General features: G+C 68.8%; 51 protein-coding genes and 1 tRNA gene (2 of these 52 running past the window's edge). 35 read left to right on the top strand and 17 right to left on the bottom strand.

Translation table 11 applies throughout. The features are described from left to right. The 4 genes from ACFLIT_RS16375 to ACFLIT_RS16390 form a co-directional block, all read left to right on the top strand. Window positions 1–740, top strand: partial view of an SDR family oxidoreductase gene (locus ACFLIT_RS16375; RefSeq protein WP_479912337.1) — the 3' portion only. It extends 4 nt beyond the left edge of the window; 740 of the gene's 744 nt are visible here — the last part of the coding sequence; the start codon falls outside the window, past its left edge; it ends in the stop codon at window positions 738–740. Window positions 741–942: 202 nt separating this feature from the next. Continuing rightward, window positions 943–1,788 (top strand): fumarylacetoacetate hydrolase family protein, encoded by an 846-nt coding sequence (locus ACFLIT_RS16380; protein WP_479912338.1) that lies wholly within the window; start codon window positions 943–945, stop codon window positions 1,786–1,788. 232 nt (window positions 1,789–2,020) lie between these two features. Next, the gene (locus ACFLIT_RS16385; protein WP_479912339.1) at window positions 2,021–2,806 is read left to right on the top strand and encodes a helix-turn-helix domain-containing protein; all 786 of its coding nucleotides are present in this window, start codon (window positions 2,021–2,023) and stop codon (window positions 2,804–2,806) included. Window positions 2,807–2,862: 56 nt separating this feature from the next. After that, window positions 2,863–3,135 (top strand): hypothetical protein, encoded by a 273-nt coding sequence (locus ACFLIT_RS16390; protein ID WP_479912340.1) that lies wholly within the window; start codon window positions 2,863–2,865, stop codon window positions 3,133–3,135. Window positions 3,136–3,539: 404 nt separating this feature from the next. Here ACFLIT_RS16390 and ACFLIT_RS16395 read toward each other — a convergent pair whose 3' ends face one another. From ACFLIT_RS16395 to ACFLIT_RS16405, 3 genes are all read right to left on the bottom strand, one after another. Then, window positions 3,540–3,740, bottom strand: coding sequence for a hypothetical protein (locus ACFLIT_RS16395; RefSeq protein WP_479912341.1), 201 nt, complete (start codon window positions 3,738–3,740; stop codon window positions 3,540–3,542). A gap of 106 nt (window positions 3,741–3,846) precedes the next feature. Then, on the bottom strand, window positions 3,847–4,704 hold the full coding sequence (locus ACFLIT_RS16400) for a transglutaminase-like domain-containing protein (protein WP_479912342.1): 858 nt from the start codon (window positions 4,702–4,704) through the stop codon (window positions 3,847–3,849). Beyond that, window positions 4,701–4,889: a hypothetical protein gene (locus tag ACFLIT_RS16405; RefSeq protein ID WP_479912343.1), complete on the bottom strand. Its 189-nt coding sequence runs from the start codon at window positions 4,887–4,889 to the stop codon at window positions 4,701–4,703. Before ACFLIT_RS16405 ends, ACFLIT_RS16400 begins: the two co-directional genes overlap by 4 nt. A gap of 424 nt (window positions 4,890–5,313) precedes the next feature. Between ACFLIT_RS16405 and ACFLIT_RS16410 the strand changes: the two genes are divergently transcribed. From ACFLIT_RS16410 to ACFLIT_RS16435, 6 genes are all read left to right on the top strand, one after another. Further along, on the top strand, window positions 5,314–5,532 hold the full coding sequence (locus tag ACFLIT_RS16410; protein ID WP_479912344.1) for a hypothetical protein: 219 nt from the start codon (window positions 5,314–5,316) through the stop codon (window positions 5,530–5,532). Beyond that, a complete protein-coding gene (locus tag ACFLIT_RS16415; protein WP_479912345.1) occupies window positions 5,529–5,876 on the top strand; it encodes a hypothetical protein in 348 nt (115 codons plus the stop codon). Before ACFLIT_RS16410 ends, ACFLIT_RS16415 begins: the two co-directional genes overlap by 4 nt. A 57-nt stretch (window positions 5,877–5,933) precedes the next feature. Then, entirely contained in the window at window positions 5,934–6,149 is a 216-nt protein-coding gene (locus ACFLIT_RS16420) for a hypothetical protein (protein WP_479912346.1), read from the top strand. A 535-nt stretch (window positions 6,150–6,684) separates the two neighbouring features. After that, window positions 6,685–9,687 (top strand): TonB-dependent receptor plug domain-containing protein, encoded by a 3,003-nt coding sequence (locus tag ACFLIT_RS16425; protein ID WP_479912347.1) that lies wholly within the window; start codon window positions 6,685–6,687, stop codon window positions 9,685–9,687. A gap of 176 nt (window positions 9,688–9,863) precedes the next feature. Next, window positions 9,864–11,633, top strand: a complete 1,770-nt coding sequence (locus tag ACFLIT_RS16430; protein ID WP_479912348.1) for an IlvD/Edd family dehydratase — start codon at window positions 9,864–9,866, stop codon at window positions 11,631–11,633. 95 nt (window positions 11,634–11,728) lie between these two features. Further along, window positions 11,729–11,803 (top strand) — tRNA-Val (locus ACFLIT_RS16435). 4 nt (window positions 11,804–11,807) lie between these two features. Here the strand turns inward: ACFLIT_RS16435 and ACFLIT_RS16440 are convergent. The 3 genes from ACFLIT_RS16440 to ACFLIT_RS16450 all read right to left on the bottom strand — a co-directional run bounded on the left by ACFLIT_RS16440 (window position 11,808) and on the right by ACFLIT_RS16450 (window position 14,743). Further along, window positions 11,808–12,911 (bottom strand): mechanosensitive ion channel family protein, encoded by a 1,104-nt coding sequence (locus ACFLIT_RS16440; RefSeq protein WP_479912349.1) that lies wholly within the window; start codon window positions 12,909–12,911, stop codon window positions 11,808–11,810. Window positions 12,912–12,955: 44 nt separating this feature from the next. Continuing rightward, window positions 12,956–13,696: a universal stress protein gene (locus tag ACFLIT_RS16445; protein ID WP_479912350.1), complete on the bottom strand. Its 741-nt coding sequence runs from the start codon at window positions 13,694–13,696 to the stop codon at window positions 12,956–12,958. 354 nt (window positions 13,697–14,050) lie between these two features. Beyond that, window positions 14,051–14,743 carry an alternative oxidase gene (locus ACFLIT_RS16450; protein ID WP_479912351.1) on the bottom strand — a complete coding sequence of 231 codons (693 nt, stop codon included), beginning with the start codon at window positions 14,741–14,743 and terminating at the stop codon, window positions 14,051–14,053. Window positions 14,744–14,891: 148 nt separating this feature from the next. Here ACFLIT_RS16450 and ACFLIT_RS16455 point away from each other — a divergent pair, with 148 nt between their 5' ends. Both ACFLIT_RS16455 and fixJ read left to right on the top strand, forming a co-directional pair. Beyond that, entirely contained in the window at window positions 14,892–16,376 is a 1,485-nt protein-coding gene (locus ACFLIT_RS16455; RefSeq protein ID WP_479912352.1) for a sensor histidine kinase, read from the top strand. Beyond that, entirely contained in the window at window positions 16,369–16,989 is a 621-nt protein-coding gene (fixJ, locus tag ACFLIT_RS16460) for a response regulator FixJ (protein ID WP_479912353.1), read from the top strand. The genes ACFLIT_RS16455 and fixJ overlap by 8 nt, the downstream gene beginning before the upstream one ends. 169 nt (window positions 16,990–17,158) lie before the next feature. Here the strand turns inward: fixJ and gph are convergent, their stop codons facing one another. After that, window positions 17,159–17,857 (bottom strand): phosphoglycolate phosphatase, encoded by a 699-nt coding sequence (gene gph, locus ACFLIT_RS16465; RefSeq protein ID WP_479912354.1) that lies wholly within the window; start codon window positions 17,855–17,857, stop codon window positions 17,159–17,161. 49 nt (window positions 17,858–17,906) lie between these two features. Between gph and glmU the strand changes: the two genes are divergently transcribed. The 12 genes from glmU (at window position 17,907) to ACFLIT_RS16525 (ending at window position 32,430) form a co-directional block, all read left to right on the top strand. After that, complete coding sequence (gene glmU, locus ACFLIT_RS16470; RefSeq protein ID WP_479912355.1) at window positions 17,907–19,265, top strand: bifunctional UDP-N-acetylglucosamine diphosphorylase/glucosamine-1-phosphate N-acetyltransferase GlmU; 1,359 nt, start codon at window positions 17,907–17,909, stop codon at window positions 19,263–19,265. A gap of 2 nt (window positions 19,266–19,267) precedes the next feature. Beyond that, the gene (rpiA, locus tag ACFLIT_RS16475; protein ID WP_479912356.1) at window positions 19,268–19,951 is read left to right on the top strand and encodes a ribose-5-phosphate isomerase RpiA; all 684 of its coding nucleotides are present in this window, start codon (window positions 19,268–19,270) and stop codon (window positions 19,949–19,951) included. Window positions 19,952–19,966: 15 nt separating this feature from the next. Beyond that, window positions 19,967–21,358: a glutathione-disulfide reductase gene (gor, locus tag ACFLIT_RS16480; RefSeq protein WP_479912357.1), complete on the top strand. Its 1,392-nt coding sequence runs from the start codon at window positions 19,967–19,969 to the stop codon at window positions 21,356–21,358. Then, on the top strand, window positions 21,355–22,617 hold the full coding sequence (locus ACFLIT_RS16485; protein WP_479912358.1) for an O-antigen ligase family protein: 1,263 nt from the start codon (window positions 21,355–21,357) through the stop codon (window positions 22,615–22,617). The genes gor and ACFLIT_RS16485 overlap by 4 nt, the downstream gene beginning before the upstream one ends. An 88-nt stretch (window positions 22,618–22,705) precedes the next feature. After that, on the top strand, window positions 22,706–24,085 hold the full coding sequence (locus tag ACFLIT_RS16490) for a class II 3-deoxy-7-phosphoheptulonate synthase (RefSeq protein ID WP_479912359.1): 1,380 nt from the start codon (window positions 22,706–22,708) through the stop codon (window positions 24,083–24,085). An 82-nt stretch (window positions 24,086–24,167) separates the two neighbouring features. Continuing rightward, window positions 24,168–24,392: a hypothetical protein gene (locus ACFLIT_RS16495; RefSeq protein WP_479912360.1), complete on the top strand. Its 225-nt coding sequence runs from the start codon at window positions 24,168–24,170 to the stop codon at window positions 24,390–24,392. A gap of 78 nt (window positions 24,393–24,470) precedes the next feature. After that, window positions 24,471–24,695, top strand: a complete 225-nt coding sequence (locus ACFLIT_RS16500) for a hypothetical protein (RefSeq protein ID WP_479912361.1) — start codon at window positions 24,471–24,473, stop codon at window positions 24,693–24,695. Window positions 24,696–24,780: 85 nt separating this feature from the next. Next, entirely contained in the window at window positions 24,781–27,186 is a 2,406-nt protein-coding gene (locus ACFLIT_RS16505; RefSeq protein ID WP_479912362.1) for a membrane-bound PQQ-dependent dehydrogenase, glucose/quinate/shikimate family, read from the top strand. 65 nt (window positions 27,187–27,251) lie between these two features. Continuing rightward, window positions 27,252–28,613: an MATE family efflux transporter gene (locus ACFLIT_RS16510; RefSeq protein ID WP_479912363.1), complete on the top strand. Its 1,362-nt coding sequence runs from the start codon at window positions 27,252–27,254 to the stop codon at window positions 28,611–28,613. Window positions 28,614–28,670: 57 nt separating this feature from the next. After that, window positions 28,671–30,233, top strand: a complete 1,563-nt coding sequence (locus ACFLIT_RS16515; RefSeq protein ID WP_479912364.1) for a PAS domain-containing hybrid sensor histidine kinase/response regulator — start codon at window positions 28,671–28,673, stop codon at window positions 30,231–30,233. 281 nt (window positions 30,234–30,514) lie between these two features. Next, on the top strand, window positions 30,515–31,852 hold the full coding sequence (locus ACFLIT_RS16520) for an APC family permease (RefSeq protein ID WP_479912365.1): 1,338 nt from the start codon (window positions 30,515–30,517) through the stop codon (window positions 31,850–31,852). Next, window positions 31,849–32,430: an SAM-dependent methyltransferase gene (locus tag ACFLIT_RS16525; RefSeq protein ID WP_479912366.1), complete on the top strand. Its 582-nt coding sequence runs from the start codon at window positions 31,849–31,851 to the stop codon at window positions 32,428–32,430. The genes ACFLIT_RS16520 and ACFLIT_RS16525 overlap by 4 nt, the downstream gene beginning before the upstream one ends. On the opposite strand, the gene ACFLIT_RS16530 is transcribed toward ACFLIT_RS16525, so the two are convergent. Then, window positions 32,427–33,326, bottom strand: coding sequence for a cobalamin biosynthesis protein CbiG (locus tag ACFLIT_RS16530; RefSeq protein WP_479912367.1), 900 nt, complete (start codon window positions 33,324–33,326; stop codon window positions 32,427–32,429). The genes ACFLIT_RS16525 and ACFLIT_RS16530 overlap by 4 nt on opposite strands. Window positions 33,327–33,523: 197 nt before the next feature. On the opposite strand from ACFLIT_RS16530, the gene ACFLIT_RS16535 reads away from it, so the two are divergent. The 5 genes from ACFLIT_RS16535 to ACFLIT_RS16555 all read left to right on the top strand — a co-directional run bounded on the left by ACFLIT_RS16535 (window position 33,524) and on the right by ACFLIT_RS16555 (window position 38,503). Then, window positions 33,524–34,480, top strand: a complete 957-nt coding sequence (locus tag ACFLIT_RS16535; protein ID WP_479912368.1) for an outer membrane factor lipoprotein domain-containing protein — start codon at window positions 33,524–33,526, stop codon at window positions 34,478–34,480. Window positions 34,481–34,489: 9 nt separating this feature from the next. Next, window positions 34,490–35,656 carry an efflux RND transporter periplasmic adaptor subunit gene (locus ACFLIT_RS16540; protein ID WP_479912369.1) on the top strand — a complete coding sequence of 389 codons (1,167 nt, stop codon included), beginning with the start codon at window positions 34,490–34,492 and terminating at the stop codon, window positions 35,654–35,656. Window positions 35,657–35,765: 109 nt separating this feature from the next. Next, the gene (gene mdoH / locus ACFLIT_RS16545; RefSeq protein WP_479912370.1) at window positions 35,766–37,577 is read left to right on the top strand and encodes a glucans biosynthesis glucosyltransferase MdoH; all 1,812 of its coding nucleotides are present in this window, start codon (window positions 35,766–35,768) and stop codon (window positions 37,575–37,577) included. A 12-nt stretch (window positions 37,578–37,589) separates the two neighbouring features. Further along, window positions 37,590–37,880 (top strand): hypothetical protein, encoded by a 291-nt coding sequence (locus ACFLIT_RS16550; RefSeq protein WP_479912371.1) that lies wholly within the window; start codon window positions 37,590–37,592, stop codon window positions 37,878–37,880. 137 nt (window positions 37,881–38,017) lie between these two features. Further along, a complete protein-coding gene (locus ACFLIT_RS16555; RefSeq protein ID WP_479912372.1) occupies window positions 38,018–38,503 on the top strand; it encodes a DUF4136 domain-containing protein in 486 nt (161 codons plus the stop codon). Here the strand turns inward: ACFLIT_RS16555 and ACFLIT_RS16560 are convergent. Genes ACFLIT_RS16560 through ACFLIT_RS16570 form a run of 3 tightly spaced genes read right to left on the bottom strand, consistent with a single transcriptional unit; the run spans window position 38,500 to window position 42,870 of the window. Further along, window positions 38,500–40,770, bottom strand: coding sequence for a CHASE2 domain-containing protein (locus ACFLIT_RS16560; protein ID WP_479912373.1), 2,271 nt, complete (start codon window positions 40,768–40,770; stop codon window positions 38,500–38,502). The genes ACFLIT_RS16555 and ACFLIT_RS16560 overlap by 4 nt on opposite strands. A 55-nt stretch (window positions 40,771–40,825) precedes the next feature. Then, a complete protein-coding gene (locus tag ACFLIT_RS16565; protein WP_479912374.1) occupies window positions 40,826–42,145 on the bottom strand; it encodes a FecR domain-containing protein in 1,320 nt (439 codons plus the stop codon). After that, a complete protein-coding gene (locus ACFLIT_RS16570) occupies window positions 42,142–42,870 on the bottom strand; it encodes a response regulator transcription factor (RefSeq protein WP_479912375.1) in 729 nt (242 codons plus the stop codon). Before ACFLIT_RS16570 ends, ACFLIT_RS16565 begins: the two co-directional genes overlap by 4 nt. Window positions 42,871–43,295: 425 nt before the next feature. Between ACFLIT_RS16570 and ACFLIT_RS16575 the strand changes: the two genes are divergently transcribed. Then, window positions 43,296–44,177, top strand: coding sequence for an HWE histidine kinase domain-containing protein (locus ACFLIT_RS16575; protein ID WP_479912376.1), 882 nt, complete (start codon window positions 43,296–43,298; stop codon window positions 44,175–44,177). 79 nt (window positions 44,178–44,256) lie between these two features. On the opposite strand, the gene ACFLIT_RS16580 is transcribed toward ACFLIT_RS16575, so the two are convergent. Together ACFLIT_RS16580 and mdoH (ACFLIT_RS16585) are read right to left on the bottom strand one after the other, a co-directional pair. Next, window positions 44,257–44,835, bottom strand: a complete 579-nt coding sequence (locus ACFLIT_RS16580; RefSeq protein ID WP_479912377.1) for a phasin family protein — start codon at window positions 44,833–44,835, stop codon at window positions 44,257–44,259. Between the two features lie 167 nt (window positions 44,836–45,002). Further along, window positions 45,003–47,030, bottom strand: a complete 2,028-nt coding sequence (gene mdoH, locus ACFLIT_RS16585) for a glucans biosynthesis glucosyltransferase MdoH (protein WP_479912378.1) — start codon at window positions 47,028–47,030, stop codon at window positions 45,003–45,005. A 362-nt stretch (window positions 47,031–47,392) separates the two neighbouring features. Between mdoH (ACFLIT_RS16585) and ACFLIT_RS16590 the strand changes: the two genes are divergently transcribed. Further along, window positions 47,393–48,292, top strand: a complete 900-nt coding sequence (locus ACFLIT_RS16590; RefSeq protein ID WP_479912379.1) for a Gfo/Idh/MocA family protein — start codon at window positions 47,393–47,395, stop codon at window positions 48,290–48,292. A 168-nt stretch (window positions 48,293–48,460) separates the two neighbouring features. On the opposite strand, the gene ACFLIT_RS16595 is transcribed toward ACFLIT_RS16590, so the two are convergent. Continuing rightward, entirely contained in the window at window positions 48,461–49,357 is an 897-nt protein-coding gene (locus tag ACFLIT_RS16595) for a LysR family transcriptional regulator (protein ID WP_479912380.1), read from the bottom strand. A gap of 95 nt (window positions 49,358–49,452) precedes the next feature. Here ACFLIT_RS16595 and ilvD point away from each other — a divergent pair, with 95 nt between their 5' ends. Further along, window positions 49,453–51,285 carry a dihydroxy-acid dehydratase gene (gene ilvD, locus ACFLIT_RS16600; RefSeq protein WP_479912381.1) on the top strand — a complete coding sequence of 611 codons (1,833 nt, stop codon included), beginning with the start codon at window positions 49,453–49,455 and terminating at the stop codon, window positions 51,283–51,285. A gap of 43 nt (window positions 51,286–51,328) precedes the next feature. Here the strand turns inward: ilvD and ACFLIT_RS16605 are convergent, their stop codons facing one another. From ACFLIT_RS16605 to erpA, 3 genes are all read right to left on the bottom strand, one after another. Then, on the bottom strand, window positions 51,329–52,099 hold the full coding sequence (locus ACFLIT_RS16605) for a hypothetical protein (protein WP_479912382.1): 771 nt from the start codon (window positions 52,097–52,099) through the stop codon (window positions 51,329–51,331). Beyond that, window positions 52,096–52,875 (bottom strand): exodeoxyribonuclease III, encoded by a 780-nt coding sequence (gene xth, locus ACFLIT_RS16610; RefSeq protein ID WP_479912383.1) that lies wholly within the window; start codon window positions 52,873–52,875, stop codon window positions 52,096–52,098. Before xth ends, ACFLIT_RS16605 begins: the two co-directional genes overlap by 4 nt. Before the next feature lie 99 nt (window positions 52,876–52,974). After that, entirely contained in the window at window positions 52,975–53,307 is a 333-nt protein-coding gene (erpA, locus tag ACFLIT_RS16615; RefSeq protein ID WP_479912384.1) for an iron-sulfur cluster insertion protein ErpA, read from the bottom strand. Between the two features lie 79 nt (window positions 53,308–53,386). Between erpA and ACFLIT_RS16620 the strand changes: the two genes are divergently transcribed. The 3 genes from ACFLIT_RS16620 to nagZ form a co-directional block, all read left to right on the top strand. After that, complete coding sequence (locus ACFLIT_RS16620) at window positions 53,387–54,565, top strand: deoxyguanosinetriphosphate triphosphohydrolase (protein ID WP_479912451.1); 1,179 nt, start codon at window positions 53,387–53,389, stop codon at window positions 54,563–54,565. Window positions 54,566–54,694: 129 nt separating this feature from the next. Next, the gene (ftsN, locus tag ACFLIT_RS16625) at window positions 54,695–55,453 is read left to right on the top strand and encodes a cell division protein FtsN (RefSeq protein ID WP_479912385.1); all 759 of its coding nucleotides are present in this window, start codon (window positions 54,695–54,697) and stop codon (window positions 55,451–55,453) included. A 7-nt stretch (window positions 55,454–55,460) separates the two neighbouring features. After that, window positions 55,461–55,748: the beginning of a beta-N-acetylhexosaminidase gene (gene nagZ, locus ACFLIT_RS16630; protein WP_479912386.1), read on the top strand. 765 nt of this gene lie beyond the right edge of the window; the window shows 288 of its 1,053 coding nt (coding positions 1–288); it begins with the start codon at window positions 55,461–55,463; its stop codon lies beyond the right edge, outside the window.

Genomic DNA, 55,748 nt, shown 5'->3' on the forward strand with positions numbered 1-55,748 from the left:
CCGGAAAACTCGCGCATAAGATCATCCTGATCACCGGCGCCGCGCAGGGCATCGGCAAGGCGTCCGCCGACGCGTTCCTTCGCGAGGGGGCCAAGGTGATCGCCACCGACCTGAACGGCGAGAAGCTGAAAGAGGTCTATGCCGGCGTCGCCAACGTGGTGACCGCCGCGGTCGACGCCACCGACGCCGCGGGCGTCCAGGCCGTGGTCGACGCCAACCCCGGCATTAACGTGGTGCTGAACTGCGCCGGCTGGGTGCACAACGGCTCGATCGCCGACACCAAGCCGGAAGACCTGAAGCGCGCCTTCGACATCAATGTGTTCTCGATGGTCAACACCATCCAGGCCGTGCTGCCGGGCATGCGCGAGCGCAAGGACGGGGCGATCATCAACGTGGCCTCGGTGGTCTCGTCGGTGATGGCCGCGCCGAACCGCTTCGCCTACGGCGTCTCGAAGGCGGCGGTGGTGGGCCTGACCATGTCGGTGGCCCGCGACTTCATCACCGAAGGCATCCGCTGCAACGCGATTTCGCCCGGCACCACCGAGACCCCGTCGCTGCACGACCGCTTCGCCGCCGGCGGCGACGTGGAGGCGGCCCGCGCCGCCTTCATCGCCCGCCAGCCCATGGGCCGCCTCGGCACCGCCGAGGAGATCGCCGCGGTCGCCCTGATGCTGGCCTCCGACGACGCCAACTTCATGACGGGTACGAACCTGATCATCGACGGCGGCATGAGTCTTTAAGCCCGCGCTCGCTTCCCCCTCGAAGGGGGAAGGGCAGGGATGGGGGTGTCGGCGTTGAGCTTCCGGAGAAGCTCAACAGGCAGCGCCCCCAGAGGCTATATTGAGCCGCCCCGCACGCACCCTCACCCCCGACCCCTCTCCCTTCGAGGGAGAGGGGGATAGGATTAGAACTGCTCTTCACCTCCTCAGACGGACCTAAGTCATGAAACTCCTGCGTTGGGGGCCGAAAGGCTCCGAAAAGCCCGGCGTGCTCGGCTCGGACGGCAAGCGCCGCGACCTCTCGGGCGTGGTCGCCGACATCGACGGCGCCCTGCTGGGCTCGGGCCTGGCGGCCCTCAAGGGCGTCGACATCGACAGCCTGCCGCTGGTTCCGGACGACGCCCGCGCCGCAGAGCCGGTGGCCAAGGTCGGCAAGTTCGTCTGCATCGGCCTGAACTACAGCGACCACGCGGCCGAGAGCGGCCAGCCCGTTCCGACCGAGCCGATCGTGTTCATGAAGGCCACCTCGGCCATCATCGGCCCGAACGACGACGTCTACCTGCCGCCGAACTCCAAGAAGGGCGACTGGGAAGTCGAGCTGGGCGTGGTGATCGGGAAGGAAGCCAAGTACGTGAGCGCCGAGAACGCGCTCGACTACGTGGCCGGACTGGTGCTGGTGAACGACCTCTCCGAGCGCGAATTCCAGCTCGAGAAGGGCAGCCAGTGGGACAAGGGCAAGGGCTGCGACACCTTCGGCCCGTTCGGCCCCTACCTCGTCACGCTCGACGAGGCCGGCGACATCAACAATCTCGGCCTGTGGCTCGACCTGAACGGCAAGCGCGTTCAGACCGGCAACACCAAGTCGATGGTCTTCGATTGCGCCTACCTGGTGCACTACCTCAGCCAGTTCATGAGCCTGCAGCCGGGCGACATCATCTCGACCGGCACCCCGCCGGGCGTGGGCCTGGGCATGAAGCCGCCGATGTACCTGAAGGAAGGCGACGTGATCGAGCTGGGCATCGACGGCCTGGGCACGCAGCGCCAGGACGTGAAGCGCACGGTGATCTAAAAGCCGAGTTCGACGGTTGCGCGCCGCCCGCTTCCGGAGCCCCGGAGGCGGGCGGTTTGCGTTTGGACCGACCAACGGCCGCCGGTCACGGTGGCCGGGACCTTCGGAGCGTCCGCCTAAGGGGGATTTCGAGCCTTCATCAAGACCTTTCGTTGCTTGCGCTCACACACGAACTTCACTGCTATTGGCCGGGCAATTCCCCCTGTGGGAGCCCCTTCAATGGGAAGGACGCATGGACGCTAGGCTCGACAGGGTTGGCGCGCTGAGCGAGCGGGAGAAGGCGACGCTCCGGCTCCTCGCCGCGGGCCATGACGCCAAGTCCATGGCCAACAGCCTGGGCCTTTCGGTCCATACCGTGAACGAGCGCCTGCGTGATGCGCGCCGGAAGCTGGCTGTCTCCAGCAGCAGGGAGGCGGCGAGACTGCTGGCCGACGTCGAACGGGAGGCCCCCAATTTTCTGGGGGACAAGGAAATCGGGGTCGCCCCGACGCGCCAACCCCTGACAAGCGAAGAGCCTTCAGCAACGCGAGCCGGCGGGGAGCGTCCTTTCGCCTGGTTCGGTGGAGGGATGCTTGTCATGGCGGTCATCATCGCAGCGGTTACGGCTGCATCGATCTTTCTTGCGGTTGGCCCGTCGCGGACGTCGCCCGTCACGACCGTCGCCGCAGCGGCGCAAACGGTTCAGGAGACGGCGGGAACGAAGGCGGCCAGAGACTGGCTCGCGCTCCTGGACCAGCAAAAGTGGGACGCGAGCTGGGAAGCGGCGGGCGCGGCGTTCAAGACGATGCCGAAGGCGCGTTGGGCGACGACCGCCCAGAGCGTTCGACAGCCCCTGGGATCGGTTTCGTCGCGCCTGTTGCAGTCGGTGACCGCAACCACTTCGCTGCCCGGCGCTCCGGTGGGCGAGTACGAGGTCGCCCAGTTCAAATCCACATACGCGCAACGCGAGGTGGTCGAGACCGTGGTTCTCTCGCGTGAAGGTGCGAGCTGGGCCGTGAACGGCTACTTCATCCGATAATGGCCGGGACATCCAAACCCTGGTTCGCCGCGAAGCGCCACGGAGTTGGCGCGAGCTTGCCGATCGCCTGGCAAGGCTGGGCGACGTTGATTCTCTTCGTAGCCGGCCTCGTCCTGGCCATCCGCTTCCTGTCGACACCTTGGAATATCGTCGCGATAGGCGGCCTGATCGCCGTGCTGATGCTCGTCGCGGCAGCCAAAACGGCGGGCGGATGGCGGTGGCGAAACGGGCCGTCCGAAGGCGATAAGATCCACGAGGCCGGTGTCGAGCGCCCCCTGGGCGTCCTCGCGGTTGGTGAAGCCGCCACACCAGATGATGGCGTCGGCTAACCCCATGTCAGCCCTGGGATGGTCTGCTTGCCAGCATGCCGCACCAGCCAAGGTTGCACGGTTTAACGGCAGAAGTGATGCGTGGGACGTGCTAGGTTGGCCGATGACCAATATCCTGCCAACACCCTCGGACAACATCACTGACGACCAATTGGCGGCCCTGCGCCAAGCGGCCCGTCGCCTGTGCGACGAAGCGTGGGTTGGCGACATGACAGCGGCTCTTGAGTGCTGTGACCGGGGCTGGCTGGGGGTAAGCCACTTGGCTACCACGTCCGCCGCCAAGGAAGCTTTCGTTGTGTACCAGTTGACTGCGAGCGGAGCTGCTGTGTTGGGCCGGGAGCACAAGCGACCGAACTGACGCCGCCAACACGGGCTTGTCCGAGTGACGCCGAGACTGATGGCGGTCAGTTGTCATGCGCCTCGCTGCGAGCGATCATTCCATCGAACTCAAGTATTTCACGTTTCAATCGAGCGATAGCTGCAGGGCTAATGTTTTCGTCGTGAGCATGGAGTTGGAGGGCGCCGCTTTCGAATTTGTCGAGTTGCGCGATGAGCAATTTACGCAGGTACGTCCAGCGTTCGCGTATTTCCTGCGTAGTTTCCATGTAACGAATATAGTCCTCAAGCCCGCCCCATGCGACTCGATAGTGCTGTCACTATAGTTCTAATTTGTCTCTAGTGGCACAATTAAATATCCCATAGGTCTAACTCTTAGTCCGAGTTGTCTTCCGGCGCTTCGACGCTGACGACCTCGAACTTAGTTAGGACGGCGTTGCCAAAGCTGGTGCTGAGGGGCACGTCGACGGCATCGCGGCCGCGGGCGATCAGCACTCGGGCCATGCGCGGCATGTTGTTGCGCGCATCGAAGGTGTACCAGGCGTCGCCGAGGTAGACCTCGAACCAGGCGCTGAAGTCCGGGGCGCCAACTACAGGCACGCCGATGTCCCCGAGATAACCGGTGCAATAGCGCGCCGGGATGTTCATGCATCGGCACAGCGCGATAGCGAGGTGGGCGTAATCCCGGCAGACGCCTGCCTGCTCGACGAAGGTCTGATAGGCTGTCTTGTCCGGCCGGGCGGTCTGGTAGTCGAAGCGGATGTGACCGTGCACATAATCGCAGATCGCCTGCACCTTGGCCCATCCAGGCGGCAGAGCGCCAAATAGCGACCAGGCGGTCTCGCTCAGCAACTCGGTCTCGCAGTAGCGGCTACCCAGCAGGTAGACGATCACCTCGTCGGGAAGGTCAGCCACCGGATGCTGCGCGGCCTCGGGCGCATAGACATCAATCAGCCCGGTGTCGCGGATGATGAAATCCGCCGAGATGGATAGGCGACCGGCGGGCGCTTGGAGGCGCGAGCAGATGTTGCCGAAGCCGTCGATATACCGGCGCACCTGCACGGGCGGATCGGTGCGCAGCCAGTCCGGCGCTTCAAGATCGCTTCGCCGGGACGGGTGGACGCTCAGCATCAGCAGCATCGGCGTCGGCGCAGCGCATTCGTAAACGAGCTCGAAACCGGTCTGCAGGCGCATGCCCGGCGGCGGTCCATGGGGCGCCATGGCGTCGCTCAACTTTGGCCGCCGCTCAGCGGATCGGGCATGGAAGGCGAGCGGCGGCCATGCATCCGTTCGAGCGTCTGCCGCAGGCGGGCGGCTTCCGCCAGCAGAGCATTGACGTCATCCTGCAGCTGGGCGTTGCGCTGTCGAAGATAGGTGTTGTCGCGAACGAGTGCGTCGTGCGTCGGGTCGGCCGTCATTGACGCCACACGAACGCTACGGGAGCAATGGTCATCACAGTTCTCTGGAGGCGCCGCGCCGGGCCCAGATCAACCGCTTCGGTGGCGGCACGGGCTCGACTGCACTCCTGGAACATGGGGCTTGGCGCGTCGAATAGATAGACATGGACGGCAATTAACCCAGCATGCGCGCAACGCGAGCGGCCGAGGCGCTGACCGGGGCAGTGAACGCCATGAATGCCGTGCCCCGCTACGCCAGCCGGCGTCCGTTCTGAGGCGGAATGGACGCTTACGTAGACGCCGTGGCCTGCTGCCGGGCATCTTCGATGTCGACCTCGGCCCCGCCGAACGTCGGCGAGCGGGCTCTTTCATTCGGGCGGCGCATCCCCATATGGAGGAGGCGTCATCGGGCGCGTGCCGCCACCGAAGCGGTCGATCGTATCCGATGCGGCGCCGCAGCCCGGCCTCCCCCATGACATTCATGTCGCGCCTCAACAGCCTCGGTCCGAGCGAGGCGGATATTCGAGCTGAAATCTGGAAGCTCGGCGAACGCCATCGCGGCGAGCCGCTGACCGGCGCTCTTGACGAGCTGAAGGCGCCGCGTGTGACGGCGAGCCGTACGGTCTTGCTGCGCGCCTGCGTCGAGAAACTGAGGGCGCGATGAGCCGCGCGCTCGCGCTTTCCATGGGCGTGCTGACGCTGGTCTGCGCCGCGTGCGGTCGTGAGGCCGTCGTGGCGCCGACCGATACGATCGTCGCGGCCGAGCAGCCGGCGCTCGTGACCCGGCGCGTTGTGTCCCATCAGGCCACGGTTCTCAGCGTGGACGTGCCCAAGGGCCTGCTGTTCCTGCGGCAGGCGCCGAGCGCCGGCGAAACGAGCAGCGAAGGACTGACCATCGGCTATGCGGCGTCGGGCGCGGCGATGGCCGACCTGAAGGCCGGAGACCGCATCGCCTTCGATCTCGAGCTCGGCGACGGCGGCTACGTGGTGTCGACGCGCAAATTATGAATCCGGCGGGCCGCTTTGCGGCCGACGTCGCTGCATCACCTCAACCGGAGCCAAGGCATGACCCTGATCGAACGTATTCCGCACATGAGCGACGCGGACCTCGGCGTCCTCTATGCCAATGCCCTGCGCCTGGATACCACCGACGGACCGCACCGTGCAGGCGCCGCCGCCCTGATTCCACCCATCGAGCTCGAACTGGAAGCGCGCCGCGCCGCCGCGCCGCCAAAGCCCGCCATCGTGCGCAAATCCCGCGCGAAAAAGGCCGTGGCCTGACGATGCGACGTCCGCCCACTCCCAGCCCGAGGAGCCGCGTCTGCCGATTGCGCGCCTGATTTTCTTCGCCTATCGCGGCGGCGCCTTCGTGGCCTCGTTCGCTTCGATCTACGTGCTATTCATAGCGCGGCGCAGCGGCGCCACGACCCTGATCGGACTGGGTCTCTTCGCCCTGACGCTTGCGCTGATGGCGCTGGCGAGTCGCTCCAAGGCGCGGATGAAACGGGACGGCCGCCCCGAGTCATAGTTCACGCGGGCGCCGGCCAAAAGCGAAGCTTTGTTCACTAAACTTTTTTGAGGCGGCTCGTCCGGAAGCGGACGGGCCGTTTTTCCTTTGGCGCACAAGGGTTCGCCCGCAAGGCGAACGGGCCTTAACCATGAAAACGGTTACAGCGAAGCTTCGGAAGCGCTTGCATACTGTAGACACTCTGTTTCGCCTCTGTCTCAATACGGCCACAAGTATGGCCGCTTCGCCCTGATCGAGACGGCCTGATCCGTTCAAACGGCATAAAAATCAGGAGCTTAGGGAGAGACCATGACCAACAGGAAGCTTACGGGACTGTTCGTCGGCGCGAGCCTCGTCGCCTTGGCCGGGGCGGCCCAGGCCCAGACCCCTGGCGCCGCGGCGCCCGCCGCGGAATCCACCGTGGAGGAGCTGGTCGTCACCGGTTCGCGCATTGTCGCCAACGGTTATGAAGCGCCGACGCCGGTGACGGTGATGAGCACCGAGCAACTGCTGGCGAAGGCGCCTGAAAGCCTCCCGGCAGGCCTGGCGCGGCTTCCGCAATTCGTCGGCACGGCCGGCTCGAACGTGACCAGCAGCCAGGCGGGCACGCCTTCGGCCGGCAACTATCTGAACCTGCGCCGCCTCGGTTCGATCGAAACCCTGCTGCTGCTCGACGGCCAGCGCCTGCCGCCGACCAGCTTCGACGGCACCACCGACGCCAACATCGTGCCTCAGGCCCTGATCCAGCGGGTGGAGGTGGTCACCGGCGGGGCCTCGGCCGCCTACGGCTCGGACGCCGTGGCCGGGGTAGTGAATTTCATTCTCGACACCAAGTTCTCCGGCATCAAGGGCAACGTGCAGTACGGGGTCTCCAGCCGGTCGGACAACGAGCAGAAGAAGGTCAGCCTGGCGGCCGGGAAGTTCTTCCTGGACGACAAGCTGCATCTCGAGGCCAGCGTCGACTACTTCTACCAGCCCGGCATCGCCAACAACGGCGAGCGCCCCTACGGCGGCGATTATTACGGCGGCTGGGTGAACGTGGGCGCCAACGCCGCGCGCCCCTGCGCCACCGGCACCTGCCCCGCGAACCCGTTCACCCCGACGTTCAATGTGCGTCTGGCGAACGGCACCTACGGCACCCTGATCAACGCCGGCCGGACTGCGGCCCAGGCCGAGGCGCGGGCGGGCACGCGGCCCTTCTCACTGACCGGCTACACCTTCGAACCGACGCTGGTGGGCGGGCCGGTTTCGGCCAACGGCGCGCACCTTGCCGACCTGGGGACGCCGACCGGGACGCCGAACTTCAACGTGGGCGGGGCGGACACGGCGGTGACCTTCGGCGCGACCCTGACCTCGCTGCTGGAGACCAAGCAGTTCTTCAGCCGGGCCGACTATGAGTTCACCCCGAGCGTCCACGGCTTCCTGCAAGGCAGCTTCTCGGACGCCGACACCCGCTATGTGACGGTGGGGGCGGGGACGCAGTTCCAGTCGTTCCAGATCTTCTCCGACAACGCCTTCCTGCCGCAGTTCGTGCGCGACCGGATGGTGGCGGAGGGCGTGGCGTCGTTCGTCGGCAGCCGCGTGGAGGCCGATCAGCATCCGAAGGAGGTGCTGACCAACAACAAGGCCTACACCCTGCTGGGCGGCTTCAACGGCGAGATCGGCCAGCTGCGTTGGGACGCCCGGTTCAGCCATGGTTTCTCGCGCCTGAAGACCCGCCACTACGGCAATTTCAACCAGCCCAAGTGGTTCGCGGCCCTGGACGCGGTGGACGCCGGCGAGTTCCAGACCGGGGTGAAGAACGGCAACATCGTCTGCCGCATGGACCTGACCAATCCGGGCCTGTTGCCGGGGTGCAAGCCCTGGAACCCCTTCGGCAACGGCTCGCCATCCAAGGAATCCTACGCCTACGTCCAGGATGAGCCGTCGCAATACTCCGTCGAGCAGAAGCAGACGGCGGTCTCGGCCAACCTCAGCGGGCCGCTGTTCGACCTTCCGGCCGGGGCGGTGAACTTCGCGGTCGGCGCGGAATTCCGCCGCCAGAACCTGGAGCAGTTCAGCAATGTCGACCCCAGCGCGCCGATCCCGCTCTATGAGCCGGGCCTCAGCGAGGCGTCGGCCACCAATCCGGCCAATCTGAACGGCGTCGCCGAAGGCCTGCGCAGCGCCGCCAACCCCTTCAACCTGCTGTGGAATTCGACCAATGTCGGCAAGTCCAAGGGCGAGCAGGACATCAAGGAGGCCTACGCCGAAATCGCCGTGCCGATCGTGAAGGACGTGGCCTTCGCGCGCGCGCTCGAACTGAACGCCGCGGCCCGCTACGTCGACTACAGCGTCACCGGCTCGATGTGGGCCTGGAAGTTCGGGGGCAGCTGGAACGTCAACGACGACATCCGCTTCCGCGGCACCGTCTCGCAGGATATCCGGGCGCCGACGCTTTACGAGCTGTTCCAGGGCACGGGTTCGACCCGCGGCACCTTCAGCGACATCCACACCGGCCAGAACACCAATCTGATCACCCTGAACAAGGGCAATCCGGGCCTGGAATCGGAAGAGGCGAAGACGACCACGGTCGGCGTGGTCTGGCGGCCGAACTTCTTCCCGGGCTTCAGCGCCTCGCTCGACTATTACAAGATCCGCATCGAGAACCAGATCACCCGCCCCGGCACAGGCCTGATCAACCAGCAGTGCGAGGACAGCGGCGGCACGGGGCCGACCTGCGAGTTCATCGTCCGGCCGTTCCCGTTCTCCGACCGCACGGCGCAGAACTTCCCGCTGACGATCGCGACGGTGCCGTTCAACCAAGCCTATTCGACGCAGGAAGGCGTCGATTACGAGTTCAGCTACGCGATGGACCTCGGTCCGGGCCAGCTGGACCTGCGCTTCCTCGGCAACCACACCAAGGAATTCACCCAGGCGTCGTCGCCGGGCGCGATCCCGACGGTGCTGGCCGGCGCCGCCGCCGGCGTTCCGAAGAATCGTTGGACGGCCTCGGCCGACTACGCCTTCGGTCGGTGGAACTTCGGCGTGGACCTCCGCTACATCGGCAAGATGCACTACACGCTGCAGCCGAACGTGTTCGTGGCCAACAACGAGCTCGATGCGGTGACCTACCTGAACGCCAGCGTCTCGTATGACATCCGCGAGGGCGACCGGCCGATCTCGGTCTACCTCACCGGCCAGAACCTGACCGACAAGTTCGTGTTCGCGCCGCAGAACAACGCCCAGCCGACCGAATTCTACCCGAGCTTCCAATCGCAATACGACGTGATCGGCCGCTACTTCGTGGGGGGCGTCCGCTTCCGCTTCTGATCGCGGTTTCTTCAAGGAGTGAGGGGACGTTCGGGGCAGGCCCCGGGCGTCCCTTGCCTTTTATGGGCGCCGCATTGACCTCGGTCAGAGCGTGGCTCTTGCATTTCGTATACAGCCGTGGTCGCAAGGCCTGACCATTTGTCGGGGTTATTCGCCCCCTGAACCTGACTGAGCTTATGACCACCCGTACGCCGAAACGCCCCTTCCGCTCCCGCGACTGGTTCGCCAGCCCCGACCGCAGCGACATGACCGCCGTCTATCTCGAACGGTTCATGAATTACGGGGTGACGCCGGAGGAATTGCGCGAGGGCAAGCCGATCATCGGCATCGCCCAGAGCGGCAGCGATCTTTCGCCGTGCAACCGCATCCACCTGGACCTGGCCAAGCGCGTGCGCGACGGCATCCGCGACGCGGGCGGCATCCCCATCGAATTCCCGCTGCATCCGATCTTCGAGAATTGCCGTCGCCCGACGGCGGCGCTGGACCGCAACCTGGCCTATCTGGGGCTGGTCGAGATCCTGAACGGCTATCCGATCGACGCGGTGGTGCTGACCACCGGCTGCGACAAGACCACGCCCTCGCAGGTGATGGCGGCGACGACCATGGACCTGCCGGCCATCGTGCTGTCCGGCGGGCCGATGCTGGACGGCTGGTGGAACAATCAGCTGGTCGGCTCCGGCACGGTGATCTGGCAGAGCCGCCGCAAGCTGGCGGCGGGCGAGATCAACGAGGAGCAGTTCATCCAGGCGGCCACCGCCTCGGCGCCGTCCGCCGGCCACTGCAACACCATGGGCACGGCCTCGACGATGAACGCCGTGGCCGAGGCGCTGGGCATGTCGCTGACGGGATGCGCGGCCATCCCCGCGCCGTACCGCGAGCGCGGCCAGATGGCCTACTACACCGGCAAGCGCATCGTGGAGATGGCCTATGAAGACCTGCGCCCCTCGCAGATTCTGACCCGGGAAGCCTTCCTCGACGCCATCGCGATGGTGGCCGTGGTCGGCGGTTCGACCAACGCCCAGCCGCACATCACCGCCATGGCGCGCCACGCGGGCGTCGAACTGACCAACGAGGACTGGATCGAATACAGCGCGCCGCAGCCGCTGATCGTCGACATGGCCCCGGCGGGGCGTTTCCTCGGCGAGCGGTTCCACCGCGCGGGCGGCGTGCCGGCGGCGATGTGGGAAATGCTGCAGGCGGGCCAACTGCACGCCGACCGCCTGACGGTGACCGGCAAGACCATGCGCGAGAACCTCGAGGGGCGCGAGACCAACGACCGCGAGATGATCCACACCTTCGAGACGCCGCTGCGCGAGAACGCCGGCTTCATCGTGATGAAGGGCAATTTCTTCGAGTTCGCCCTGATGAAGGCCAGCGTGCAGACGCCGGAGTTCGAGGCGCGCTTCAAGGGCGGGGTCTTCGAGGGCAAGGTCGTGGTGTTCGACGGCGGCGACGACTATCACCACCGGATCAACGACCCCTCGCTGAACATCGACGAGAAGACCGTGCTGGTGATGCGCGGCGCCGGGCCGATCGGCTGGCCGGGCTCGGCCGAGGTGGTCAACATGCAGCCGCCGGACGCCCTGATCCGTCGCGGTGTGACCAGCCTGCCGACCCTCGGCGACGGCCGCCAGTCGGGCACCTCCGACAGCCCGTCGATCCTGCACATGACGCCGGAAAGCGCGGTGGGGGGCGATCTCGCCTTCCTGCGCGACGGCGATCCGATCCGCATCGACCTGGGCGCCGCGCGCGTGGACCTGCTGCTGCCGGAGGGCGAGATGGCCCGTCGGCGCGCGGAAGCGAATGCGCCGCCGGTCCCGGAAAGCCAGACGCCCTGGGAGGAGATCTTCCGCGCCCACACCGGCTCGATGGAGGGCGGAGCGGTGCTGGAGAACGCCGTGAAGTACCGCAACGTTTCGGCCAAGCTGCCGCGACACAATCACTAGAGAGGATTGCGGCGTTTGTGGCCTTGCTCGTCCGCGACGAGCGGGCTATAGCCGCAACCCTTCCGGCCGGGGGCGCTTGCCCGCCCCGCCCGAGCGGATGCGTAGCTCAGCGGGAGAGCACCTCGTTCACACCGAGGGGGTCACAGGTTCAATCCCTGTCGCATCCACCATTCCTTACGCCAAGGCGTCGGGGCGTCTCGCATTTTCCCCGAAAGACTCGCCCAACCGCACCTTGGGCAGGGCCTCCGGCATCTCTTCGCGGATGAACTTCAGCATCGCCTCGCGAACGGCGCAGCGCAGGTCGAACGCGCGGCTGGCGTCGGCGGCGGTGACCAGGGCGCGCACCTCGATCGCCTCCGGCTTGGTATCGGTGACCTGCAGGTTGAAGAAGCGGCGATCCCACAGCGATTGGGCCCGCACCACCGTCTCGAGATGAGCCCGAAGGCGCTCCACGTCCGTGGCCGGGTCGAGATAGAAGAAGGCGCTGCCGAGCAGCTGGGACGACTGTCGCGTCCAGTTCTGAAAGGGCTCCTCCAGAAACTTCGAGACCGGCACCACCAGGCGCCGTTCGTCCCAGACCCTGACCACCACATAGGTCAGCCGGATTTCCTCGATCCGTCCCCATTCGCCGGCGATGATCACGACGTCGTCGAGGCGGATCGGCTCGGTGAAGGCCATCTGGACGCCGGCGATCAGGTTCTTCAGCGCCGGTTGAGCGGCCGCGCCGACCGCGAGGCCGGCCAAGCCCGCCGAGGCCATCAGCGTCACCCCGACATTGCGGACGCCGGGAATGCTGAGCAGCATCATGCACAGGGTCAGGAACAGAATGAGGATCGCCGCGATGCGGGTGAGGATGCCTACGCGCGTCCGGCGTCGCCGGGCCTGCAGGTTATTCTCGACGGCGATGTCCGTGCGCGCCTCGACGATCCCCTGGGTCGCCTGCACGAGACTGATCGCCAGCCATCCGACCAGCGCCGGCAGCACAAGCCCGGCCGCCTGTCGCCACAGCGCGGTGGCGGCGGCGTCGAGCGGCGCGGCGCGCTGGGCGAGACTGACCGCCACCGCCACGAGAAGCCACTTCGCCGGCCGCGCGGTGTGATCGACCAGGATGCGTTCGGTCTTCCGTTCCGGGTCCGCCGTCGCCCGTCGAAGAACGGCGAGCGCCAGTCGATGCAGCAGAAGCGCGCCTATCACCGCCGACACGACCACCGCAAGGCCGATCAGCCAGGGCGCGAACCTCGGCCATTGCGCGCTCAGCCCGTCTCCAATGTATTGCATGGCTATCTAATCGGCCGGGGATACAGCCGTTCCCTGATTGGTCGTCAGCAGATGAGCACGGGTGCGCGCCAAGCCCACAGGCTGTCGGCCTCGATACGGCGGAGGCGCGCGGCGTCGCCTTCGAGGGCGACCTCGCGCGATAGAACCAGTAGATCGATGGAGTGCTCCTGGCGGTAGCGCTCGACGGCGTCGTGCGGTCCGTCGGCGGAGATCGGATAGATATCGGCGCCGCCCGCCCCCAGCCGCTCCCGCGCCCAGGCGAGCTTTTCCTCGCCGGTGTTTTCGTCGGTCATCACCACCACGTCGGTGTCGAGCGCGGAGAGCCACGGATGGGCGCTGACGAACTCTACCGTGCGACGGTGCGTGATGTCGCCATCGAGAAGAATGAGGCAACGCCGCACCGGCAGGAAAAGGCTGGAGACCAGGCAGGTAGGCGTGTCGGTGGATCGCAGCAGCGGTTCGATGTTGGAGCCGAGCAGGCGTCGATGTCCGTCGCCGTGCTCGCCGCGCTTGCCGACGACGAGCATGGAGCAGGTGGCGGCGACTGTGGCGGCGACCTCGCGGAACGGGCCGGGCTCGGCCACGCAGCGAATATCCTCAAGGCCGCTGTCCCGCAGTCGTCCAGCCGCTTCTGCGAGCACGGCGTTCGCCGCCGCGGCGTTTGAGCCGGCCTCGATCGCGTGAAGGACACTGACGTGCTGATCCATGGGCCCCGTCAGCCACGCGGCGTAGTCGCAGACCGCGGGCGCGTAGGCGGATGCGTCGACGCAGGCGAGGATGCGCATCTCAGATTTCCGTCGCGGAAAACCGCGTCGGCAGCCGACGACGACGCGTCGCAGGTATCGAAATATGGAACGTCTGTCTGAGCGCCACGGCGGCCTCCCTGTTGGGTGAGCTGTCGTGACGCCAGGTTATCGACGGGCGTCGGACCGGGTTCGCGCTGGCATTGAGCTCTCGGCGCCGGCCTGGTCGCGGCGGGCGACCTGATCTCTGTGGGCAGGATACCGATCCAGCCGACGGGTTCAACCGCCTCGGGCCGATGATCGCCCGTAAGGCCCGAACAGGTCAGGCGCAGGACTTCAGGTCCGACGCCAGCGAGGGGCCGGCTTGGCCGGCCTCTCGCTCTCGGGAAAGCCTCTTCAGGCCGCCGCCTTCCAGTTCGGCTCCAGCACCGCGTGCGGCGGGCAGGGGGCGATGCGGGCCGCCTGCGGCAGGCCGGCGATTTCGTTGGCGAAGCCGTGGTTGACGTCGCGGTGGTGCGCCTCGTCGGCCCGGACCACCTCGACCACGTCGCGCAGGGTCGCGTCGGCCGGCAGGCCCCAATAGGCGAGCGCGATCTTCGGGGCCGGGACGTTGGCGCTGCGGCCCTGGTCGATCTCGGCGAGGTAGTGGGTGTAGCTGATCACCGCCTCCTCCTCGAAATAGCCGACCACGCGGTGGGCGGTCTTCGGGCTGATCAGGTAGAGGCCGAAGAAGAACAGGTAGAACACCCATTGCACGGCCACGACCACGAAGCGTTCGAACAGGGTCGGCTTGCAGACCTCGATGAAGGTCATCAGGTGCATGCGCTCGTTCTCGGCCTCGTCCATCAGCGTCTTGATCCAGCCGCGGTCGTCTTCCATGCGGCGCAGGCACTTCAGATGGTTGAGCGTGGCGCCGACCATGCCGGGCACGGCGGCGACGGTTTCGAGAACCACGGCGCGGTGGCCGTAGCGCTTGGCGAAGAAGGTGTCGGCGAAGAAGCGGAGGGCCTTCACGAAGCCGTAGGCGACGCGGTCGGCCGCGCCGCGCGGGCGGTGGTGGACGGTGAGGTCGACGAGCGGAGCGGTCATGGTCCGGATCCCTGGGAAGGCCCGCGCCCCACGCGCCGGCCAATGACGAGGGGATACGCCCCGCCTCGCGCGACCGACATTCGGGTCTTGTCCCTACGGGGTTGCCCTTAGCTTCATCTGTGGCGCCTCCGTGCTAGAACCAGGGACGATGCGCTTCTCGATCCGCGAGCCGACCAACAGCGTCCCGAGCCTGGGCTATGCGGTGGCGGTCGGCGGCGCCGTCGCCGGCCTCGTGGCGCGGCTGGTGCTGGCGCCGATGCTGGGCGACCAGAGCATCTTCCTGTTTTTCATTCCCGGCGTGGTGCTGGCCTCGGCCCTGGCCGGCCTGTGGCCCGGCGCGGCGGCGACGGCCCTGGGAGCGATCGCGGGCGTCTACGCCAGCGTGGCCGACGGGCCGCTGGACATGGGCGATGTGATCAGCGCCGGGCTGTTCGGCCTGGTCTGCGGGGCGATCGTCACGGGCGGCGAGTGGTTCCAGCGCCAGCGGCGCGCGATCCATGCGGTGAACCGCGACCTGGCCGAGCGCGAGGCGCACCTGAAGTCGATCCTCGACACCGTGCCGGACGCCATGATCGTGATCGACGAGACGGGGCTGATGACCTCGTTCTCGCCGGCGGCCGAGGCCCTGTTCGGCTGGCGGGCGGCCGACGCCATCGGCCAGAATGTGCGCATCCTGATGCCGGAGCCCCATCGCGCGGCGCATGACGGCTATCTGCAGCGCTACTATGCGACGGGCGAACCGCACATCATCGGCATGGGACGGGTGGTGGTGGGCCAGCGCAAGAGCGGCGAAACCTTTCCGATGACGCTGGCTGTGGGCGAGGTGAAGACGACGCGCGGGCGCTTCTTCACCGGCTTCGTGCGCGATCTGACCGCGCCGCAGCAGGCCGAGGCGCGGGTGCGGGAGCTGCAGACCGAGCTGATCCACATCAGCCGGGTGACGGCGATGGGCGAGATGGCCTCGGCCCTGGCGCACGAGCTGAACCAGCCGCTGGGGGCGATCACCAACTATCTGCGCGGATCGGCCCGCATCCTCGGGCGGACGAAGCCGGACCTGGCGCGACTGCGGGACGCCCTGGAGCGGGCGGGCGACCAGGCGCTGCGGGCCGGAGAGATCATCCGGCGATTGCGGGAGTTCGCCGCGCGGGGCGAGACCGAGCGGCGCGTGGAGAGCCTTGTCCGCATCGTGGAGGACGCCGCCGCCCTGGCCCTGGTGGGGGCCAAGGAGCACGGGGTGAACGTGCGATTCGACTATGATCCGACGGTCGACCTGGTGTTGGCCGACCGGGTGCAGATCCAGCAGGTGGCGCTGAACCTGATCCGCAACGCCATGGACGCCATGCGGGACGCTCCGCGCCGGGAGATGGCCATTCGCGTCGACGCCGCCGCTCCGGGCCTGGCGCGGATGACGGTGGCCGACAGCGGGCCGGGGATCGACCCGGAGGTGGCGGCGCGTCTGTTCCAGCCGTTCGTGACCACCAAGGGCGACGGCATGGGAATCGGCCTTTCTATATCGCGGACGATTATCGAGGCGCACGGCGGTCAGATCTGGGTGGAGCCGACGCCGGGCGGCGGGGCGACTTTCCATTTCACCCTGCGCACGGTCGAGGTTGAGGAGGCGGCGGATGGCTGATGGCGTGGTTCACGTGGTCGACGACGACGACGCGCTGCGGGATTCGCTGCAGTTTCTGCTGGAGGAGGCGGGGCTGGCGGTGCGGGTCTATGACGGGCCGCAGGCGCTGCTGGGCGCGGTCGGCGGTCTGGAGGCCGGTTGCATCCTGACCGACGTGCGGATGCCCCACATGACCGGCCTGGAGCTGATCCGCCGTCTGCGCGCCGAAGGGGTGAAGGATCCGGTGATCGTGATGACCGGCCACGCCGACGTGCCGCTGGCCATCGAGGCCATGCGCCTGGGCGTCGCCGACTTCATCGAAAAGCCGTTCGACGACGACCTGCTGATCGGGGCGCTGGAGAACGCCCTGGCCTCCGGCGAGGCGGGCCGCGCCAAGCGCGACGAGCTGCGGGCCATCCGCGACCGCATCGCCAGCCTGTCCGGCCGCGAGGGCGAGGTGCTGCGGGGCCTGGTCGAGGGCAAGCCGAACAAGATCATCGCCTACGACCTGGGGATCAGCGCCCGCACGGTGGAGGTCTATCGCGCCCATGTGATGACCAAGATGAACGCCCGCAGCCTGTCCGACCTGGTGCGGATGTCGCTGCTGCTGGAGCAGGGGGAGGGGCCTCCGTAAACCCCCTTAGGGAGCTCTCCCGAATTTCCTGGCGCGAGGCGGCGCGGGATGATCGGGCGTCAAATCTGGAGACGCCCCGTGACCACCGACCAAATTGTCCTGACCATGATCATCGTCGCCTTCGGCGCGTTCGCCATCACGCTCGGCGGCGTGTCGACGATGCTTTGGGTTAGTCCGAAGAAGTAGTCAGCAGCTTCACGCACGCCGTCGGCACGTCGGCGAAATCATCGACGATCAGGTCGCCGCCGAGGTCCTGCACCGCCGTTTCGGTGTAGCCGAAGCTGACCAGCAGGCAGGGCGCGCCGGCCGCCTTGGCGGCGCCGACGTCGGTGGCGCTGTCGCCGACCATGACGGCGCGGCGAAGATCGCCGCCCACGGCGTCGACGGCGGCGATCAGATGCCGGGCGTCCGGCTTGGGCGCGGGCGAAAGATCGGCGCCGATCACCGCATCGAACCACTTCGTCAGGTCGAGGGCGTCGAGCAGGGCGACCGACAGGCCGGTGAGCTTGTTGGTGCAGACCACCAGCTTGGCGCCGCGCGCCTTCAGGGCGCCCAGCGCCTCGATGACGCCCGGGAAGGGGCGGCTCTCCCGCGCGATGCGGGCCAGGTAGACGGCGATGAAGCGCTGGACCATCGGCGGGGCCCGCGCCTCGTCGAGCGGATCGCCGGCGGCGGCGAAGCCGCGTTCCAGCAAGGCCTTGGCGCCGCGGCCCACCATCAGGCGGACCTGATCGAACGGCAGGGGCGGATGACCGGCCTCCGCCAGGGTGTCGTTGAGGGCGCCGACGAGGTCGGGCGCGGTCTCGACGAGGGTGCCGTCGAGGTCGAAGGCGATGGTCACGCCTGTTAAATCGGGGAGGTCATGCATTCCCGCGGCCTTTCGGCTAAACGCTGGAAGATTGCAACGGGAGTCGCCGATGACCGCACGCGCCGCCGTGATCCTCGCCGCCGGACAAGGCACGCGAATGCGTTCCCCAAGACCGAAGGTGCTGCACACCGTCGGCGGCCGTACGATGCTCGACCATGCCATCGATGCGGCCCAGGGCCTGGGCTGCGAGCGCATCGTGGTGGTGGCCGGCGCCCATAGCCCCGAGGTGGCCGAGAGCGCCCGGGCGCGGCTCGGCGACGCCGCCGTGGTGATCCAGGACCCGCCGCTCGGCACGGGCCACGCCGTGCTGGCCGCCAAGGACGCCCTGGCCGATTTCGACGGCGACGTGGTGGTGACCTACGCCGACTGCCCCCTGACAGGCGCGGCGGTGATCGCCCCGCTGTTCGACATCCGCGCCCATGGAATCGACATCGCCGTGCTGGGCTTCGACGCCCATGATCCCGGGGCCTACGGCCGACTGATCATCGGCGCCCACAGCGCCCTGTTGCGCATCGTCGAGGCCAAGGAGGCGGACGACGCCGTGCGCCAGGTGAAACACTGCAATTCGGGGGTGCTGGCCGCCGACCGCGCCGTGCTCTTCGACCTGCTCGATCAGGTGACCAACGACAACGCCAAGGGCGAGTACTACCTGACCGACGTGGTCGGCCTGGCGCATGACCGCGAACTGAGCGCGCGGGCGGCCTTCGCGCCCGAGACCGACGTGCAGGGCGTGAACTCGCAGGGCGAGCTGGCCGCCGCCGAGGAGGTCTGGCAGCAGCGCCGCCGTCGCGCCATGCTCGACGCCGGGGTCGCCATGCCGGCGCCGCACACCGTGTGGTTCTCGTGGGACACTGAGATCGCCGCCGGCTGCGTGGTGGAGCAGAACGTGGTGTTCGCGCCGAAGGTCACGGTCGAGAGCGGCGCGGTGATCCGCGCCTTCAGCCATCTCGAGGGCGCCGCGGTGCGGGCCGGGGCCGTCGTCGGGCCCTATGCGCGGCTGCGGCCGGGGGCCGACATCGGCGAGGGCGCGCATATCGGCAACTTCGTGGAGGTGAAGAAGGTGAAGGTGGGCAAGGGCGCCAAGGCCAATCACCTGAGCTATCTCGGCGACGGCAGCGTGGGGGCGGGGGCGAACATCGGCGCCGGCACGATCTTCTGCAATTACGACGGCTTCGAGAAGTTCGACACCCATGTGGGCGAGGGGGCCTTCATAGGCTCCAACACCGCCCTGGTGGCGCCGGTGACGGTGGGGGCGGGGGCGATGACCGGCTCCGGCTCGGTGATCGTCAGCGACGTGGCCCCCGGCGCCCTGGCGTTGGCGCGCGCCAAGCAGGCCGACAAGGCCGATTGGGCCACCCAGTTCCGTAAGGCGAAGGCCGCCGTGAAGGCCTCCAGGACCAAGGCATAGTCGTGAGCGCAGACAGTCAGAAGCAGGCGGCCGGGCAGGCCGCCGCCGCCCTCGTGGACTCCGGCATGGTGGTCGGGCTGGGCACCGGCTCGACCGCCGCGTGGTTCGTCAAAGGGCTGGCGGCCCGCAAGCTCGACGTGCGCGGGGTGCCGACCTCCGAGCAGACCGCCGCCCTGGCGCGCGAACTCGGCCTTCCGCTGGCCGAGCTGGACGAAGTGAAGGGCATCGACCTGACCGTCGACGGGGCCGACGAGATCGGCCCCGGCCTGTCGCTCATCAAAGGCGGCGGCGGCGCCTTGCTGCGCGAGAAGCTGGTGTGGGAAGCCTCGGCCCGCTGCGTGACCATCGCAGACGCCGCCAAGGTGGTGCCGACGCTCGGCGCCTTCGCCCTGCCGGTCGAGGTGGTGGCCTTCGGCGCCAAGGCGACGCAGCGCCGCCTATGCGACGTGCTGGCCGAGTTCGAGATCGCCGGCCTGCCGAAGCTGCGCCAGAAGGACGGCCAGGTCTTCCGAACCGACGGCGGCAACCTCATCTACGACATCCCCTGCGGTCGGATCCTCGACCCGGCGGCCCTCGCGGAGGCGATCAAGAGCCTCACCGGGGTGGTCGACCACGGCCTGTTTCTCGATCTCGCCGACGAGGCGTTGGTGGGGACCGACGCCGGAGTCGATGTCCTGCAACCGTAAGGCCGCGGAGCGACCATGGCGTCCCAGTACGACTACGACCTCTTTGTCATCGGCGCCGGGTCCGGCGGCGTGCGCGCGGCGCGGCTCGCGGCGCTTGCCGGCGCCCGGGTAGGCATCGCCGAGGAGGACCGCGTGGGCGGCACCTGCGTGGTGCGCGGCTGCGTGCCCAAGAAGTTCCTGGTCTACGCCTCGGAGTTCGCCTTCCACGCCAAGCTGGCCGAGGGCTACGGCTGGAGCAAAAGCCAGGCGACCTTCGACTGGCCGGCCTTCATCCGCCACAAGGACACCGAGATCGCCCGCCTGTCCGGCATCTATGTGACCAACCTTTCCAAGGCGGGCGCCGACCTCGTCCACGGCCGCGCCGTGCTGAAGGACGCCCACACCGTCGAGATCAAGGGCGACCACGCCCAGACGGTGACCGCCGAGAAGATCCTCATCGCCGTGGGCGGTTGGCCGACCAAGCCGGACATCCCGGGCGCCGAGCACGCCATCACCTCCAACGAGGCCTTCCACCTGGCCGAGCTGCCGAAATCGATCGTGGTGGTCGGCGGCGGATACATCGCGGTGGAGTTCGCCGGCATCTTCAACGGCCTCGGCGTCGATACGACCCTGATCTATCGCGGAGCCAACATCCTGCGCGGTTTCGACGACGACCTGCGTTCGCACCTGGCGGGCGAGTTGGAGAAGAAGGGCGTCAAGGTGGTGCTCGGCTGCGAGCACAGGAGCATCGAGAAGACCGAGGACGGCCGTCTGGTCAGCAAGTTGTCGAGCGGACACGACCTGATGACCGACCAGGTTATGTTCGCCACCGGCCGCAGCCCTTACGTCACCGGCCTCGGGCTGGAGAACGCGGGGGTGAAGCTGGACGAGCGCGGCTATATCGCGGTCGACAAGTTCTCGCGCACCAATGTCGAGAACATCTGGGCGGTGGGCGACGTGACCGGCCGCATCAACCTGACGCCGGTGGCGATCCGCGAGGGCGCGGCCTTCGCCGAGACCGAGTTCCGGAACAACCCGACGTCGTTCGATCACGAGGCGGTGGCCAGCGCGGTGTTCTCGCAGCCGCCGATCGGCGTGGTGGGTCTGTCGGAGGCGGACGCTCGCCATCAGTACAAGTCGGTGGACATCTACCGGGCGGTGTTCCGGCCGATGAAGTACACCTTCGTCGGCGCCGAGGAGCGTTGCCTGATGAAGCTGGTGGTCGACGGCGAAAGCGGCCGTATCCTGGGCGTGCATGTCTGCGGCCCCGACGCGCCGGAGATCATCCAGATGGCGGCCGTGGCCGTGAAGATGGGGGTGACCAAGGCGCAGTGGGATTCCACCTGCGCCGTGCACCCCACCCTGGCGGAAGAACTGGTGACCATGCGCGAGAAGTACGTTCCGCCGGAACTCGGCGGCCTCGGGTGAAGTCTCCGTTCGCGCCGCCCGGGCCCGGGGCCACGCCCTGGCTCGAGATCGTCTGCATGCTGACGTTCGGCTTGACGCCGCTGTTCGGCTATCTGGGCTATCTCGGGTTCGCGCCGTTGCTGGCGCTGACAGGGCTGCTGGTCACGCCGAGCCTGGTGCGCAGCCGGCCGGGCGACCGGACGCTGATCGTGCTGGCGCTGCTTTGCCTTTGGGCGGGGATCAGCCTGCAGTGGAGCCCGATGGCGCCGACGCCGGGACCGAAGGGCGACTACGGCGGCATCGAGAAGCTGACCATCGCCAAGATGGTGCTGGAGCTCGGCCTCTATGGCGCGGCGGCGGCGGCGGTGATGCGCCTGTCGCCGATTTCGGCCCGGCGGGCGGCGACCGTGCTGGCCGTGGGGCTGATGCCGATGGCGGCGATCTACCTGTGCGACGCCATCCAGAAGGGCGGCATCCTGCTGGCGATCAGCCGGGCGGTGGGCGACGAACTGGAGCCGGGCCTCGCCTTCAAGAACGCCTCCCAGACCGGCTATGTGCTGGCCATGCTGGTCTTCCCCGCGATGCTGATCTGCCTGCGTCGCGGCTGGCGGATCGCCGCCTTCGGGCTTGGCGCCGCGCTGATCGCCGGGACGCTGGTGACCAGCTACACCTCGCCGCTGCTCGCCGTGCTGTGCGGCGCGGCGGCCTGGGCGGCGGTGCGTCGCTGGGGCGCCGTCGCGGCGCGGGCGATGGTCGCGCCGGTGCTGATCGGCTACCTGGCCGCGCCGTTCATCGTGAACGCCGCCGTGCGCGGGGGCCTGTTTTCGATCCTGCACAAGGCGGCGCCGATGTCGTGGGACATTCGTCTGGATGTCTGGGCCTTCGCGGCCGCCAAGACGATGGAGCATCCGCTGCGCGGTTGGGGCCTGGATGCGGCCCGCACTTTCCCCGGCGCCATCCCGCTGCACACCCACGACGCTCCGCTCCAGCTGTGGCTCGAACTCGGCCTGCCCGGCGCCGCCCTGGGCGGGGTCTTCTTCGCCATGGTGCTGTGGCGCATCGGCGAAATGGCCAAGGAACGTCGCAACCAGGCCGCCGTCGCGGCGGCCACGGCGACGACCTTCATCGTCATCGGCGCCCTGTCGTTCGGCGTCTGGCAGGAGTGGTGGATCGCGCTGGGCGCTCTGGCCCTGATCGCTTGCCGGGTGGAGCGCCGCGGCTGGCGCGACGTGCCGGCCGGCGAGCCGACCGAGGACGGTCTCACCCCGCTGGGGGCCTGAATGCGGCGGGAGGGGGCGATTTTTTGCTAAACCGCCCTATGTGGAGTAATGACCCCGCCTTTCGCCTGTTGAGTTTCGAGCTCGTAAGATGACCGACCGCTGGACGCCTTCCTCCTGGAGGACCCGACCCGCCAAGCACGTGCCGACGGATTATCCGGACATGGCCGCCGTGGCGCGCGTCGAGGGTGAGCTGCGGCGGATGCCGCCGCTGGTGTTCGCCGGCGAGGCCCGCCGCCTGAAGAACCTGCTGGGCGATGTCGCCCGCGGCGACGCCTTCCTGCTGCAGGGCGGCGACTGCGCCGAGAGCTTCAAGGAATTCGGCGCCGACAACATCCGCGACCTGTTCCGCCTGATCCTGCAGATGGCGGTGGTGCTGACCTTCGCGGGCGGCAAGCCCGTGGTGAAGGTGGGCCGCATGGCCGGCCAGTTCGCCAAGCCGCGCTCGGAGCCGATCGAGACCATCGGCGATGTGACGCTGCCCTCCTACCGCGGCGACATCATCAACGGCATGGGCTTCACGCCGGAAGAGCGCCTGCCCGATCCGGAGCGCCTGCTGAAGGCCTACACCCAGTCGGCGGCGACGCTGAACCTGCTGCGCGCCTTCGCGACCGGCGGCTACGCCGACCTGCACAACATCCACCGCTGGACCCTGGGCTTCGTCGACTCGAGCCCGCTGGGCGCGCGCTACCGCGAACTGGCCGAGAAGATCAGCGAGAGCCTGACCTTCATGCAGGCCATCGGCGTGACGCCGGCCAGCCACCCGAACCTGCATCAGGTGGAGTTCTTCACCGCCCACGAGGCCCTGCTGCTGGGCCTCGAGGAGGCGATGACGCGCGTCGATTCCACCTCGGGCGAATGGTACGACACCTCGGCCCACCTGCTGTGGATCGGCGAGCGCACCCGCCAGCTGGATGGCGCGCACGTCGAGTTCATGAAGGGCGTGAAGAACCCCATTGGGGTGAAGGTCGGCCCGACGCTGGACGCCGACGACCTGATCCGCCTGCTCGACGCCCTGAGCCCGGAGAACGAGGCCGGCCGCCTGACGCTGTACGGCCGCTTCGGCGCCGACAAGATCGAGGGCCGCCTGCCGGCGCTGATGGCCAAGACCCGCGCCGAGGGGCGCAACGTGGTCTGGGCGATCGACCCCATGCACGGCAACACCCTGAAGGCCAACAACGGCTACAAGACGCGCCCGTTCGACCGGGTGCTGGCCGAGGTGCGCAGCTTCATCGAGATCGCCGAGGCGCAGGGTGTCCACCCCGGCGGCGTGCACCTGGAGATGACCGGCCAGGACGTCACCGAGTGCATCGGCGGCGCGCGGGCGGTGACGGAAGGCGATCTGGCCGACCGCTACCACACGCACTGCGACCCGCGTCTGAATGGCGAGCAGGCGCTGGAGCTGGCCTTCCTGGTGGCCGAAAAGCTGAAGGCCTCGCGCGCCGCCGCGCCGGCGCAGGCCGCGGAGTAAGATGAACGGCGGCTGAAGGGCGACCTCCAGCCGCGTTCAGGCCTGCCGCGCGATCCTGTCTCCTCATGAGGGAGACAAGGCCATGACGCCGTCCGAACACGAAGACCGCACGATGCGAATCCGCCGCGGCGGCTGCGACATCGAAGGCCGCTGGCGCATCGCCGGCGACGAGGTGGTGGTCGAGTGCCCCTATGGCGCGGACCGCGCCCGCGTCGACGGCGCGCCGCCGGCGAGAGTGGCCGAGCTGTTGATCGCCCGGCTGGCCTTCGCGGCCATGGGCGGCAGGGTCGAGCCGCTGATCAACTGACGGGGAAAGGCGCGCCCGAGGCTTGAACGGTCCGTTCAGATATTGGGCGTACGCTGTTCTTTCAGTTGGGAATTCGCCATGTCCTTGTCCGATCAGAACGATCAGGTGATGCACGTCCAGCGCGGCGGTTGCGAAATCGAAGCCCGGTGGCGTCTGGCCGGCGACGAGGTTCACGTCGAGTGCTCGTTCGGGGCCGATCATGCGCCCACGAACGGCGCGCCGCCGGCGCGCGTGGCCGAACTGCTGATCGCGCGCCTCGCCGCCGCCGTGATGGGCCCGCGCCTCGAACCGCTGATGTGCTGAGGGCGGCGCCTTGGCCATTTGATGGCCGGCGCAACATGATCGGTGTTCGACCGTTGTCATCCTGGACTTCCAGGGGACCAAGGCGATGGCGACCACCGGCTCGGCGGGTTTTGGCGGCGTGGCCGCGCGTGTTCTGGGCGCATTGCTCGGCCTCATAGGCCTGGTGCTGATCGGCGGCGGGGCGTGGCTGCTGATCCTCGGCGGCTCTCCGTACTACCTGGCGGCCGGCGTCGGCCTGGCGCTTTCGGGCGGTCTGATGATGCGGCTGCGGGCGCTGGGCGCCTGGCTCTATCTCGTCGTCTTTCTGCTGACGGTCGTCTGGGCGCTTTGGGAAGTCGGCCTCAGCGGCTGGGGGCTCGTGCCTCGACTCGTGGGGCCGGCGATCTTGGCGCTGCTGGTGATCCTCATCCTGCCGATCGTCGATCGGGGCGGGCAGGGCGGGCGTCGCGCCTTGGCCGCCGGCGCCGTCTGGCTGGTTCTTCTGGCTGGCGTCGTCATCGGCGTGCTGGCGGCCGACCGTCCGACAAGGCCGGGCGCGCTGCCCGAAGCCTCCATGGCCATGACCGAACCTTCGCTGTTGCCGAGCGGCGCCGACTGGCCGGCCTATGGCGGCACCTACAGCGCCCGCCGCTTTTCGCCGCTGGGCCAGATCACGCCCGACAACGTTCGCAATCTGCAGGTCGCCTGGACCTATCGCACACGCGACTTGCCGCCTGATCTGAAGATCAAGAGCTACGGCGCCGAGACCACGCCGCTGAAGGTGGGGAATACGCTCTACCTCTGCACCGCCAAGAGCATCGGCGTGGCCGTCGACCCGGTCAGCGGCAAGGAATTCTGGCGCTACGACCCGAAGGTCGCCGATCCGTCCATCCCCTACACGGCCGCCTGTCGCGGGGTGAGCTACTACGCCGTGCCCGGCGCCGACCCGGCCGGCGCCTGCGCGGCCCGGATCATCTGGGGCACGCTCGATGCGCGGTTGATCGCCGTGGACGCCCGCACGGGCCGACCCTGCGGCGACTTCGGCCAGGGCGGTCAGGTGGACACCACCGTGGGGTTCGGCCCGACCGCGCCTGGGATGATCTCGATCACCTCGGCCCCGACCATCGTGCGCGGCGTGGTGGTGACCGGCCATCAGATTCTAGACGGCCAGCGTCGCGACGCCCCCTCCGGAACCATCCTCGGCTATGACGCGGCGACGGGCGCCCTGCGGTGGGCCTGGGACATGCAGCATCCGGATTGGAACGGCCTGCCGCCCGCCGGACAGACCTTCGCGCTCGGCAGCCCCAACATGTGGACCACCGCCTCCGGCGACGAGGCCCTGGGCCTGGTGTTCCTGCCGCTGGGCAATGTGGCCGCCGATTACTGGAGCGGCGGGCGCACGCCCGAGCAGGCGGCGCATTCGACCTCGCTGGTCGCGTTGGACGTGACCACCGGCAAGCCGGTGTGGAGCTTCCAGACGGTGCATAACGACGTCTGGGACTACGACCTCGGCTCGCAGGCGACGCTGGTCGATTTCCCCACCGCCGGGGGCGTGACGCCCGCCGTGCTGCTGCCCTCGAAACAGGGCGATCTCTATGTCCTCGACCGGCGGACCGGTCGGCCGCTGACCGGCGTGGAGGAGCGCCCGGCGCCTCAGGGCGGGGTGGAGGCGGCGCTGCGGTCGCCGACCCAGCCGCACTCCCGATTCCACACCCTGCGCAAACCCGACCTGACCGAGAAGGCGATGTGGGGCATGTCGCCCATCGACCAGATGGTCTGCCGCATCCAGTTCAGGCAGGCGTCGTACAAGGGCGTCTACACTCCGCCGGAAACCGACCGGCGCTGGATCGAGTATCCCGGCTACAACGGCGGCAGCGACTGGGGCGGCGTCGCGGTCGATCCGACGCGCGGGGTGATCGTCGCCAACTACAACGACATGCCGAACTACAACCGCCTGATCCCTCGCGCGGTGGCCGACAGGCTGGGTTGGGCGCCGCGCGGCGAGGCCCGCGGAGGCAGCCTGGCCCACGGGCCTGAAGGGGCGGGGGATCCGCAGATCGGCACGCCCTACGCGATCTCGGTCAACGCCGGGTGGCGGATGCCCTTCACCGGTCTGCTGTGCAAGCAGCCGCCTTACGGCGGCATCCGGGCCGTCGATCTGAAGACGGGGCGAACCGTCTGGGACCGCCCGATCGGCACGGCGCGCAACAACGGGCCGTTCGGCGTCGCCTCGGGCCTGAACCTCACCATTGGCACGCCCAACAATGGCGGCGCGGTGATCACCGCCGGCGGGCTGATCTTCATCGCCGCCGCCACCGACGACCTGATCCGCGCCATCGACCTGAAGACCGGCAAGGTGGTGTGGACGGCGAAGCTGCCCGGCGGCGGGCAGGCGACGCCGATGACCTATGAGGCCGGCGGCCGGCAATATGTGGTGGTCATGGCCGGGGGCCACCACTTCATGGAGACCAAGGTCAGCGACGCCCTGGTGGCCTATGCGCTGCCCGGCTGACCAAGAGGCGTGACCTGCGGGTCGCCTCGGGCTAAGGCTCAGCGCCTTTTTCCCCGGAGGCGGCGATGCGGCCCGACCCCGCGGACGCCGCGCCCTCCGCGGGCCGGACGATCCGCCACGATCTCATCGAGCTGCTGAAGCTGGCCGGACCGGTCGCCCTGTCGCGCCTGGGGATCATGGTCATGGGCCTGACCGACGCCCTGGTCGTGGGCCGTCATTCCGCCGAAGAGCTGGGTTTCCAGGCGATGGGCTGGGCGCCGACGGCGGTGGTGCTGACCACCAGCATCGGCCTGCTGATGGGCGTTCAGGCCATGACCTCGCGCGCCGTCGGCGCCGGGCGACGCGCCGAGACCGGAGCGGTGCTGCGGCGAGGGGTGATCTACGCCTTCTGGATCGGGCTGGCCTCGACGGCCCTGCTGGCCGCGTTCGGGCCGCTGCTGCTGCATCACCTGCGTCTGGAGCCGGGGCTCGCCGACGGCGCGGCGCGGGTGCTGCTGGTGTTCTCGCTGTCGCTGACGCCGAACCTGATCGCTTCGGCCGGTTCGGCCTGGCTGGAGGGGCTGGGGCGGCCAGTGCCGGCGATGGCGGCGATGTGGATCGCCAATGCGGCGAACCTGGTCTTCAACCTGTGGCTCGTGCCGGATCATGGGGCGGTGGGCAGCGCCTACGCCACGGCCCTGGCGCGCGTGGTGCTGGTGATCGGGGTGTTCGGCTACATCGCCAGGATGCGCGAGGCGAAGGCGCTGGGGATCTTCACGCCCGCGCCGAAGGACCTGCCCGGCGTGCGGGAGATGCGGCGGGTCGGCTACGGCGCCGGGGCGTCGTTCTTCGTCGAGGTGGGGGCCTTCAGTGCGATGAGCGTGATCGCCGGCTGGCTCGGCGGCCTGGCCGTGGCCGGTTGGGCGGTGGTGCTGAACGTCGCCTCGGTGGTGTTCATGGTCCCGGTCGGGGTGGCGACGGCGACGGCCGTGCTGGTCGGGCGGGCGCATGGGGCGGAAGACCCGCGCCGGATCGCGCGCGCGGGCTACCTCGGCTTCGGCGTGGCGATGGCCTTCGGCCTGCTGGTCTCGGCGGTGGTGTGGCCCGCCGCGCGGCTGATCGCCGGCGCCTATACCAAGGACGCCGCCCTGATCGAGCTCGTGGCGCCGGCCCTGACCCTGGCCTGCCTGTTCTTCGCCGCCGACGCCCTGCAGGTGGTCGCCGGCCAGGCGCTGCGCGCGCGCGCCGATATCCTCGTCCCGACGATCATGCACGTGACCAGCTATGCGGTGGTGATGACCCCGCTGGCCTGGCTGCTGGCCATCCCCCTGGGGCTGGGCCTGAACGGCGTGGTCTGGGCGGTGATCGCCGCCAGCCTGGCGGCGGCCGGTATGCTGTGTCTTCGGTTCTGGCTCCGCAGTCGCCCCAGAGCGGCAATCGGAGCTTAACCTTGCGAAGGTAGGCCTTTAGCGCCGCAGTGGGCGCCTTTTTCGTGGGAGACCGACATGTCAGACGCCCCTTCGGCGCCCGGGATGGAGGTCAACACCTTCTTTCAGGTCTCCCTCGATCTGCTGGTCATCCGCGATCTTGAAGGCCGCGTGGTCAAGGCCAGCCATTCCTGGGGCGTGAAGCTGGGCTGGGCGCCGCAGGAGATGGAGGGCACGATGCTGCTCTCGCTGGTTCACCCCGACGATCTGGCCGGCACCTACGACAGCGCCGACGAGGTGATCAACCGCAAGCCGGGCGACCCGGTGCTGGGCTTCACCAACCGCTACCGCCACAAGGACGGCGGTTATCGCACGCTGGAGTGGCGCGCTCAGCGGTTCGGCGATCGCATCTATGGCGTGGCGCGCGATGTGACCGATCGCGTGGCCGCCGAGCGCGAACTGGTCGAGGCCAAGCGGGCCGCCGAGGCCGCCAGCCGCGCCAAATCCGACTTCCTGGCCAATATGAGCCATGAGATCCGCACGCCTCTGAACGGGGTGATCGGCCTGGTCGACGCCTTGACCCGCACGCCGCTGACGGCCGAACAGGCCGAGATCGTGGGCTTGATCCGGGACTCGGGGGTCATCCTCGAACGGTTGGTGTCGGACGTGCTGGATGTCGCCAAGATCGAGGCGGCGCAGCTGAAGCTGGAGCAGACCCCCTTCGATCTGGAGGAGGCGCTGCGCCCGTCCATCGAGGTGATGCGCTATCGCGCCGAGGCCAAGGGCCTGACCTTCGAGCTGGAGCGCGGCGGCAACGCGCGCGGGCAGTTTGTCGGCGATGGCGCCCGCGTCGGCCAGATCGTCAGCAACCTGCTGTCGAACGCGGTGAAGTTCACGGCGGTCGGCGGCGTGAAACTGCGGATCGCGGTGGATGAGGACGACGGCGGCGCCTGGCTGAACCTGATCGTCGAGGATACCGGCATCGGCTTCGACGCCGAGCAGGGCAGGCGGCTGTTCGAGCGCTTCACCCAGGCCGACGCCACGACCAGCCGGCGGTTCGGCGGCACGGGCCTGGGTCTTTCGATCTGCCGGTCGCTGGCCCAGATGATGGGCGGCGACATCTCGGCGTCCTCGTCACCGGGCGTGGGAAGCCGGTTCGAGGCCTCGGTGCGTCTGCCGCGCGCCGAGTCCCTGCGGGTCTATGACGCCCGTGAGCGCAAGGCCGCGCCGCTGCCGGACATGGCGCGCCAGGGGCCGCTGCGCGTGCTGCTGGCAGAGGACCATCCAACCAACCGCCGGGTGGTGGAGATCATCCTGGCCGCCCAGGGGGCGTGCCTGACGGCCGTCGACGACGGGGTGGAGGCGGTGGCCGCCTTTTCGCCGGGCAGCTTCGACGTGGTGCTCATGGACATGCAGATGCCGCGCATGGACGGCCTGGCGGCGACGCGGGCGATCCGCTCGATGGAGCTGCAGGCCGGCGCGGCGCCGACGCCGATCATCATGCTGACCGCCAACGCCATGCCCGAGCATCACGCCGACAGCGTCGCCGCCGGGGCCAACCTGCATCTGGCCAAGCCGATCACGGCGGCCAGCCTGCTGCTGGGAATCCAGGCCGCGCTGGCGACGGAGTTGGCGGCTTAGCCTCGTCCCCGCAGGAGCGCCGCCCTCTCCGATTTAATCTCCCGCTCGTGGAACAATACGCCTTGCTTCCCGTTCACGGCCGTTAAGACCCCTCTCCGCCGCTATGGGCGCGACATGCCGACCGGAGCCCGAGAGACTCTCGGCCCTGCCTGCACATCCGGCTCTGCGGAGCTGGATGACGCTTCGGTTCGCCTCATTTCATCCTTCCCGACGCGAGGCCTCCACGGCGTCGGACCTAATCCGTGCCGTAGCGTGAATCCCGTTCCCCGAAGGACCAGGCGATGCATGCTCCGGCGCCCAATCTAGACGTCCAGATCCGGCCGACCCTGCGAGCCCGCGACGCGGTGGCGATTACCGTGGGTATCGTCGTGGGGGCAGGCATCTTTCGCACGCCCTCCCTGGTCGCCGGCTCGGCCTCGAGCGAGGCCGCCGTGCTGCTGGCCTGGGCGGCGGGGGGCGTCATCTCGCTGATCGGCGCGCTATGTTACGCCGAACTCGCCTCGACCTATCCCCACGCTGGCGGCGACTACCACTATCTGACGCGCGCGTTCGGCAAGCCGATCGGCTTCCTTTACGCCTGGGCGCGCCTGACGGTGATCCAGACCGGCTCGCTGGCCCTGCTGGCCTTCGTGTTCGGGGACTATGCGTCGCAGATCTTCAGCCTGGGGCCGTTCTCCTCCGCCCTCTACGCCGGCGCCGTCGTGGTCGCGCTCACGGCGCTCAACTGGCTCGGCGTCCGCGCGGGCGCCAGGGCGCAATCATGGCTGACGGTCATCGAAGTTCTGGGGCTGATCACCATCGTCGTCGCAGGCCTGGTCCTGGCCCCCGCCGCCGCGCCCGCGCCGCCCCCGTCGGCCGCCACCAATATTGGCTTGATCATGGTGTTCGTCCTCCTGACGTTTGGAGGGTGGAACGAGGCCGTCTATGTGTCGGCCGAGCTGCGCGACGTTCGCCGCCGCATGGCGCCGGTCCTGATCTTCAGCCTGTTGCTGATCACCGCGCTCTACCTGCTCGCCAACGTCGCCTATCTGCGCGCGCTCGGCATCGCGGGCGTCGCCGGGTCCGAGGCTGTCGCGGCCGACGTCGTGCGGCTGGCCTTCGGCCCTGGCGGGGGTGTGTTCATCAGCCTGCTGATCGCCTTGTCCGCGCTCACTTCGGCGAACGCGACCGCCTTCACGGGCGCTCGCACGGCCTTCGCCCTGGGCCGGGACCATGGGCGTTTCGCCTACCTCGGCCTGTGGAATGAAAAGTCGGGAACGCCGGGCAACGCCCTTCTGGTGCAGGGCGCGGCCGCGTTGCTGCTCATCCTGGGCGGCGCCTTCGCCCGGGACGGGTTCCGGACGGCGGTGGAGTTCACCGCCCCGGTCTTCTGGTTCTTTTTCCTGCTCGTCGGCGTCTCCCTGTTCGTGCTGCGTCGCCGCGAGCCGGATACGCCGCGTCCGTTCCGTGCGCCGCTCTATCCGGTGCTGCCGCTGATCTTCTGTGGCGCCAACGCCTACCTGCTCTACTCGAGCCTCGCCTACACCGGCGTCGGCGCCCTTGTCGGCGTCGCCGTCATAGCCGTGGGGGCCCTGTTCCTGATTCCATCGCGTAACCCCAAACAGGAGACCGTCGGATGAAGAAGATTGGTATCGGCCGGGTGGCGGCGCTGGCGATCGTCGCCGCTGCGCTGCAAACGACCCTAAGCTACGCCCAGGCTCCGGCCCCGGCCGCCAAGGCCCTGAGAGAGCCGGACGTGGTCTATGTCCCCACACCGCAGCCCGTGGTCGACGCCATGCTCAAGATGGCGAAGGTGAGCAAGGGCGACGTGCTGTACGACCTCGGCTCCGGCGACGGACGCATCCCGATCACCGCGGCGAAAACCTACGGCGTGCGCGGCGTGGGAATAGATATCAACCCGCAGCGGATCGCGGAGGCCAACGCCAACGCCAAGACGGCCGGCGTCACCGGCCTCGTCGCCTTCCGCAACGCCGACCTGTTCGAGAGCGACTTCCGCGAAGCCAGCGTGGTGACGCTGTATCTACTTCCCAGCCTCAACGAAAAGCTGCGCCCCAAGCTGCTGCGCGAACTGAAGCCCGGCACGCGGATCGTCAGCCACTCGTTCCTGATGGGCGACTGGAAGCCCGAACAGACCCAGGAGGTCGATGGCGCCACGATCTATGGCTGGACCGTTCCGCCGCGGGCCGCCGGCAGCTAGACCCCCAGGATCCAACCTTCCTCGTGAGCGGCGTCGACCACCACGGCGGGATCGGCGTCCTTGGCGGGGCCGAAGGCGGACGCGAGCTTGCCGGCCTCGTCGAGCTTGGCGAAGTGCTCGGCGGTCTGGCGGACCTGGGCCTGGTCCTTGATCTCGCCCGGCAGGGGGGCCGGCTTGAGCAGCGAGGGGTAGACCTCGGCCACCACCACATCGACCCCCGCGAGGTCGGCCTCGGTCAGCGGCTTGTAGCCGGTCTCGAACGGCCAGACCTTCAGGGCGTCGCCGCGCGCCGCCTTGAGGCGCGAGACGAGCGGAATGCCCAGGATCGCCTGGCCGCCGACCGAGCCGGCGGTGAACAGCTTCCACACCGGCGAGCTGCCCTTGGCGGCCAGTTCGGCGTGGCGGAACTCCGGCAGGTCGTCCGGGCCGTGCGGCCGGGTCTTCTTGGGCTGCAGGGTGGTGAGGGCGTCCTTGGGCGGGCAGCCCCAGAACGGGAACGGGCCGCCGGTTAGCCGGCGATTGATCTCGGAGGCGACGCCGAAGCGGTTGTTGGTGTTGTCGGCCTTATCCTTGACCATCTTGACCAGATAGTCCCAGACCGCGCGCCAGGGGCCGGCGTCGTTCGACAGCTTGAGGCCGGCGGCCAGGCCGCGCGGGAATCCCAGCGGAAAATCGAAACCGATCAGGGCGCGCTCATTGCGCTTCTTCAGGTCGTCAAGAATGGCGACGAGCTTGGTCTCGGCCTCGGCCCGGGTGGCCGGATTGAACGACTCGAAGGCCAGGCGGAAACGCACGTCGCGCTTCATCACCCCGATCCAGACCGAATTTTCCCCCGTGGCGGGTTTGGAGGCGGAGCTCCAGTCGACGATCACATAGGCGTTGAACAGGCGGGACACGGGCGGCCTCGGAAGGGGAGAAAAAGGCCCGTGCTTTTAGCTCCCCGCGACAAGCGAGGCGATAGCCGAAAACGACGACCGTGCGTTCATCTCCCAATCAGCGGCGCCCGCGAGGTAGCCAAACATGGTCATTCTTCGTTAAGAGCCCAGCCTACCGCTCGCCGCGATCCAAGGCTGAGCTAATGCGTTGAGCGACTATGCGATCTGAGCGCCGCCTGACTGTTGCCGTGCTGCTGGCGGGCCTTCTGGCCGGTTGCGCCCAACCCTTGACCCTGGCGGAGCTGAATCTCACCGACAGCTACTACGCCAGCGAACCTGACGCCGCGCCGCTGCAGCCGGCGACGCTGGCGCGTTGCTGGAACTGGCTGGACGACGAACGGCTTGGCGAGTTGGAGGACGGCGAGGGCCTGACGCCCGCGACCAAGGCCGAGATCGCGACGCGCTATAGCCTGATGCGCGCGCGGCAGACGCAGATCGAGAACGCCCGCGCCTATCTGGCCGCCCAGCAGGACAATCTGGAAATCGCCCGCTTCCGCGAGCAGGCGGGGCTGGTGACGACGCGGGACGCCGTGCAGGCCGACGCCGAGCGGGCGCGGGTCGCCGCGACCATTCCGGCCCTGGAGGCGGGCATCGCCGCCGACGCCAGTCGCATCGCCGTGCTCGGCGGCCAGGCGCCCGTCGCCCTGCGCGACCGGCTGGTGCTGCCGGGACCGATCCCCACCGAGCCCGCCGAGATCGCGGTGGGCACGCCGTCCGACCTCCTGACCCGGCGGCCCGATCTGGTGGAAGCGGCCAAGCGGATGCAGACGGCGTGGCTCAAGGCGGCGTCGCCGCAAGAGGAATATCGCACGGCCGTGCTGGCGGCCCTGGAAGACGTCGAGGACGCGCGCTCGACCTTCGCCGGTTCCGTGGCGCGCGCCCTGAGCCTCTCCACCGCCGAACAGAAGGCCGCCGAATTAGCGCGACTGACGCGGGCGCAGTATCGCGACGGTCAAGCCGACTACGCGGCGCTGTCCGGCGCCGAGACCGCCTTGCTGGATACCCGTAACGCCCTGGCGACGGCTCGGGCCGAGCGGGCCGGGGCGGCGATCGGGCTTTGCGTCGCCCTGGGCGGAGGCGCGAGCCTGCCGGCCGCCAAGTCGGTGGCGAAGTAGGACCCGGTCATGGCGCCTTCGGTGATCGACGAGTTCCTCGGGGCGCGGCCCACTTCGAAGTGGCGCCGTCGCCTGTCGTGGATTCTCGCGGCCGCCGCGGCGGTGGTGGCGATCGTGCTGATCGGCCGGTTCGTCAATGGCGGTGAGGCGACTCGCTACGCCACGGCGGCGGTGCGTCGGGGCGACCTTCAGCAGGCCGTGGTGGGGGCGGGGACCCTGCAACCGATGAGCCGCGGCGTGGTGGCCGCGCCCGCCGGGGGCGTGATGCTGGAGGTGCTGGTGCGGCCGGGCGACCGCATCGTCGCGCAGCAGGTGATCGCGCGCCTCGACCCCGCTGCGGCCGTGGCGGCTGTAAGCGAGAGCGAGGCGCTGATCGCGACCCGCGCCGCGACGCTGGGCAAGGCGCAGGCCGCCGCCCAGGAGGCGCGAGACAAGCTGGGCCGGTTCGAGGCCGTGCGGCGGGAGTCCGACAACAAGGTTCCATCGGATCGGGAGATGGGGCAGGCGCGGGACGCCGCGCGCCGGGCGACCGACGCGGTCTCGACCGCGCAGGTCGAACTGGACGCGGCGCGGGCGACCCTGGTCGAACGCCAGGCCGATGTCGCCGCCGCCGACATCAAGGCGCCGTCCGATGGGGTGATCGAGCGCGTGCTGACCGCGCCGGGCCGGTCGACGACCGTCGATCAGCCGCTGTTCGATATCGCCGCGCCGCCCGGGCGGCTGCTGATGGAAGTGATGGTCGACGCCAAGGCGGCGCAAACGCTGAAGGCCGGCACGACCGCCGAGGTGACCCCAAAGGGCGGCAAGCGGGCCTACGCCGCGCGGGTGACCACCGTGCGTCCGTCGCGGACGGCCGGGACGGAGCAGGTCATCGTCGCCCTCGACGTCGACAACGCCGACCTGGCGCTCAAGCCCGAGATGAGCGCCGACGCCCGCATCGGTCAGGGCGTGCGTCGCGATGTGCTCCTCGTGCCCGAGGCGGCGCTGCTATTCGGCAAGGCGAGCGATGCGCGGCGGGCGACGGAGGGTCTGCAAGGGGATGCGGTCTATGTGCTGGGCGAGCAGGGCGCGCCACGCCGGGTCGCCGTGACCATTGAGGGCGGCGACGGCCAGGATCGCGCTGTCTCATCGCCCAACCTTTCGGCCGGCACGGTCGTGATCGTCGGATTGCGTTGAGGCCGGCGACGCCAAATCGCCGCGAGCGCGTTATGACGGTCAAGCGTCGCCGCGCCACATCCTTACCGTCTTCTTCGACTAGTCCGCCATTTTCGACGCCGAGCCCGGAATGAAGCGCCAGACGCCCTATGTCGCCCTGCCGCCCGAGGCGCCGCTGGAAATGCCTGAGCAGGCGTTCCACGGCCATCCGCTGGCGACCAACGCCGTGCCGACCAGCCCGGCCGATATCTTCGTGCGTCGCTTGTTGCTGATCGTCGCCACCGCCGTGATCGGGCTGACCGCCTCTACGAGCGTTCGGGTGGCGGTGGGGCTGGACGGGGTCGGGCCGCTCGACGTGCTGCTGCTGGCGTTGTTCGTGCCGCTGGTTTCGTGGATCGCCTTCGGTTTCGTGGCCGGGTGCGCGGGCTTTCTGAAGTTGATCACCGGCGAACATCCGGGTTTCACCCCGATCCCCCGCCCGGAGAGCGCCTTGCGGCAGAAGACGGCGGTACTGATGCCGGTGCACAACGAGCCGGTGGAGGCGACCTTCGGACGGGTCGAGGCCATGGCGCGATCGATCGCCGACGCCGGGGCGGCCGAATTCTTCGACTTTTTCATCCTCAGCGACTCCAACGCCATCCACGGACGGCATGAGGAGGAGGCCTGGGCGCAGCTTTCGGCGCGTGCGCCGATCCGCGTCTACTATCGCCGCCGGACCCAGAACATCCGCAAGAAGCCGGGCAATGTCGCCGACTGGATCCGCCGCTTCGGCGGGGCCTACGAGCACATGATCGTGCTCGACGCCGACAGCATGATGAGCGGCAGCGCCATGGTCGGCATGGCCTCGATCATGGAGAGCAAGCCGACGGTCGGCCTCCTTCAGACCGTGCCCAACATCGTGGGCGCCCATACCCTGTTCCAGCGCTGGATGCAGTTCGCCACCTATGCCTATGGGCCGATCGCCTCGGCGGGACTGCTGTGGTGGTCCGGCGCGGAGTCCAACTTCTGGGGCCACAACGCCATCGTGCGCACGCGCGCCTTCGCCGACTGCTGCGGCCTGCCGGACCTGCCGGGCAAGCCTCCGTTCGGCGGCCTGATCCAGAGCCATGACATGGTCGAGGCGGCGCTGCTGCGCCGGCGCGGCTGGGCGGTGCACATGGTGATGATCGACGGCAGCTACGAGGAGTTTCCGCCCACGGTGATCGACCACGCGATCCGCGACCGTCGCTGGGCGCAGGGCAATCTGCAGCACCTGCGGCTGCTGGACTCCACCGGCTTTCACTGGATCAGCCGGCTGCATCTGCTGGTCGGGGCCTCGGCCTACATGACCGCTCCGGCCTGGCTGCTGCTGCTGATCGTGCAGATCGCCCAGGCCTTCCTGGGGGGGAGCGACCTCCTGCTCGGCGGGCCGCCGGCCGGCGTGCTGGTGCTGACCCTGGTCTGCCTGTTCGGGGTGAAGGTGATGAGCGTGGTCTGGTTGCTGGCCGACGGCGACCGGCGGCGGTTGTTCGGCGGGGCCTATTCGATCGTGCGCTCGGCGCTGCTGGAAATCGTGCTGTCGATCCTGCTGGCCCCGGTGGCGATGGTGAACCAGACCAAGGCGCTGATCGGCCTGCTGCTGGGCATCAAGTCGGAATGGGCGCCGCAGAGCCGGGAGTCCGAGGGGCTGACCCTGCGCGAGGTGCTGCCGAAGACCCGCGAGCACCTGGCGCTCGGCCTGGCGTTCCTGATCGCCAGCGTCTTCAACCCCGTGCTGGGCTTGTGGTTGTCGCCCGTGACCCTCGGCCTTCTGGCGGCGCCCTGGCTGATCACCATGACCTCAAGCGGCCGGCTGGGAACCAAGGCGCACGAAAGCGGTCTGTTCATCGTACCGCCGCCGGCCATCGACGAGGCGCCGGAGTTCACGCCCGCCCCGCCCGCGACGCTGGCGGTGGCGACCTGAGATCCGCCAAGCATGACCGACCGCAACCAAGCCTTCCTCGACAGTCTGGGCGCCGCCTCGCCGCCGAGCGACACGCCGCGCCTGGCGGTCGCCATCTGGCATGGCCTGCGCGGCGAGTGGCAGGCCGCCCACGACATCGCCGAGGCCGACCACACGCGGGACGGCGCCTGGGTGCACGCCTGGCTGCACCGCATCGAGGGCGACCTGGCCAACGCGGGCTACTGGTATCGGCGGGCGGAGAAGCCGAGGGCCGACGGCGGCACGCGCGAGGAGGGCGAGCGGATCGCGCGAGCGCTGCTCTAGGCGCCGGAGAGCGCCGCGCTTGGTAAACAACAGTAAACCGGACGTTGTAGAAGTGGCCGGGTGCTCTGATTGAGGGTAGCCGTAACCACGGTGATGGTATGCGCGTCAGGTTCTTGATTTCGGCTGTCGGAGCGCTTTTGAGCGCATGCGCCTCAAGCGGGCAGACCCTGGAGGTCAGCGGGCCGGGGCCGGATTGGGCGGGGCCGGCGAGCTTCAGCCTCGATTTCGCGCGGCCGGAGAACCGGGCGGCCGGATACGAGGGAGATTCTTCCCTGCGGCAGATCGCCATGCGCCGGCTCATCGAGAGGGGGCTGGCCCCCGCGCCCGCCGCGTCCGGCCGCTATCTTGTCGAACTCGGCTACAGCGTGCGCCCGATGACGGTGGGAGCCTATGTCGGGACGGCGCAGGCGGGATCGACCTGGCTGGATGCGCCGGTGCGGCCCGGCTGGAGAAAGCCCGACGAGGTCTGCACCCTGACCCTGCGGTTCACCGAAACCTCGTCCGACAAGGAGGTCTTTCGGGTGAGGGCGGCCGACCGGGGCGGGAAGGCCGGTTGCGAAAGCCTTGCGCCGCGTCTGCTCGATGTGGCGCTGGCGGCGCTGCCGCCTCGCCCCGCGCCCTAGACTTCCGGTGTGGCGTCGGCGTCCTCGGCGTGCATCGGAAAGCGGATCGTGAAGGTCGTGCCCTGATCGAGCCGGCTTTCGCAGGCGATGCTTCCGGCATGCCGGGAAATGACGGCGTGAACGAAGCTCAGGCCCAGGCCGGCGCCGTCCGCCTCCGCGTCGGAGCGTCCCGGCGCGCGAGCGAACCGTTCGAACAGGCGCAGGCGTTGAGGCTCCGACATGCCTCGTCCGGTATCGGAAATCGTGCAGACGATTTCGCCGGGTTCCGATGCGCCGCGTTCCAGCCGCCAGACCACCCGCCCGCCCGGTTCGGTGAATTTGATCGCATTGTGCTGCAGGTTGATGAGCGCGCGGGTGATGAGGCTGCGATCCGCCCGGATCAGCCATTCCTCCTCGCAGCCCTCGGTTTCGACGACGACGTCTCGCGCCTTGGCTTGCGGCCACAGATCGTCGACAGCGTCGAGCACCAGGGCGCCGAGGTCGACCACCTCCATGGTCAGGATCGACTGCTCGGCGCGGGCGAGGTGAACGAAATTGTCCGCCAGTTTGAGAGTGCGTTGGGCGTAGCCGGCGATCTTTTCTCCGAGGTCGCCGGAAAGGGCGTCGGGCGCCTGCTGCCTCAGAAGGGTGAGGATCGAGACCTGCGGTGACCGCATGTCATGGGTGAGCAGCTGGAGGACCTGTTCGCGCTCTTCGCCCGCCGCCTTGAGCTCGGTGATGTCGGTGAAGCGCAGAACATGCCCCACCACTTGCCGACTGGCGTTGCCCAGCGGCGTGGCGCGGAAGTTGAACGAACGTCCATCCGGGAGGGTCATCTGACGATCCCGCGTGTCGCTCGCCGCCGATGGCGACGCATCCTGGAAGAGGGCGAGCAGGTCGGCCAGGTTCGCGCCGGTCGTCGAGGCGGTCCCCATGCTCGCGAAAAGAGCCTCAGCTTCGCGGTTGGCGAAGGCGACGCGCCTGTCGAGCCCGACGACAAGCACGGCGTCGGGCAGGCCTTGTAGGGAGTCGGTCGCGAGCATCCGTGCATCGCGAGCCCGACTGATCGCCAGATGCAGCAGCGCGGCCCGGCGCGCCACGGGATCGCTGGTGGGAGGCGTTCCGTCCGCCGGAGCCGTGGGCCAGAGGTCGCGTTCCCGAGCGAACTGCTGCAGTTCACCGAGCATGTAGGCGCTGCTGGCCTCCAGACGCCGCCAACTCCATAGCGGATAGGCTAGCAACAGCCCCGCCAGCGCCGGAATGGGGGAGGCCCAGGTCCGCGCGCCTAGGAACAGCGCGGCCGAAACGACGAGGGTGGCGACGAGCAGCACCAGCCCCAGGATCATGTTCGCGCGGGGCGGCAGCTTCAGGAATCCGGCCAGGAGGAGGGCGAGCGGCGCCAGGGACAGCAGGACCAGGGGCGTGGTCGGCAGGGCCGCGATCGACCGCCCGGAGATCAGGGTGTCGAGCAGATTGGCCTGCAACTCCACACCGGACATCGCCTCGCCGGCGGACAGTGGGGTGGCGTATCGGTCGCCGAGACCGTCGGCCGTGGCGCCGACCAGCACCAGCTTGTCTCTTAGAAACTCAGGCGGGGTCTCGCCGCGCATAAGATCGACCGCGGAGATCGTGCGATAGGTTCCGGCCGGTCCGGCGAAGGAGATCGCCACGGGATCCCTCTGCGTCAGGCCGCCGAGGCTCGGCCGGCCGGCCTCGGCGAGAGACGAGGCGGCCTGGGCGCCGAGTTGGAGGCGCTGCATCAGGTGCGGCCAGCGCCGGTCGCCGTCGCCGACGTCGCGGAACGCTCTTCGCACGATGCCGTCCTGGTCGAACGCCACGTTGACGTGCCCGAGTCCGGCCGCCGCCTGGCGCGCCGGCGGGATCGGCAAGGCCACGTCATAGGGCGCGCCGTTGGCGCCTGGGACGTTGAAGGTGACCGGCAGATAGGTGGGCGAGGCGGCTTTCAGCGCCTTGGCGAGCGCCTCGTCCTCCCCGGCCTGCCTGTCCGGCTCCAGGAACAGGACATCGTAGGCGATGGCCTTCGGCCTGGCCTCGGCGAGGCGTTGGAGCAGTTCCGCGTGACGGGCGCGCGGCCAGGGCCAGCGGCCGATCTCGCCGACCGACCTATCGTCGATGCCGACAATCACGATCTCGTCCCGAGGCGCATGGACCGCCCACTTCGACAGGGCGTCGTAGACGAGGTTGTCGGCGCGGGTCGTCCACTGGCCGGCGATCAGTCCGATGACGAGCACCGCCGAAAGGACGGCGACGACGAACCATTCGCTCAAGGCGCGTAGAGGCCCGGCGGTGGGGCCCGATGAGGGTGACGCGGGTTCGGGCGGGTCAGCCGTCAAAGCGGAAGAGCTCCGGCGGCGACCACTTGTCGATGCGACGGCCCCCGCGGACCGTCCGCGACATCACGCGCCAGCTATAAACGCCCGGCTGCAGGTCCGTGACCGTGATCTCCGGCGTGGACAGCGCCATCTGATCGATCATCGGTTGCGGGCTGTCGCCGCGATAGAGTTGGAACCGGTAGTTCCGCGTTCCTTCGCCGGCCGCCTGCCAACGAAATACGAAGCGACGGGTCTGATCGCCGGTGGCGATTGTCGGCGGCGACAACGACAAGGTGTTGAGGGTCCGGTCGATGGCGTAGGTCGCCGGCCTGCCTTCCAGACGGTTCTCGTCGATAGCGCTGAGCTTGATGAAGTAGGCCCCGTCGCCCAGCCCATCGAAACGGGCGTGGGGGTCCGGCGTGGTGGTCTCGCCCAGCATGTCGATGAAGCCGGCGTCGGCCGCCAGCCGCACGCGATAGGCCCGCGCCTGAGCGAGGGGCGCGATATCCAGGTTCAGCGAGGCCTCGTCGAAGGCCCGGTCGGCCTGCAGCAGGCTCGGCGGCGGCAACAGCGCGGTCACCGGCCCGCCGCCGGCGAGATCGGAGCCCGATCCGAAGCCCGCCGGAACGGCGGTCGGCGGAGTGTCAGCGCTGCTGACCATCACGGTTCCGGCCAGCACTTCGGTCGCCGCGTGCTGTTGCTGCGCGTCGTAGTGGACGTTGAACTCTGTGCCGCGCACGGCGGAGACCGACAGCGGCGTCCGCACGATGTAGCTGTCCTGCGGCGTCTTCAGAGGGGCGACGTTCGACTCCCCGCGGCCGGCTTCCACGACCAGCGCGCGCTGCAGCGCGCCGGTCATCAGCACGCGCTGCAACCGCTCTATGCGAATGCGCGATTGCGAGGGGATGGCCATGTAGGAGCCGTCCGTCATTTCCAGCCGCGCGAAGGCGTTGGCGCCGGTCGCGATGACGACGCCCTGGGCGAGCGGCATGCCGATCACGGGGGGCAGCGCCTTGCCGCCGCCGGTGATCCGCACCGCGCCGCGATAGGCGCTGAGGCGCACGTCGATCGGGGTGGTGCGCAGCAGCCGGACCGGCACCCTGAGGGGGAAGCCGACACGAAGCCTCTTCGGGTTGGCGATGCGGTTCATGCGTTGGACGACGCGGTAGTCGTCCTGGCGAAGAAGGTAGGCGCCCGCGAGGTCGTAGAGCGTGTCGCCGCGCTCGACGATGTAGACCTCGACGTCGTCGTCGGCCGCGGCGCCGGCCGCGGGAAAAGCCGACGCCAGGGCCAGGGCCGCGGCGACGGCCCAGGTCGAGACCCGGATCATTCGATGACGACCATGCGGCTCACGTCGATGCGTTCGAGCCGATAGCCGAAGCTATAGACCGGCGTCAGGCGAAAGCCCCGATCCGGGCGCAGGTCGAGCTTGGTCCGGACGCGCGAGACATGCATGTCCAAGGTCCGGGTGGGCAGGCTGGGATTACGTCCCCAGACCCGCTCGAGGATGTAGGCCCGCGACAGGGGGCGGTGGAGGTTTCTGAAAAGGAGCAGCGCCACGGCGAACTCCTTGGAGGTCAGGGTGACCAGCTTGCCGTCGACGCGGACGGTGTCGGTGGTCGTGTCGAACGCGTAGTCGCCGAACACCTGCACTTGCTGGGTTTCGCGTATGGGCGCCGCGCGCCGCAGCACGGCGCCCACGCGGGCCACGAGCACATCGGGCTGAAAGGGCTTGATGATGAAATCGTCGGCGCCCGCCTCGAGGCCTTTCACGACGTCCGCGGCGGTGGACCGGCTGGTGAGCAGCATGATGGGCGGCGGCGTGGCCAGGTTCTCGTGCGCCCAGGACATCAGGTCCAGGCCGGATGCGCCGGGCATGTTCCAGTCGAGAATGAGAAGGTCGAAGGTTTCGCGCCGAAGACTGGCCATCAGGGCGCTGGTCTCAGCGAACGGCAGGCAATCGTGCCCCGCCTCGGCGATGACCGCCGTGACAGCCGCCAATTGAGTTTCATCGTCTTCCAAGGTGGCGATTCTAGCGCGCCCTTCACGCGACATGACGACTCCTGGAGCGTGACTACGAGGTCGTTGTCTAGCAGACAAAGCCGAGCTTGGTGCGATTTTGAATGTAAAGATGTGTAAACCAAGGCCCTCGCCAGGAATGCGCCGTGCTTCGGCATCGCGTTCTCGGGTGCTTGAAGCCACAAAACCTTGTTCGATCATCGTGTTCGCGCGCTGCGGCTTTGCCCATTCCGAGTTTATGTGAGCTGATGCCTGATCCGCGTCCTGGAGATCGGGGTGGATGCTCGCGATTCAGATGTAAACTATTGTAAATCAGGGGGATTGTTGTGGACCGTCCTCGGCCGGCCGCCCTATTCCGATCAGGGGGGCATGGCGGCGCGGCGCTGTTCATAGATGAAATCGACGCCGTCGCCCGAGGCGGAACGCTTGTCGACGAGCGCTTCCACATCAGGAGTGTCGAGATGACCCACCAAGTGGGGATCTGGGAATACGACCCGGTCGCCGATCGTCTTGAGTGGACTTTCCCCGAGGTCCTGCCTTTCGAGAGCATGACGAAGGACGAGCGTCGCAAGATCCTGGAGCCGATCCGTGGCGCGGCCGACGCCAACAGCCGCGGGACCGTTCACGAAGAGCTGCGCGTCGGCGCGCCGGATCGATGGATCGCCCTATATGGACGGCGGATTCCCGACGGGGACGGGCGGACCAAGCTCGTCGGCGTGGTCGTCGATATCAGCGAACAGAAGAGCCAGGCCGCCAAGACCGAGATCGTGATCCACGAGTTGGAGCATCGGGTGCGGAACGCCGCCGCCATCGCCCAATCGCTCGCCATGAGCGTTCTTCGGGAGTCCGGCTCGGTCGCCAACGCCAAGCAAACGCTGAGCGACCATTTCGACACCATGAATCAGCACGCCTTGTCGCTGAACGAAGCGAGCTGGCGGCGGACCACGATCACCGCGATGGTCGAGGTGGCGCTGAAGGAATTGGGCATCGGCGATCGGTGCGACTTGCGGGGGCCGCCGGCGGAAGTCAGCGCCTCGGTGGCGCGCGCGCTTTACATGGCGGTTCATGAACTCGCGACCAACGCCATGAAGTATGGGGCTCTGGCGACCGCGTCGGGTCGTGTGAAACTCTCCTGGCGCCGGATGGAAGACCGACACGCAGCCATTTTCGAGTGGCGGGAGGTGGGCGGCGCCATCGGGAAGGCGTCATCCATCGAAGGATACGGCTCAAGCCTGCTCAACACCGTGCTGAGGGCCGAGCAGACGAGGGTGGATTACAGCTTCAGCAAGACCGGCCTTGTCTGTGCGCTGGTCGGCGTGCCGCTCTGCGCCGTCCCGGCCTAGATCATAGGCCTGACGTAACCAAAGCGATTGAAGGGCGGCCCGGCCAGGCCGCCCTTCGTCGGATCGGCGCGCCCCGGCCTCAGGCCGCGGCGACGGACGCCTCGCGGGGGACGGCGCCCAAACGGTCGATGTTGTCTTCCCACAGACGCAAGGTCGCGCGGGCGAGACGTTGCTGGGCCTCGGCGAGCTCTTCTAGGCCGCCCCAGACGAGACTGCGGTGCGCGGCGATGAAGGCTTCCGGGGAGCGCGCGCCGGTCAGGGCCTGGATGCGTTCCAGGCTGCGCTCGGCGCCCTGCTGGGCCACGGCGACCCATTCGATCGAGATATCGCGCAGGCGACCAGCGGCCGAGAGGCCCATGTTGGTCATCGCCTGCAGGCCTTGACCCGACCGCTCGACGGCTTCGGCGGCGCCGGCCGACCACACCTGGACGCCTTCGCCCGCCCGATCCGCCGCCGTGCGGGCGAGGGACTGGGCGGTTTCGACCGAGGCCTTGGCCGCCTCGGCGCCGGCGTCGGCTGCATCGAGACCGGTGTTGAGGGCGGTTTTGGAGGCGGTGGTCATCTGATCGACGGCGGCCTTGGCGCCGCGTTGGGTCGTGTCGGTCGCCTTGGCGAGGTCGTCGCCGATGCGCGTGGAGGTATCCGAGGGGATGCTCATGGGCTCGCTCCGGGGAAAAGGTGGGATGGGCGATCCGAAAACGCGACGGGGCGACATTCGATGCGACCGTTTTCGCAGATGCAGCAAACTTCTTGGAACCGTCGCGAAAACGAAGAAGGGCGGCCCGCGATGGGCCGCCCTTTGACGTTTCGTCGATGGGTATAGGTTTAGCGCGACGGCTCCGACGCCGCGCGGGCGGAGGCCTGAACCGGCTCGCGACCGCCGACGGGCCAGGGGGTGGCGATCTCCGCGGGGGCGGCGACGCCGAGGGCCTGGCGTAGGATGCGCGGCGGGCGGGTCTCGTTGGGCGTGAGGAACACGCCGCGGTCCTTCAGGGCCAGGCCCAGCTTGCGGCTGCCGCCGATGACGGCCAGCGGCACGGCGATGACCAGGCCGGCCAGCAGGGGGGCGGTGCCCGTGAGCAGGTCCGGCGTGAACCAGAAGGCGAGGGTGAGGGTGACGCCGGCGGCGCTGATCCAGCCGATGGCGTTGGAGGCTTCGTCCCAGCCGATGCTGTGGGCGTCGCGGCGCTGGCGGGCCCAGCCGGAGCACTTGCCGGCAAGGATTTCGACCAGGGCGCGGGTCTGGGTGAACATCAGCAGCGGGGCGATCAGGGCCGAGAGGACCATTTCGAGGCTGAGGCTGCCGACGACCTTCCAGCCGCCGCCGAACTTCGCCCGTTCGGCGCGGTCGCGCAGGATCAGCAGGCTGCCCAGGATTTTCGGCCCGAACAGCAGGATGGCGGTGATGATGAAAGCCCAGGCGGTGGCCTGGATCTCCTGCCAGTTGACCATGGCGTGCACGGCCGCCTCGACGTCGGCCCATTGGAAGGCGGCCTTCTTCAGGCCCGGCAGCAGCAGGCGCGAAACGACGCCGAACGACAGGGCCAGGAACCACAGGGGCGACAGCAGATAGGCCAGGCCGCCCAGAGCCAGATGCAGGCGGCTGAGCCAGTGCAGGCCAGGGGTGCCGATCAGCGGCATGTGCTGCACGTTGCCCTGGCACCAGCGACGGTCGCGCGCGGCGAAGTCGAGCAGGTTGGAGGGCGACTCCTCGTAGGAGCCTTCGAGGTAGGGCGCGAGGTGAACGGCCCAGCCCGAGCGACGCAGCAGGGTGCTTTCCAGGGCGTCGTGGCTCATCACCTCGCCGCTGAACGGGCGCACGCCCGGCAGGACCGGCAGGCCGCAGGTCTCGGCGAAGGCGCGGACGCGGATGATGGCGTTGTGGCCCCAGAAGCTGGATTCCGAACCCGACCACCAGGCCAGGCCCGTCCAGGCCACGCGGCCGTAGAGGCTGGTGGCGAACTGCAGGCAGCGGGCGAAGACGGTCTGGCTGTTGATCAGCACCGGCATGGTCTGGATCAGGCCGACGTCGGGGTGGCGCTGCATGGCGTCGGCGATGCGGACCATGGCCTCGCCGGTCATCAGGCTGTCGGCGTCGAGCACGATCATGGCGTCGTAGGCGCCGCCGAAACGACGGACCCAATCGGCCACGTTGCCGGCCTTGCGGCCGACGTTCTGCGTGCGCAGGCGATAGTAGACATTGCAGGCGGCTTCGCGGCGGAAGCGGACGTAGTGCGACTGCTCGGCCAGGGCGACCGCGGGCTCACGCGTGTCGCTGAGCACGAACATGTCGAACAGGTTGGAGGCGCCGGCCTCGGCGAGGCTGGCGTCCATGGCCCGCAGGCGGGCGAACACGGCCGAGGCGTCCTCGTTGTGCACCGGCATCAGAATGGCGGTGCGGATCGTGGGGCGCGGCAGCGGCAGGCTGTCGTCGATGCCGAGCGGATCGCGCGGCTTGCCGAGCAGGATGGTGAAGCCGGCGACGGCGGTGCAGAACCACAGCGACAGGGCCGCGAACAGCGGGGCCAGCAGGACGAGGCAGATGGCTTCCAGGCGGGTGACGCCGCCGAGCGCGATGGTGTTGTAGGTCGCCACCCAGCCCAGGAAGGCGACGACGATGGCCGCGCCGAAGACGAGGCCGCGGCGGCGCACGATATCGGCCGGCGAACTGGCCGGGGCGGACGCCTTGGCGCCGCGCCAGTCGGTCAGCGGGCGCACCGGCATGGCCAGGGGAGCGTCCGGCGGCACGTCGACGTTGACGATAGGGGCGCTGACCGCGGCGGTCGGGCCGGAGATCGAGGCCGTGAAGGCCTGCTCGAGGGCCAAGCTGCCGCGCTCGTCCTGATGGTCCATCCGTCCGCCTCGACTGACTCAATGCTCAGATCGCCGGGCGGGGAGTCGCCGGCAGGGATACAGTAACTGGCCGATCACGAATTCGCTACCGGAAATGTGAACTGTCTCGCGGATGCGATGTCGCAGCTTGGCCTTAACCGCGCGCGGGCGACCTATGCCCTGCAGAGTTTTGCGAATCTCCTAACCGAATCAACGACCCCATGCGCTTGGCGCGCGATCGGCGGCGGCGCCGCGTTGCGGCGTGAAACTGGGGTGGAACGTCGATTGGGGCTCGAAATCCGTCGTTTCCAGGCTAGAAGTCCGTGAATGCTCCGTGATTGGGCGCACGCTCGGCTCACGGGCCGGTGAACAGGAGTTGCGGGATGTCGGGTGAACTGCGCGGCGGCGTGATCGGGGCCGGGGTGTTCGGCGGCTATCACGCCAAGAAGTACGCCGAGCTCGAAGGCGTGAGCCTGGCGGCGGTGTTCGATGTCGATCTGGCGCGGGCCGAGGCCCTGGCCGGGCCGCTCGGCGCGGCGGCCTTCGACGACATAGCCGGCTTCCTGGCGACGGTGGACGTGGTGACCGTGGCGACGCCGGCCGTGTTCCACGCCGGCGCGGCCTCGGCGGTCCTGGCCGCGGGCAAGCCGGTCTATGTCGAAAAACCGCTCGCGACGACGATGGCCGATGCTTCGAAGGTGCTGGGCGCCGCGCGGGCCAGTGACGTATTGCTCGCCTGCGGCCACCAGGAGCGGGTGGTGTTTCAGGCGATGGGGCTGCTCGATATTCCGGAACGTCCGTTGCGGCTGGAGGCCGTGCGCAAGGGCACGCCGTCGCCACGCAACCTCGATGTTTCAGCCGTGCTGGATCTGATGATCCACGACGTCGATCTCGCGCTGGCGCTGACGCCGGCCGCGCCCGTGGCGGTGATCGCCGAGGGAACGGCCGACGCCGTTCGCGCCGAGGCCACCTTCGACGACGGCTATGTGGTGGTGCTGGAGACCTCTCGGGTGGCGGCCGAGCGTGAACGGACGATCAAGGTCGTCTTCCCTTCCGGCGAGGTTGAGATCGACATGCTGACCCGCGCCTTCCGCAACACCACGCCCTACGCCCTGATCGAGGACTTCACCGACACGCCGGCGGGGCGCGACCCGCTGGGCGCGAGCGTCGGCGGCTTCCTGGCGGCGGTGCGCGGCGAGAGCCCGCGCCCGGTGGTGACGGGCGAGGAGGCGGCCCGGGCGCTGGACCTGGCGCTGAAGATCGAGGCGGCGGCGGGAATTTAGGAGCACCCGCTCTTTCGAAAACACCCGCTCTCCCCGGCGCAGGCCGGGGCCCAAGCTGAATCGCCAGCAAGAACAACGCGCGGTGACGCTGCCGGGGCGGCGATCTTCTCCAAAACTCGGCTTGGATCCCGGCCTGCGCCGGGAAGAGCGGATTTATTGGGCGGGGTCTTAGCCCGCCTCCACCAGCTGCAGGAAGTTCTCCAGCGTGGCCGGCGCCTCGCCGCGCCGCCAGACCAATCCCGTCTCCAGTTCGGGTGCGCGGCCGGCCAGGGGCAGGTAGCGGACGCCGGTGCGGGCGAGGTTCCGCAGCGAGGCCGGGACCAGGGCGACGCCGAGGCCGCTGGAGACCAGGCTGATGATGGTCTGCATCTGGATAGCTTCCTGGGCGATGCGCGCCTCGCCGCCGAGGGTGGTGAAATAGCCGGTGACGAGATCGTGGAAGGCCGGCGCCACCTGGCGGGGGAAGAGGATCAGCGGTGAGGCGAGCGCCTCGCCGGTGGAGAGCATGTCGGGGCTGGCGATGCGGCTCTCGTCGATCCAGCCGGCGGGCACGGCCGCGACCAAGGGCTCCAGCAATAGTCGTCGGTAAGCGAGGGCGGGCGGCACGCTCCGGTCGGCCGGCGGGATGATGATGCCGGCGTGGCGCTCGCCCGCCAGGACGGCGGGAATCTGCAGGTCGCTGGTGGCTTCGAAGAGTTGGATTTCCACCTCCGGGTAAGCCTGGGCGTAGCGCCGGACGAGCGAGGGCAGGACGCTGTAGTCGGCGGTGCTGACGAAGGAGAGCGACAGGCGGCCCGCCTCTCCGTCGCGCAGACGGCGGGCCGAGGCGGGCAGGGCGTCGATCCCGGCGAGAGCGTTCCGCACCTCGGGCAGCCATTGCTCGCCGAGGGCGGTGAGGCGGACACTGCGTTTGGAACGGACGAACAGCGGCGCGCCAAGCTCGCGCTCCAGCCCCATGATCGACTGGCTGAGCGGCGGCTGGGTCATGCCCAGGCGCTCGGCGGCGCGGCCGAAGTGCAGGGTGTCGGCCACGGCGGCGAAATGGCGGAGCTGACGGATATCCATCGATATGTAGTACGACCTAATGATGGCCAATTAATATATTTTGCGATGGGAGCGGGCCGGCGTAAAGACCACACCCTCGACAGTGAGATTGACCCATGCCCGCTCTTCGCTCCCGCACCTCCACCCACGGCCGCAACATGGCCGGCGCCCGCGGCCTCTGGCGCGCCACGGGCATGAAGGATGGCGATTTCGGCAAGCCGATCATCGCGGTGGTGAACAGCTTCACCCAGTTCGTGCCGGGCCACGTGCACCTGAAGGATCTCGGCCAGCTGGTGGCCCGCGAGATCGAGAAGGCCGGCGGCGTCGCCAAGGAATTCAACACCATCGCGGTGGATGACGGCATCGCCATGGGCCACGACGGCATGCTCTACAGCCTGCCCTCCCGCGAAATCATCGCCGACAGCGTCGAGTACATGGTCAACGGCCACTGCGCCGACGCCATGGTCTGCATCTCCAACTGCGACAAGATCACCCCGGGCATGCTGATGGCGGCCATGCGGCTGAACATCCCGGCGGTGTTCGTCTCGGGCGGGCCGATGGAGGCCGGCAAGGTGGTGCTGAAGGGCAAGGAAGTGGCGCTCGACCTCGTCGACGCCATGGTCGCAGCCGCCGACGACAAGATGAGCGACGCCGAAGTCTCGGCCATCGAGAAGGCCGCCTGCCCGACCTGCGGCTCGTGCTCGGGGATGTTCACCGCCAATTCGATGAACTGTTTGACGGAAGCTTTGGGCCTCAGCCTGCCGGGCAACGGCTCGGTGCTGGCGACCCACGCCGATCGCGAGCGCCTTTTCCTGGAAGCCGGCCGCCTCGCCGTCGACCTGTGCCAGCGCTATTACGAGCAGGACGACGACAGCATCCTGCCGCGCAACGTGGCCAGCTTCAGCGCCTTCGAGAACGCCATGCGGCTGGACATCGCCATGGGCGGCTCGTCCAACACCGTGTTGCACCTGCTGGCGGCGGCCTACGAAGGCGGCATTCCCTTCACCATGGCCGACATCGACCGGCTGTCGCGGTCCACGCCCTGCCTCTGCAAGGTGGCCCCGGCCAAGAGCGACGTGCACATGGAAGACGTGCATCGCGCGGGCGGGGTGATGTCGATCCTGGGCGAGCTCGACCGGGCCGGGTTGCTGCATACCGATTGCCCGACCGTGCACAGCGGCAGCATGGGCGAGGCGCTGGGGCGTTGGGATATCGCCCGCACCAATTCCGAGAGCGTGCGGGAGTTCTACCGCGCCGCGCCGGGCGGGGTGCCGACCCAGACGGCGTTCTCGCAGTCGCGCCGCTGGGAAGAGCTGGACCTCGACCGGGAAAAGGGCGTCATCCGTTCGGCCAAGACGCCGTTCTCGCATGACGGCGGCCTGGCGGTGCTGACCGGCAACCTGGCGGCAGACGGCTGCATCGTGAAGACCGCGGGCGTGGACGAGAGCATCCTCGTTTTCCGCGGTCCGGCGAAGGTCTACGAGAGCCAGGACGAGGCGGTCAGCGCCATCCTCGGCGGGCGCGTGGTCGCCGGCGACGTGGTGGTCATCCGCTACGAAGGGCCGAAGGGCGGGCCGGGGATGCAGGAGATGCTGTATCCGACCAGCTACCTGAAATCGAAGGGCCTGGGCAAAGCCTGCGCCCTGATCACCGACGGCCGCTTCTCGGGCGGCACCTCGGGCCTGTCGATCGGCCACGTCTCGCCGGAAGCCGCGCAGGGCGGAATGATCGGCGTGGTCGAGGACGGTGACCTAATCGAGATCGACATCCCCAACCGGACGATCAAGCTGGCGGTGGACGACATCACGCTGGAGCACCGCTGGAGCGAGCAGGACAAAGTCGGCTGGAGGCCCGGCAAGGACCGTCCGCGCAAGGTCACGACCGCGCTGAAGGCCTACGCTCACTTCGCGACCAGCGCCGACAAGGGCGCCGTGCGGGTGGTGGACTGATCTCGGGTATCCCTCCTCTCCCTCGAGCTACGTGGGAGGACGCCTAGAAGGGCAGATCGTCCTGATCCTCATCGACGGCGACCCGGCGTTTACGGCTGGCGGGCGGCGGCGGGAAGATCTCCTCATCCCACGGCGGCGGCTCCCCGGCGGCCGGAGGCGCGGCCGCCGGGGCGACGGGTTCGACCGGGGGAGGCGGCGGGGGCGCGGCCATGACCGGCGGCGAGGGTAGCGGCCGCACCGGCATGGGTTCGGGCTCGTCGACCGCCGCTGGCGAGCGCCCGCGCGGCGCGGCCGGGCGGCGAAGGATCGCCTCGGCGCGGGCCAGCCACTGGTTGGCTTCCTGGATGGCGCTGCTCGCGGTGAGCGGCTGACGGCGTTGCTCGTCGCCCGTCACATAGAGGTCGAGGCCGAAATCGGGGTAGCGCGGATCGTCGAAGATCAGCCGCAGCGTCACCTGGCCGGCGTCGGCGGCGATCTGATCGAGGGCGCGGCGCGGCTCGCCGCGCGAGACGCGGGCGACCACCTGCCCATCGACCAGCAGTTCGGCCCCGATCAGTTCGTCGATGCGATAGACCAGGCACCAGCCGCCGTTGTCCCAGGCCACGGCGGCCAGGCCGCTGGCGAAGGAAAACCCGGCGCCGCGTCCGCGACCGCGAGCCATCAGCACCGAGTCCGGCGGCCCCTTGAGCACGCGCGTCAGGGCGCGGCGGATGCGGCGCTCCTCGCCGAACAGCCACAGCACGGCGCTGCCCAGGAAGGTCGTGGCGACCCCGGCGATGGCGAGCAGCAGGAGGAGGCGTGGCAGCTCGGTCAAAGGGCCAACTCGACGACGACCGGCACGTGGTCCGAAGGCTTCTCGCGGTCGCGCACGTCGCGATGAATGGTGACGCCCGCCAGCTTGTCGGCCGCCTGGGGCGAGAGCAGGGCGTGGTCGATGCGGATGCCGTGGTTCCGCTGCCAGGCGCCGGCCTGATAATCCCAGAAGGTGTAGCCGCCGGGCGCGCCGTCGACCTGCATGTAGGCGTCGGTCAGGCCGAGGTTCTTCAGCGCCCGCCAGGCCGCGCGGCTCTCGGGTTGGAAGAGGGCGTCGCCGAGCCAGCCTTCCGGCTTGTCGGCGTCCTCGGGCTCGGGAATGACGTTGTAGTCGCCCATCAGCACCAGCGGCTCCTCGAGGGCCAGCAGGCGCGCGGCGTGGGCCTGCAGCCGCGCCATCCAACGCAGCTTGTAGGCGAATTTCTCCGTGCCGATCGGATTGCCGTTGGGCAGGTAGATGCCGCCGACGCGCACCGGCGTCGCGCCGCCGGTCACCGCCTCGATATAGCGGGCGTGCTCGTCCTCCGGTTCGCCGGCCAGGCCGCGGTGCACGTCCTCCAGCGGCGTCTTCGACAGCAGGGCGACGCCGTTGTAAGTTTTCTGGCCGTGGACGGCGACGTTATAGCCAAGCCTTTCAAAGGCTTCGGCGGGAAACTTCTCGTCGATGCACTTGAGTTCCTGCAGGGCGGCCACGTCGGGCTGCTCCTCCTCGAACCAGGTCAGCACGGTCTCAAGCCGCGCGTTGATCGAGTTCACATTCCAGGTGGCGAGTCGCATCGACGGCTCCGTTTCGCGCGGAGGCTAGAGGCCGAGCGGCGGTCTCTCAAGTCTTGGCGAAGACCTGCGGGGCGACCACGGGCGCGGCCCCGTGTCGGATCAGATCGAGAAACTGACGCCGCAGCCGCAGCTCGACTTGGCGTTGGGGTTCATCACCTTGAACTCCGCGCCGGCCAGTTCGTCGACGAAATCGATCTCCGAGCCCTGCAACAGCACCAGCGACACCTCGTCGACGAGGGCGGCGGCGCCGTCGCGCTCGATCTTCAGGTCGTCGGGCTCGCCGGCCTCGACCAGGTCGAAGCGATACTGGAAGCCCGAGCAGCCGCCGCCGTCGACGGCGAGCCGCAGCATGAGCGGGCGGCCTTCCGCGGCGGCGATGTCGCGGATACGGCGGGCGGCGTTGCTGGAAAGGGTGATCTGTTCGGTGGCCATGGTTTAGCGTCTTGCAGGACTTGCCCTATATGAGGTCGCCCGCCCCAGACGAAAAGGGGCGATGATCCAGGCGATGTCCATGCCCGCTGCGCCGTTCCCCCGCGCTTCCTACGCCGAAGACCCCAGCCTTTCGAAAGGGCGGCGCTTTTTCGAGCCGCAGAGCGCGACGCGCACGCCCTTCGCCCGCGACCGTGACCGGATCATCCACAATTCGGCGTTCCGCCGCCTGAAGGAGAAGACCCAGGTCTTCGTCGCCCACGAGGGCGATCACTTCCGCACCCGCCTGACCCACACCCTGGAAGTGGCCCAGATCGCCCGCTCGCTGGCCACCGCCCTGGGCCTCGACGCCGATCTGGCCGAGACCATAGCCCTGGCCCACGACCTCGGCCACCCCCCGTTCGGCCACGCGGGCGAGGACGAGCTGGCCGAGCAGATGGGGCCTTACGGCGGCTTCGACCATAATGTGCAGACCTTCCGCGTCGTCACCGAACTGGAAGAGCGCTATCCGGACTTCGTCGGCCTCAACCTCACCTGGGAGACCCTGGAAGGGGTCATCAAGCACAACGGCCCGGTCGTCTCGAAACTGGCCAAGCCCTCCTGGCGCGCGATCGCCGAGTACGACGCGGAATATCCGCTGCGGCTCGACACCTGGGCTTCGGCCGAGGCCCAGGTCGCCGCCCTGGCCGACGACATCGCCTACAACAATCACGACGTGGACGACGGGGTGCAGGCCGGCATCTTCCGCCTGAACGACCTGCTCGACGTGCCGCTGATCGGGCCGATCCTGGCGGGCGTGCAGGCGGAGCGACCGGACCTGTCGCACAGCATCACCCGCCTGGAGGCCGTGCGCCGGATGATCGGGGCCATGGTCGGCGACGTGATGGCAGAGACCCGGCGCCGGGCCGCCGCCGCCGGGGTCGAGACCGCCGAAGACGTGCGGGGCATGGACCACGCCCTGGTCGCCTTCTCGGTGGAGATGGCCGAGGACCTGGCGCGGCTGCGCGCCTTCCTGCATGCGCGGATGTATCGCCATTGGCGGGTCAATCGATCGCGCAGCCAGGCGCGCCGCATTCTGGCCGAGATGTTCGGGCTGTTCATGCGCGAACCCGACGTCCTGCCGTCGGAGTGGTTCAACCGGTCGCAGAACCGCGACGAGGCCGGCCGCGCGCGACTGGTCTGCGACTATATCGCCGGAATGACCGACCGTTTCGCCATCGAGGAGCACAAGAAGCTCTTCAACCTCGAGATCTGGAACTGAGGCGCGTCGATACGCTCCACAGACTTCCGTGGCGCGGGGGCTTCGAGACCGACGGCGGGCTTCGTAGAATGACTGCCGCGCCCCGCTGATTCGTCGTCGGCCGGGGCCAAGGACTTGGAGCCCTACTCGATGAGCGACCCGCAGCGCGGCGCCTACACCCCGCATTCGGACGCGCCCCTGTCGTTCGACGCCCGCCAGCCGGTGCGCGGCGGCGGCCAGCCGCCCATCACCCTGATCATCAGCGCCGGCATCCTGGTGGTGCTGGTGGCGGCGATCTTCTTCGTCTATCGCGGCGGCGTTCGCGGGGCGGGTGACGCGCCGCAGCCGGTCGGCACACCGGTGGGCCAGATCAAGGACGCCGCGCCGCAGGGCGCCCAGGCGGCCGACCCGGCGGCGGGCCTGCAGATCTACAAGACCGACGAAGACGGCCAGCCGACGCAGCCGAACTTCGCCCCCGCGCCGGAGACCCCGCTGCCGCGTCCCGCGCCGCAGGCCCAGCCGACGACGCCGGTGACCGCCGCGCCGCTGCCGGCTCCCGGCGCCGCCGCGCCGGCGGCCACGCCCGCCCTGCGTCCCGCGACTCCGGCCGTTCCGGCGGCCCCTGTTCCGACGCCGCGCCCGACCCCGCCGCAGACCATCGCCGCCGCCGCCGGCGCCGCCGTGCAGATCGGCGCCTTCTCCTCGCAGGCCCAGGCCGACGCCGGCTGGACCGCGGCGGCCCGCATCTCGCCCGGCCTCGCGGCCGGCAAGGGCAAGAGCGTCGAGGCCATCGAGCGCGACGGCAAGACGCTGTACCGCACGGCCGTCACCGGTTTCGAAACCCGCGCCCAGGCCGACAGCTTCTGCTCGGCCCTGAAGGCCGCCGGCAAGTCGTGCTTCGTGCGCTGACGGTCCGGTGGCTCGCCGCGCCTGCATCCTCGGTTGCGAAGGCCTGACCCTCGGGGCCGAGGAGCGGGCCTTCTTTCGCGAGCTGAAGCCCTGGGGCTTCATCCTGTTCGCCAGGAACGTGGGTTCGGACGACCAGCTACGGGCCCTGACCGAGGCCCTGCGCGAGGCGGTGGACGACGAGGCGACGCCGATCTTCATCGACCAGGAGGGCGGCCGCGTTCAGCGGCTGAAGCCGCCTCTGGCGAGGCTGCGGCGCCCGGCGGCCCTGTTCGGCCAGCTCTACCGGCACGATCCC

The sequence above is a fragment of the Caulobacter sp. HJHS_5 genome (genome assembly GCF_056683955.1).

Excerpts from the sequence above, each read along its gene's own strand:
- ACFLIT_RS16380 (WP_479912338.1), top strand. The coding sequence starts at position 943 with ATGAAACTCCTGCGTTGGGGGCCGAAAGGCTCCGAAAAGCCCGGCGTG.
- ACFLIT_RS16385 (WP_479912339.1), top strand. The coding sequence starts at position 2,021 with ATGGACGCTAGGCTCGACAGGGTTGGCGCGCTGAGCGAGCGGGAGAAG.
- ACFLIT_RS16395 (WP_479912341.1), bottom strand. The coding sequence starts at position 3,740 with ATGGAAACTACGCAGGAAATACGCGAACGCTGGACGTACCTGCGTAAA.
- ACFLIT_RS16405 (WP_479912343.1), bottom strand. The coding sequence starts at position 4,889 with ATGACGGCCGACCCGACGCACGACGCACTCGTTCGCGACAACACCTAT.
- ACFLIT_RS16410 (WP_479912344.1), top strand. The coding sequence starts at position 5,314 with ATGCGGCGCCGCAGCCCGGCCTCCCCCATGACATTCATGTCGCGCCTC.
- ACFLIT_RS16415 (WP_479912345.1), top strand. The coding sequence starts at position 5,529 with ATGAGCCGCGCGCTCGCGCTTTCCATGGGCGTGCTGACGCTGGTCTGC.
- ACFLIT_RS16420 (WP_479912346.1), top strand. The coding sequence starts at position 5,934 with ATGACCCTGATCGAACGTATTCCGCACATGAGCGACGCGGACCTCGGC.
- ACFLIT_RS16425 (WP_479912347.1), top strand. The coding sequence starts at position 6,685 with ATGACCAACAGGAAGCTTACGGGACTGTTCGTCGGCGCGAGCCTCGTC.
- ACFLIT_RS16430 (WP_479912348.1), top strand. The coding sequence starts at position 9,864 with ATGACCACCCGTACGCCGAAACGCCCCTTCCGCTCCCGCGACTGGTTC.
- ACFLIT_RS16440 (WP_479912349.1), bottom strand. The coding sequence starts at position 12,911 with ATGCAATACATTGGAGACGGGCTGAGCGCGCAATGGCCGAGGTTCGCG.
- ACFLIT_RS16445 (WP_479912350.1), bottom strand. The coding sequence starts at position 13,696 with ATGCGCATCCTCGCCTGCGTCGACGCATCCGCCTACGCGCCCGCGGTC.
- ACFLIT_RS16450 (WP_479912351.1), bottom strand. The coding sequence starts at position 14,743 with ATGACCGCTCCGCTCGTCGACCTCACCGTCCACCACCGCCCGCGCGGC.
- ACFLIT_RS16455 (WP_479912352.1), top strand. The coding sequence starts at position 14,892 with ATGCGCTTCTCGATCCGCGAGCCGACCAACAGCGTCCCGAGCCTGGGC.
- fixJ (WP_479912353.1), top strand. The coding sequence starts at position 16,369 with ATGGCTGATGGCGTGGTTCACGTGGTCGACGACGACGACGCGCTGCGG.
- gph (WP_479912354.1), bottom strand. The coding sequence starts at position 17,857 with ATGCATGACCTCCCCGATTTAACAGGCGTGACCATCGCCTTCGACCTC.
- glmU (WP_479912355.1), top strand. The coding sequence starts at position 17,907 with ATGACCGCACGCGCCGCCGTGATCCTCGCCGCCGGACAAGGCACGCGA.
- gor (WP_479912357.1), top strand. The coding sequence starts at position 19,967 with ATGGCGTCCCAGTACGACTACGACCTCTTTGTCATCGGCGCCGGGTCC.
- ACFLIT_RS16490 (WP_479912359.1), top strand. The coding sequence starts at position 22,706 with ATGACCGACCGCTGGACGCCTTCCTCCTGGAGGACCCGACCCGCCAAG.
- ACFLIT_RS16495 (WP_479912360.1), top strand. The coding sequence starts at position 24,168 with ATGACGCCGTCCGAACACGAAGACCGCACGATGCGAATCCGCCGCGGC.
- ACFLIT_RS16500 (WP_479912361.1), top strand. The coding sequence starts at position 24,471 with ATGTCCTTGTCCGATCAGAACGATCAGGTGATGCACGTCCAGCGCGGC.
- ACFLIT_RS16505 (WP_479912362.1), top strand. The coding sequence starts at position 24,781 with ATGGCGACCACCGGCTCGGCGGGTTTTGGCGGCGTGGCCGCGCGTGTT.
- ACFLIT_RS16510 (WP_479912363.1), top strand. The coding sequence starts at position 27,252 with ATGCGGCCCGACCCCGCGGACGCCGCGCCCTCCGCGGGCCGGACGATC.
- ACFLIT_RS16515 (WP_479912364.1), top strand. The coding sequence starts at position 28,671 with ATGTCAGACGCCCCTTCGGCGCCCGGGATGGAGGTCAACACCTTCTTT.
- ACFLIT_RS16520 (WP_479912365.1), top strand. The coding sequence starts at position 30,515 with ATGCATGCTCCGGCGCCCAATCTAGACGTCCAGATCCGGCCGACCCTG.
- ACFLIT_RS16525 (WP_479912366.1), top strand. The coding sequence starts at position 31,849 with ATGAAGAAGATTGGTATCGGCCGGGTGGCGGCGCTGGCGATCGTCGCC.
- ACFLIT_RS16535 (WP_479912368.1), top strand. The coding sequence starts at position 33,524 with ATGCGATCTGAGCGCCGCCTGACTGTTGCCGTGCTGCTGGCGGGCCTT.
- ACFLIT_RS16540 (WP_479912369.1), top strand. The coding sequence starts at position 34,490 with ATGGCGCCTTCGGTGATCGACGAGTTCCTCGGGGCGCGGCCCACTTCG.
- mdoH (WP_479912370.1), top strand. The coding sequence starts at position 35,766 with ATGAAGCGCCAGACGCCCTATGTCGCCCTGCCGCCCGAGGCGCCGCTG.
- ACFLIT_RS16550 (WP_479912371.1), top strand. The coding sequence starts at position 37,590 with ATGACCGACCGCAACCAAGCCTTCCTCGACAGTCTGGGCGCCGCCTCG.
- ACFLIT_RS16565 (WP_479912374.1), bottom strand. The coding sequence starts at position 42,145 with ATGATCCGGGTCTCGACCTGGGCCGTCGCCGCGGCCCTGGCCCTGGCG.
- ACFLIT_RS16570 (WP_479912375.1), bottom strand. The coding sequence starts at position 42,870 with ATGTCGCGTGAAGGGCGCGCTAGAATCGCCACCTTGGAAGACGATGAA.
- ACFLIT_RS16575 (WP_479912376.1), top strand. The coding sequence starts at position 43,296 with ATGACCCACCAAGTGGGGATCTGGGAATACGACCCGGTCGCCGATCGT.
- ACFLIT_RS16580 (WP_479912377.1), bottom strand. The coding sequence starts at position 44,835 with ATGAGCATCCCCTCGGATACCTCCACGCGCATCGGCGACGACCTCGCC.
- mdoH (WP_479912378.1), bottom strand. The coding sequence starts at position 47,030 with ATGGACCATCAGGACGAGCGCGGCAGCTTGGCCCTCGAGCAGGCCTTC.
- ACFLIT_RS16590 (WP_479912379.1), top strand. The coding sequence starts at position 47,393 with ATGTCGGGTGAACTGCGCGGCGGCGTGATCGGGGCCGGGGTGTTCGGC.
- ACFLIT_RS16595 (WP_479912380.1), bottom strand. The coding sequence starts at position 49,357 with ATGGATATCCGTCAGCTCCGCCATTTCGCCGCCGTGGCCGACACCCTG.
- ilvD (WP_479912381.1), top strand. The coding sequence starts at position 49,453 with ATGCCCGCTCTTCGCTCCCGCACCTCCACCCACGGCCGCAACATGGCC.
- xth (WP_479912383.1), bottom strand. The coding sequence starts at position 52,875 with ATGCGACTCGCCACCTGGAATGTGAACTCGATCAACGCGCGGCTTGAG.
- erpA (WP_479912384.1), bottom strand. The coding sequence starts at position 53,307 with ATGGCCACCGAACAGATCACCCTTTCCAGCAACGCCGCCCGCCGTATC.
- ACFLIT_RS16620 (WP_479912451.1), top strand. The coding sequence starts at position 53,387 with ATGCCCGCTGCGCCGTTCCCCCGCGCTTCCTACGCCGAAGACCCCAGC.
- ftsN (WP_479912385.1), top strand. The coding sequence starts at position 54,695 with ATGAGCGACCCGCAGCGCGGCGCCTACACCCCGCATTCGGACGCGCCC.